This is a genomic window from Corallococcus aberystwythensis (genome assembly GCF_003612165.1).
GTDB classification, from domain to species: domain Bacteria; phylum Myxococcota; class Myxococcia; order Myxococcales; family Myxococcaceae; genus Corallococcus; species Corallococcus aberystwythensis.
The window spans coordinates 1-46092 of sequence record NZ_RAWK01000037.1 but is presented as its reverse complement, the minus strand read 5'-3'; the positions used below and the strand labels follow the sequence as shown (position 1 = coordinate 46092).

Below are 46092 nucleotides of genomic sequence, written 5' to 3'. Positions count from 1 at the left end.
CGCCGGGTGGGCTTCAGGAGCACATCCAGCTTCTTCGACAGGCGGCCCAGTTCCTGGGTGATCTGCTGCACCTGGGACTGGCTGGCAACTCCCACCGCCTCCACGACCTTCGCCTGGAGCCCATCCAGCCGCTTGCGCAGCTCGACGCCCGCCTCGTCCACCTTCTTGGTCAGCTCCTGAACGCGGGGGTCCGCGCGCAGCTCACCGGCATGCACCTTCGTCCACAGGGCCTGGACCTCCTTCGCCGCCACCTGGCTCCGCGTCTCCAGCGTCCGGAAGGCCTTGTTCGCCTCCCCTTCCAGGCCCTGGAACCGCTTCTGCGCCTCGGAGAACCGCCCCTTCAGGTAGGCCTCCACGTTCTGCGTCACGCCCTGCTTCTCCGCTGCCTTCGCACTCGTCGTCGTCATGTCGTGCTCCCCCCCGGCTGCTACCGGGTCTCGTAACGTGATGCGTCAAGATAACGCACCGCGACATGCTGTCAAGCGGACAGAGGGCGGACTGTGCAAAACGAGAAAGCCGCCGCCCCGGCATGACACCAGGACGGCGGCTGGCTCACGAAGCGTCAGGGACGCTTCGGGGAATCACTAGGCGACGTCGGTGGACCGGGTGTCCGGCCGCGACGGCGGAGGGGCCAGCGGGCCGGTGTCGCCGTGGGTGGCGGCCAGGGCGGCCTCCATCTCGTTGACCTCGTCCGTGGGGCTCTCCACCTCGATGTCGAGGTGCTTGTAGTTCGGCAGGCCCGTGCCGGCGGGGATGAGCCGGCCCATGATGACGTTCTCCTTGAGGCCGCGCAGGTAGTCCACCTTGCCGTTGATGGCGGCCTCGGTGAGCACCTTCGTGGTCTCCTGGAACGACGCCGAGGAGATGAACGACTCGGTGGAGAGCGACGCCTTGGTGATGCCGAGCAGCAGGGGCTCGCCCACGGCCGGGCGCTTCCCTTCGGACATGACCTTCTCGTTCTCCTCCTCGAACACCCACTTCTCGACCTGCTCGTCGACCAGGAAGTTGGTGTCGCCCACGTCCGTGACGCGCACCCGGCGCAGCATCTGCCGGACGATCGTCTCGATGTGCTTGTCGTTGATCTTCACGCCCTGCAGTCGGTAGACCTCCTGCACTTCGTCCACCAGGTAGCGCGCGAGTTCCTTCTCGCCCAGCACCTTGAGGATGTCGTGCGGGTTGGCCGCGCCGTCCATCATCGCCTCGCCGGCCTTCACGCGGTCGCCGGAGTGGACGTTGATGCTCTTGCCCTTGGAGATCAGGTACTCCTTGGCCAGGTCCGCGCGCTGCTCGCCGCTCACCTCGGGGGTGATGATGAGCTTGCGCTTGCCCTTGGTGTCCTTGCCGAAGGACACCACGCCGTCGATCTCCGCGATCGCCGCCGCGTCCTTGGGCTTGCGCGCCTCGAAGAGCTCGGCCACGCGGGGCAGACCGCCCGTGATGTCCTTGGTCTTCGTCGTCTCACGCGGCACCTTGGCGATGACCTCGCCCGCGGAGATCTCATCCTGGTCGTTGACCGTGATGATCGCGCCCTGGGGCAGGAAGTAGCTCGCCTGGTTCTTGGAGGACGGCAGGTCCTTCACGTTGCCGGCCGCGTCGCGGATGGTGACGCGCGGACGCGCCTCCGGGTCCTTGGACTCGATGACCGTCTTGCGCGACAGGCCCGTGACCTCGTCGAGCGTCTCGGACATCGTCACGCCTTCGATGATGTCCTCGTAGCGCACGACACCGCCCACTTCCGTGAGCAGGGGAATCGCGAACGGGTCCCACTCGGCCACCAGCACGCCCGGCTCCAGCTTCTGGCCTTCCTTCACCAGGATGCGGGCGCCGTAGATGATCTGGTAGCGCTCGCGCTCGCGGCCCGACTCGTCGACGACGACGATCTCGCCGTTGCGGTTCATGGCCACCAGCGTGCCGTCCGCCTTCTGCACCGTGTTCAGGCCCGCGAACTTCACGGAACCCGCGTAGCGGTTCTCCAGGCTGGACTGCTCCGCGCGACGGGTCGCCGCGCCACCGATGTGGAAGGTGCGCATCGTGAGCTGCGTACCCGGCTCACCGATGGACTGCGCCGCGATGACGCCCACGGCCTCGCCCACGGACACCTTGCGGCCACGCGCCAGGTCACGGCCGTAGCACTCCACGCAGATGCCGCGCTTGGCCTGGCAGGTGAGCACCGAGCGGATCTTGACCTTGTCCAGGCCGCTGTTCTCGATGCGGCGGACGCGCTCCTCGTCGATCTCCTCGTTGGCGCGCACCAGCACCTCGCCCGTCACCGGGTCGAGGATGTCGTCCAGGGCCACGCGGCCCAGGATGCGCTCACCCAGCGGCTCGATGATCTCTCCGCCTTCGACCAGGGCGCCGATGAACAGACCGTCCATGGTGCCGCAGTCGTACTCGTTGATGATGGCGTCCTGCGCCACGTCCACGAGACGGCGGGTGAGGTAACCGGAGTTGGCCGTCTTGAGCGCCGTGTCCGCCAGACCCTTACGGGCGCCGTGCGTGGAGATGAAGTACTGGAGCACGGAGAGGCCTTCACGGAAGTTGGCCGTGATGGGCGTCTCGATGATTTCACCGGAGGGCTTGGCCATCAGGCCGCGCATACCGGCCAGCTGACGGATCTGCTGGGCGCTGCCGCGCGCGCCCGAGTCGGCCATGATGTAGATGGGGTTGAAGGACGGCTGCTTGCGCGTCGTGCGCACCCCGTCGTGGTAGCCCGTGGCCTCGTCGGTGGAGATCTGCTGCATCATCTCCTGGGCGACCTTCTCGGTGATCTCCGCCCAGATATCGATGACCTTGTTGTAGCGCTCACCGTCGGTGATGAGGCCTTCCAGGTACTGGTTCTCGATCTCCGCCACTTCCTTGCGCGCGTAGTCCAGGAACTCCTGCTTCTTCGCAGGGATGATCATGTCCTTGAGCGCGATGGAGATACCGGCGCGGGTCGCGTGGAAGTAGCCCGCGCTGCGGATGCGGTCGGCCAGCAGCACCGTCTCCTTCTCGCCCGTGAGGCGGTAGCAGAGGTCGATGAGGTTACCGAGCGACTTCTTGTCCAGGACCTTGTTGATGGCGTCGAAGCCCACGCGGCGCGGAACGACTTCCCACAGCAGCACGCGGCCGACCGTGGTCTCCTTGCGCTTGCCGTCGATGCGGCACACCACCTTGGCCTGCAGGTGGACCTCACCGTGGTCGTACGCGGCACGCACCTCGTCCGGCGACGCGAACACGCGGCCTTCGCCGTTGGCGAACTCGCGGGCGCGCGTCATGTAGTAGATGCCGAGCACCATGTCCTGCGTCGGGACGATGATGGGCTTGCCGTTCGCGGGGCTGAGGATGTTGTTCGTCGACATCATCAGCACGCGCGCTTCCATCTGGGCTTCGATGGACAGCGGCACGTGCACGGCCATCTGGTCGCCGTCGAAGTCCGCGTTGAACGCGGCGCACACCAGCGGGTGCAGCTGGATGGCCTTGCCCTCGATGAGGACGGGCTCGAAGGCCTGCATGCCCAGGCGGTGCAGCGTGGGGGCGCGGTTGAGGAGCACCGGGTGCTCGCGGATCACGTCCTCGAGGATGTCCCAGACCTCCGGACGCTCCTTCTCCACCATCTTCTTCGCGGACTTGATGGTGGTGACGTAGCCCTTCTCTTCAAGCTTGTTGTAGATGAACGGCTTGAAGAGCTCGAGCGCCATGATCTTCGGCAGGCCGCACTGGTGCAGGCGCAGCTCGGGACCCACGACGATGACGGAGCGGCCCGAGTAGTCCACGCGCTTGCCGAGCAGGTTCTGACGGAACCGGCCCTGCTTGCCCTTGAGCATGTCGGACAGCGACTTCAGCGGCCGCTTGTTCGGGCCGGTGATGGTCTTGCCGCGGCGGCCGTTGTCGAACAGCGCGTCGACGGCCTCCTGGAGCATCCGCTTCTCGTTGCGGATGATGATGTCCGGCGCGTTCAGTTCCTGCAGCCGCTTGAGGCGGTTGTTGCGGTTGATGACGCGGCGGTACAGGTCGTTGAGGTCGGAGGTCGCGAAGCGGCCACCGTCCAGGGGCACCAGCGGACGCAGGTCGGGCGGGATGACGGGGATGACGTCCAGCATCATCCACTCCGGCTTGTTGCCGGAGACGCGGAACGCCTCGGCCACCTTCAGGCGCTTGGCGTACTTCTTCCGCTTCGCCTCGCTGGTGGTCTCGCGCATGTCCTTGCGCAGTTCCTCGGACAGCTTTTCCACGTCCAGGGACTTGAGCATCTCGCGGACGGCCTCGCCGCCCATGCCCGCGGTGAACGAGTCCTCGCCGTGCTCCTGGAAGAGCCGGTGCATCTTCTCCTCGGAGACGAGCTCGCCACGCTGCAGCGGCGTCGCCTTCGGGTCGATGACCATGTAGCTCTCGCAGTACAGCACCTTCTCCATCTCCTTGAGGGTGATGTCGAGCAGGTTGCCGATGCGGCTGGGCAGCGACTTGAGGAACCAGATGTGGGCCACGGGCGTGGCCAGCGTGATGTGGCCCAGGCGCTCACGGCGCACCTTGGACTGGATGACCTCCACGCCGCACTTCTCGCACACGACGCCACGGTGCTTCATGCGCTTGTACTTGCCGCAGTTGCACTCGTAGTCCTTCACCGGCCCGAAGATGCGGGCGCAGAAGAGCCCGTCCCGCTCCGGCTTGAAGGTGCGGTAGTTGATCGTCTCCGGCTTCTTCACCTCGCCGTGCGACCACTGACGGATCTTGTCGGGCGACGCCAGCGCGATGCGGATGGCGTTGAACGACAGCGGGTCCTTCGGCTTCTCGAAGAAGTTGAAAATGTCCTTCACGTTGCCTCCGAAAACTTATGAGCGCTCAGGGCGCCAAACGTTTCGGGCCCCCGCCCCAGGTCCGGCCAGCCGCTCCCTCCACGAGGAAGCAGCCAGCCGGTCAGGCGGGCGCACCGGCTTCTTTGAAAAGGCCTAAGCCTCGGTCCCGGACTTCCGGTCCTCGCCGTCGCCGCCACCCAGGAAGTCACCGCCGAAGCTGCGCTGCCGCTCCGGGGGCGCGCTCTCCAGCAGCTCCACGTCCAGGGCCAGCGACTGGAGCTCCTTGAGGAGCACGTTGAACGACTCGGGCAGGCCGGACTCCAGGACGTTGTCGCCCTTGACGATCGCCTCGTACATGCGCGTGCGGCCCACCACGTCGTCCGACTTGACCGTGAGGAACTCCTGCAGCGTGTACGCCGCGCCGTAGGCCTCCATCGCCCACACTTCCATCTCGCCCAGACGCTGGCCGCCGAACTGGGCCTTGCCGCCCAGGGGCTGCTGCGTGACGAGCGAGTAGGGCCCGATGGAGCGCGCGTGGATCTTCTCGTCCACCAGGTGGTGCAGCTTGAGCATGTACATCACGCCCACGGTGACGTTCTGGTCGAACGGCTCACCAGTGCGGCCGTCGAAGAGCACCATCTGGCCCGAGCGGGGCAGGCGGCCCTCGTCGAAGAGGGCGTGCAGCTCCGTCTCGCGAGCGCCGTCGAACACCGGCGTCGCCACGTGGATGCCCTTCTTCAGGCGGCGGCAGAGGTCCTGGACCTCCTGGTCGGACAGGCCATCCACGAAGTCACCGAAGGCCTTGTCGTCGTAGACGGTCTTCAGCTGCTTCTTGAGCTGCTCGCCGCTGAAGTTCTCGTCGAGGTAGCGCTGCAGCTGCTCGCCCACGCCCTTCGCGGCCCAACCCAAGTGGACCTCGAGGATCTGCCCGATGTTCATGCGGCTGGGAACGCCGAGCGGGTTGAGGACGATGTCCACCGGACGGCCATCCTCCAGGTACGGCATGTCCTCCTCGGGGAGGACGCGGGACACGACGCCCTTGTTGCCGTGGCGGCCGGCCATCTTGTCGCCCACCGCCAGCTTGCGCTTGATGGCGACGTAGACCTTCACCATCTTGATGACGCCCGGGGGGAGCTCGTCGCCCTTCTTGATGCGGGCGATCTTCTCGCCGAAGGCCAGCTTCACGGCCTCCTTCGTGTCCTCCAGGCTGCGCAGGATGTCGCGCAGGCGCGCGTCCAGCGGATCGCCAACGGAGATTTCGCCCCAGTACTTGTACGGCACCGTGGCCAGCAGCTCGTCGTTGAGGATGTCCCCCTTCTTCAGGAGGATCTTCCCCTTGTCGTCCACGAGCTTGCCCTGGACCTCCTTGCCGCGGACCAGCCCGCGGAGGCGGCTGTACGCGGAGTCCTGGAGGACCTTGATCTCGTCATTCTGGTCCTTGAGGAGCTTCGCCTCCTCCATGGACTCGATCTGCTTGGCGCGCTCGTCCTTCTCCACGCCCTTGCGGCTGAACACCTTGGCGTTGATGACGGTGCCCACGACGCCCGGGGGCACGCGCAGGGAGCTGTCGCGCACGTCGCCGGCCTTCTCACCGAAGATGGCGCGCAGCAGCTTCTCTTCGGGGGAGAGCTGGGTCTCGCCCTTCGGAGTGATCTTGCCCACCAGCACGTCGCCGGGCTTCACCTCGGCGCCGATGCGGATGATGCCGCTCTCGTCCAGGTCCTTGAGGGCTTCCTCACCCACGTTCGGGATGTCGCGGGTGATCTCCTCCTTGCCCAGCTTGGTGTCGCGCGCGATGCACTCGAACTCCTCGATGTGGATGGACGTGAAGACGTCCTCCTTGAGGATGCGCTCGCTGAGCAGGATGGAGTCTTCGAAGTTGTAGCCCTGCCACGGCATGAACGCGACGACGATGTTCTGTCCCAGCGCCAGCTCACCGGTCTCGGTGGCCGGACCGTCCGCGATCACGTCGCCCTTCTTCACCCGGTCACCCTTGCGGATGATGGGCTTCTGGTTGAGGCACGTGTTCTGGTTGGAGCGCTGGTACTTGAGCAGGTTGTAGATGTCGACTTCGCTCGACACGTCGCTCAGGGCCGCGTTGGAGTCCGCCTTCACCACGATGCGGCTGGCGTCCACCGACTCCACGATGCCGTCACGGCGCGCCACGCAGGTGACGCCCGAGTCGCGGGCGACGATGGCCTCGATGCCCGTGCCCACGAGCGGCGCCGCCGTGCGCAGGAGCGGCACGGCCTGACGCTGCATGTTGGAGCCCATGAGCGCGCGGTTCGCGTCGTCGTTCTCCAGGAACGGGATGAGGGAGGCGGCCACCGACACCAGCTGGTTCGGGGACACGTCCATCAAGTCCACGTCCTCGGCCTTGACCTGGACGAACTCGCCGCTGCGGCGGCTCTGCACCAGCGCGTTGACGAACTTGCCCTTCTTGTCCGTCTCCGCGTTCGCCTGGGCGATGGTGTGCTTCTCCTCCTCGAGCGCCGAGTAGAAGGCCACGTCCCCCGTCACGCTGCCGGCATCCACCTTGCGGTACGGCGTCTCCACGAAGCCGAACTCGTTGACGCGCGCGTAGGTCGACAGCGACGCGATGAGGCCGATGTTCGGGCCTTCCGGCGTCTCGATGGGGCAGATGCGGCCGTAGTGCGTCGGGTGCACGTCGCGGACTTCGAAGCCCGCGCGCTCACGCGTCAGACCGCCAGGCCCGAGCGCGGACAGACGGCGCTTGTGCGTGACTTCCGAGAGCGGGTTCGTCTGGTCCATGAACTGCGACAGCTGGCTGGACCCGAAGAACTCCTTGATCACCGCCGTCACCGGCTTGGCGTTGATCAGGTCGTGCGGCATGAGCGTCTCGATCTCCTGGAGGCTCATGCGCTCCTTGATGGCGCGCTCCATGCGGACGAGACCGATGCGGTACTGGTTCTCCAGCAGCTCGCCCACCGCGCGGACGCGGCGGTTGCCCAGGTGGTCGATGTCGTCGATCGTCCCCTTGCCGTTCTTCAGGTCGATCAGGTAGCGGATGACCTCCAGGATGTCGCGCTTGGTCAGGATCTGACCGTCGAGGGGTTCCTCGAGGCTGAACTTGAAGTTCAGCTTGAGGCGGCCAACCTTGGACAGGTCGTAGCGCTCCGGGTTGAAGAACAGGTTGCTGAACAGGTTCGTCGCCGTCTCCGGCGTCGGGGGATCACCCGGGCGCAGGCGCCGGTAGATCTCCATGATGGCCTGCTCGGGCGACTCGATCTTGTCCAGCATCAACGTCTCACGCAGGTACGGACCCACGTTGAGGTTGTCGATGAAGAGGACCTTGAACTCCTTGATGTCGCGCTTGAGGAGTTCGTCCACCTTCTCCTGGGACACCTCCTCGTTGCACTCGAGGATGACCTCACCGGTGTTCTCGTCCACCACGTCGTAGGCGGACACCTTGGTGAAGAGCTCGTCCGCGTCGATGGGCAGCTTGGTCATCTTCGCCGCTTCGAGCTTCTTGATGGCGGCGCGCGTGAACTTGCGGTTCTTCTTGACGATCAGCTCACCGGACTTGGTCTTGATGTCGCGCGTGGCGCGCTGACCCGGCAGGAGCTCCAGCTCGACGGACTTCTCGAAGTCCGCGGCGCTCTGCAGGTAGATGGTCTCGGTGGCGTAGTAGTAGTTGAGGATCTCCTCGGTAGAACCCTTGAAGTCGAGCGGGTTCTTCTTCGCCGTGTCACCGACGGCGCCCAGGGCGCGGATGAGCACGGTGGCCGGCAGCTTGCGGCGCCGGTCGATGCGCACGTACAGCAGGTCCTTGTGGTCGAACTCGAAGTCGATCCACGAGCCGCGGTACGGGATGATGCGGGCGTTGTAGAGCAGCTTGCCCGACGAGTGGCTCTTGCCCTTGTCGTGGTCGAAGAACGCACCCGGGCTGCGGTGCAGCTGGCTCACCACGACGCGCTCGGTGCCGTTGATGATGAACGTACCGTTCTGGGTCATCAGCGGGATTTCGCCGAAGTAGACTTCCTGCTCCTTCACGTCGCGAATGGACTGGGCGCCGGTCTCCTCGTCCTTGTCCCAGACGACCAGGCGGACGACGACCTTGATGGGCGCAGAGTAGGTCATTCCGCGCTGGTGGCACTCATCGACGTCGTACTTCGGCTTCTCCAGGTGATAGCTCACAAACTCCAGCGAGGAGGTCTCGTTGAAGTCCCGGATCGGGAAGACGGACTTGAAGACACCCTGAAGGCCAAGGTCCTCACGCTTCTCCGGGGCGATGTCGGCCTGGAGGAACTTCTCGTAGGATTGCTTCTGGATGTTGATGAGATTGGGAATGTCGATGATCTTCGCGATTTTCGCGAAGGTCTTCCGCACGCGGAAATTGTTCTGGATCTGCGTCGGCATTCGGTCTCCGGGGACGGCTGCTCGGGCGGGGCAAACTTCAGTAACGCGCGGCGGCGCCGGGAAATTTGGCAAATGTCAAATGGGCAAAGCCGGTGCCCCAGCAAAGGGAGCACCGGCCTGCTCATCCGATCAGCAGGCTGCCCGGGATTTCCCGGAAGAACAGGGCAGCCCCTGTACAGAACTACTTGATCTCGACGGTGGCGCCAGCCGCGACGAGCTGGTCCTTGATCTTCTTGGCGTCGTCCTTGTTGACGCCTTCCTTGACCGTCTTGGGCGCGCCCTCGACCAGGTCCTTGGCCTCCTTCAGGCCCAGGCCGGTGATGGCGCGGATCTCCTTGATGACGTTGATCTTGTTGGCGCCGGCGTTCGCCAGCACCACGTTGAACTCCGTCTTCTCCTCGACAGGAGCGGCGGCGGCGGCAGGGCCCGCGGAGGCCACGGCCACGGCGGCGGCGGAAACGCCCCACTTCGCCTCAAGCTGCTTCACGAGCTCGGCCGCTTCCATGACGGTGAGCGAAGAGAGCTGGTCGACAATCGAATTCAGGTCAGCCATTGAACTGTGTCCTTCTGCGGTTGACTAACGGCGGGCGACCCATCTGGGCTGCCGCGCCGAAGAGGTTGCGGTAGAAAAACTTCTCGGGATGATTACTGCCCCTGCGACTTGTCCGCGTTGGCCTGCAGCACCCGCGCGAGCTGCGACCCGGGGGCCGCGATGGTCCGAACCAGCTTGCCTGCCGGCTGGTTGAGCATGCCGAGCAACTGCCCGCGCAGCTCATTGAGGCCCGGCATCTTCGCCAGCGCCTTCACGCCGTTGGCATCAATCTTCTTGCCGTCCACCACGGCGCTACGGACCTTGATGGTCTCCATGTCCTTGATGAAATCCATCAGGATCTTCGCAGGAGCCACCACGTCGTCGTAGCTGATGCACAGGGCCACGGGACCGGTGAAGTCATCCGAAATCGCGGAGACGGTCGTGCCCTCAGCGGCACGGCGCGCCAGCGTGTTCTTGATGACCTTGTACTCGACCTTGCCCTCGCGGAACTTGCGACGCAGCTTGGTGACGGTCTCCACGTCCACCTTGGAGAATTCGGCGACCACCGCCGTCTTCGTCCGGGCGAACTTCTCGTGGAGCTCCTTGATCATCTCTTCCTTCTCGCTCTTCAGCACCTTGACTCACCTCCTTCATGGCCCGACCTGACGGTCGGGCGTGATGCCTGGGCCAAAGTGGCAGAGCGAGAGGGGGGCCTCCGAGAGGCACCACACCGCACCTCCAGTCTCGGCAGGGCTGACCTTGCGGCCGTTTGAACCAGGAGTGGATGGACGGCCCGACCGGTTGCCCGGTTCCCAACGGACGCGTCTTCTCCCTTCCAGGTCCCTGCTGTCATGAACCAGGTCGGAACGCCGCGTCTCTCGACATGGCGCCCCAATTGCAAAAGCCGGGGGCCTATACCCCCGGCTTTCGCAAAGATCCAGCACTTTCTATCGGGCTGACATTCAGCGGACTCGGGAATGACGCTCCCCGTCAGGGAGCGCACCCTTCCCTGCCCGTCCTGACACCCGCGATTAGCGGTGGCGCGCCAGGATTTCCGTGGTGTCGAGCTTGATGCCCGGCCCCATGGTCGTCGAGATGGCGATGCCCTGCAGGTACACGCCCTTGGCGGTGGCCGGCTTGAGCTTCATCACCAGGTCCACCAGCGCGTTGAAGTTCGCCTCGAGCTTGTCCGCGGGGAAGGAGGCCTTGCCCATCTTCGCGTGGACGATGCCCGCCTTCTCCGCGCGGAAGTCCACCTTACCGCCCTTGGAGTCGCGGATGGCCTTGGCGACGTCCATGGTCACCGTGCCGACCTTCGGGTTCGGCATGAGGCCGCGGGGACCGAGCACCTTACCGAGCCGGCCGACGATACCCATCATGTCCGGCGTCGCGATGACAGTGTCGAAGTCGAGGAAGCCCTCCTCGATGCGCTTCTGGAGGTCCTCGGCGCCCACGATGTCCGCGCCGGCGTTGGCGGCCTCGGTGGCGCGCTCACCCTTGGCGAACACGGCCACGCGCACGGTGGCGCCGGTGCCGTGCGGGAGCACCACGGCGCCACGGACCATCTGGTCCGCGTGCTTCGGGTCCACGCCCAGGTTGATGGCGACGTCGACCGTCTGGTCGTACTTCGTCGCGCGGGTCTCGACGGTCTTCTTCAGCAGCGCGAAGCCCTCGGCGACGGCGTAGCGCTTGTTGCGGTCCACCAGCTCGTTGGACGCGCGGAACTTCTTTCCATTGGTAGCCATGGCAGGAATCCTTGAGAGATGGGGCGGGCTAGCCGACGACGTCGATGCCCATGGAGCGCGCGGTGCCGGCAATGGTGTTCATGCAGGCTTCGATGGACGCGGCGGTGGTGTCCTGGATCTTCTTCTTGGCGATCTCTTCCACCTGCTGGCGGGTGATCGTCCCCACCTTCTCCTTGCCCGGCTTCTTCGCGCCCGAACCCTTCTTCTTCTCCGTGTGGAGACCCGCGGCCTTCTTGATGAGGATGGCGGCGGGGGGGGTCTTCAGGATGAAGGTGAAGGAGCGGTCCTGATACACGGTGATGATCACCGGGATGATCAGACCCTCCTTGGCCTCCGCCTGCGTCTTGGCGTTGAACTGCTTGCAGAACTCCATGATGTTCACGCCCTGCTGACCGAGCGCGGGACCAATCGGCGGGGCGGGGTTCGCCTTGCCGGCGGGAATCTGCAACTTGACCTGACCTGTGACCTTCTTCATCGGCGGACTGCTGCCTTTCGAGAGGGTGGTTCCAACGGGCCGCCAGACGGGGCGACCCTCCCACCCGTTGATCCGCGCCCGTCACCCGGGCGCGGAAGACCTTTGAAACTAGCCGGTGGTCTTCTCCACCTGCATGAAGTCGAGCTCCACGGGGGTCGCACGGCCGAAGATGCTGACGAGCACGCGCACGCGGCCCTTCTCCGGGTTGACCTCTTCCACGGTGCCATTGAAGTTGGCGAACGGGCCGTCGATGACGCGCACCGTGTCGCTGGTCTCGAACTGGACCTTGGGCTTGGCCTTGTGGGCGCCCTCGGTGACCTGCGCGGTGAGGCGCTCGACCTCGCGGTCCGACATGGGCCGGGGCTGCTCGTTCTGACCGACGCCCGGGAACCCCGTCACCTTGGAGGTGTTCTTCACCAGGTGGACGGTGGTGTCGCTAAGCTCCATCTGGACGAAGATGTAGCCCGGGAAGAGCTTGCGGCGGGTGGTCTTCTTCTCGCCGTTCACCATCTCCACGACCTGCTCCATGGGGATGAGGATCTCACCAATCAGATCCTGGTCCTGCAGGCCCTTGAGGCGCACCTGCTCTTCCAGGTTCTTCTTCGCCTGGTTCTCGTAGTTCGAGTAGGTCTGGACCGTGAACCATTTCTTCGCCATTACAGCTTCCCCCACAGGGCAGGCAGCCACTCCACCATCAAGTTGTAGGCGACGGTGTCGATGCAGAAGAGCAGAACGGCCGCCACCAGCGAGGCGACGACCACGGCCATGGTCGATGCGCGGGTCTCCGACCAGGTAGGCCAGGTGACCTTCATCAATTCGGACGCCACGTCGATGGAGAGGGTGTGCGTGCGAGGGTGAAAGTAGGCCGCCAGCACCAGGGCCAGGGCAGCCACATAGCCCACCAGCGTCGACACGCGCCAGCCGAGCCCTTCGAAGAGCTCCACGTCGTTCCAGCCGAACCGGCTCCAGAGCAACCCGAAGACGTGCTCCAGGAAGAGGGCCAGGACGATGGCAACGACGAGATAAAAGATGACCACGAGCCGCTTGGGGTCGATGCCCGAGCGGTTAGCCTGCTGGCTGGCCTCAGATGCCGTCGCCATGGTGCCTCACGAGGGACTGCGGAAGCGGGACTGCGAAAAGGCAGGGACCCCCGGCACCGCTCGGTACCGGGGGTCCCTGTACTGAAGCTGGCAGGCCAGGAGGGATTCGAACCCCCAACACGCGGATTTGGAGACCGCTGCTCTACCGTTGGAGCTACTGGCCTAAACCTTCATGGAACGGACGACCTAGACCTTGCCTTCCTTGTGGTCCGTGTGCTTGCGGCAGCGAGGACAGAACTTGCTCAGTTCGAGCTTGTCCTGGCTCTTCCGCTTGTTCTTCGTGGTCGTGTAGTTCCGCTCTTTGCACGTGGTGCATTCGAGCGAGATGATGGAACGGTTACCCTTAGGCATGGTTCATTTCACCAGATGCGAGAAGGGAAGGCTACAAAAGCAGCCCTCCCCTCCGCAACTCAGTGCCCGTGAAAGCCGGTCGGCGGGAAGCCGACTAGGCGATGATCTCCGCAACGACGCCGGCGCCCACCGTACGGCCACCCTCGCGGACGGCGAACCGGAGCTCCTTCTCCATCGCGACCGGGGTGATGAGCTCCACCTCGATGGCGATGTTGTCGCCCGGCATGACCATCTCGACGTTGTCCGGCAGCTTCACCGTGCCCGTCACGTCCGTGGTGCGGAAGTAGAACTGCGGACGGTACCCCTTGAAGAACGGGGTGTGGCGGCCGCCCTCTTCCTTCGACAGCACGTAAATCTGCGCCTTGAACTTCGTGTGCGGCGTGATGCTGCCCGGCTTCGCCAGCACCTGGCCGCGCTCCATGTCCTCGCGCTTGAGGCCACGCACCAGCGCGCCGATGTTGTCGCCCGCCCGGCCCTCGTCCAGCAGCTTGCGGAACATCTCCACGCCCGTCACCACCGTCTTCTGCGTCGCACGCAGACCGACGACTTCGACTTCCTCGCCCACCTTGATGATGCCGCGCTCCACGCGGCCCGTGGCCACCGTGCCACGGCCGGCGATGGAGAAGACGTCTTCCACCGGCATCAGGAAGGGCTTGTCCGTCGCGCGCTGCGGCGTCGGAATGTACGCGTCCACCGCCTCCATCAGCTTCAGGATGGCCGGCTCGCCGATGTCGCTGGTGTCACCCTCCAGCGCCTTCACCGCGGAGCCGGGGACGATGGGGATGCTGTCGCCGGGGAACTCGTACTTCTTCAGGAGGTCACGCACCTCCATCTCCACCAGCTCGCGCAGCTCCGGGTCATCCAGCAGGTCCACCTTGTTCAGGAAGACCACGATGTAGGGCACGCCCACCTGGCGCGCCAGCAGGATGTGCTCGCGCGTCTGGGGCATCGGGCCGTCCGCCGCCGACACCACCAGGATGGCGCCGTCCATCTGCGCCGCGCCCGTAATCATGTTCTTCACGTAGTCGGCGTGCCCCGGGCAGTCGACGTGCGCGTAGTGGCGGTTCTTCGTCTTGTACTCCACGTGCGCCGTGGAGATGGTGATGCCGCGCTCGCGCTCTTCCGGCGCCTTGTCAATCTGGTCGTACGCCAGGAACGTGGCGCCGCCCGTCTTGGCCAGCACCTTCGTGATGGCCGCCGTCAGCGACGTCTTGCCGTGGTCCACGTGCCCAATCGTTCCGATGTTCACGTGGGGCAGGCTGCGATCGAACTTTTCCTTGGACATGACACTCCTCGAAAAATGGAGCCCTGAACCAGGATTGAACTGGTGACCTCGTCCTTACCAAGGACGCGCTCTGCCAACTGAGCTATCAGGGCTTGGCGATGCACTACAACGGTTGGAGCGGGAAATGGGATTCGAACCCACGACATTCAGCTTGGAAGGCTGACGCTCTACCAACTGAGCTATTCCCGCATTGCCGAGTGGAGAGAGGTGGATTCGAACCACCGTAGGCATAGAGCCGGCAGATTTACAGTCTGCTCCCTTTGGCCGCTCGGGCATCTCTCCAGATATTCGCTTGTGGTGCTGCGTGCTGCTTCCCTACTCCATCCTGCTTCCGCGTCCCGGGCCCTTGTCCGCGGCCCGTCCTACCTGGCCGGCGGCGGGATTTGAACCCGCGACCTACTGATTACAAATCAGTTGCTCTACCGACTGAGCTACACCGGCATCCATCCAGCAACTGCCCCGCCCTACCTCATCCCGGACGGACCGTCAACCCCTCGGCAGCGGCTTGCGAGGCGCGACCTTTTAAAAGCCCCCACTCTCCAAGTCAAGGAGATTGATCCGGGGTTTTCAGCGGGAAGGCCGGCCCCGCTGACGGGCGACCTCGTATAGCAGAATCGCGGCGGAAACAGACGCATTCAGTGAACTGACCTGACCGACCATGGGAATCCGGAGGCGGAAGTCGCAGTGCTTGAGGACGCCTTCCCTCACGCCCGCTCCCTCGGCCCCCACCACCAGCGCCAGGGGCCCGTCCAGGCGGGCGCTCCACAGAGGCTCGGCGCCTTCAATGTCCGCGGCCGCGACCCAGAGGCCCGCTTCCTTCAGCTGCTCCAGGGACCGGGAGATGTTGGTGACGCGCGCGATGGGGCAGTATTCGACGGCGCCCGCGGAGGCCTTGGCCACCGTGCCTGTCACCTGCACGGCGCGGTCCTTGGCCAGCACGACGCCGTGAGCCCCGAGTGCGTGGGCCGAGCGGATGATGGCGCCCAGGTTGTGCGGGTCCTGGATGCCGTCCAGCACGACGACGAGCGCGGGCTGCTTCTTGGCCTTCGCGGCGTCGAGCACGTCCTCCAACTCGACGTACTGGAAGCCGCGCAGTTCGGCGACCACGCCCTGGTGCACGCCGCCCTCCGCCATGGAGGTCAGGCGTTCCCGGCCGACCTTCTCCACCCGGACGCCCGCGTCCCGAGCGCGGCTGAGCAGCTCGCCCGCGGCCTTGGCGCCGACCTGCCCGTCGACGATGAAGAGGCGCTCCACCGCGTCGGGGTGGGCGCGCAGGGCCTCCAGCACGGGGTTGACGCCATGGACGTAGCGCGGGGCTTCGTGGCCGCCGCGGTCGCTACCGGAAGGCTTGGGAGGGCGCTCTCGCATGGGGGCTACTGGACCTCCACGGGCAGCGAGAAGGTCTTCTTCTGACGGGCGCAGATCTTCTCCGTGCAGATGAAGAAGGTCAGCGTCGCGTCCAGCGTGCCCTTGCCGGCGGACACCGCGGTGAAGGGGACCTCGAAGCGCGGATCCACGAACTGCTGGCCGGCGGCCTTCTTCGCCACCGACTGTTCGCGGGTCAGCGTCTTCCGGGCGGGCGTCAGCTGCTTGCCCGTCAGCTCCAGCTTCAGCGGGGCCTCGTCGGAGACATGGGCGCCGGGCTTCGACTTGATGGCGAGCACGAACGTCCCCTGCCCTCCGGCCTTCACCTGCGTGGACGTCCCCTCGGTCGTGACTTCATAGAGGGTGGCGGGGTCCACGTCCTGGGCCAGCACCGGCGCGCCGACGAGCGTCAGCAGCAGGGGGGCCAGGGTCGGGAGGCGGCGGAGGCTGGGCATGGGTGTCTCCAGGAAGGCGGCGTTCGTATACCGGGGCTTCGGACGCGCGGGGAGCGCTTTCTCTTCTAACTCCCCGGAGCGTTCACCTTCACGACGCCCTTGCGCCCCGGCGGCGGGGGCAGGGCCTGGGGCGTCTCCAGGACGGCGCTCCAGACGGGGGCGGCGCCCGCGACGAGCGCCTCCGCGCGCTGGATGATGGGCGTGGCCAGGTCCAGGCCCGTCGCGGCTTCCATCTCCAGGAGCGCGGGCGAGCTGTTCACCTCGAAGACCTTGGGGTGTCCCTGGACGTCCAGGATGTCCACCGCCGCGACCTCCAGGCCCACGAGCCGGGCGACCTTCTCCGCCGTGGCGCGGTGGCTGGGGGTCAGCGTCATGGCCTCCAGCCGGGCGCCCCGGTTCAGCGTGTGTGAGAGCCGGCCGGGGCGCGGCTTGCGCAGCACACAGGCGATGGCCTCTCCGCCCACCACGAGGACGCGCACGTCCTGGCCGGTGCTCCGCACGTACTCCTGCATGACGAGGTTGTGCCCCAGCCCGAGCACCGCCTCGAGCGCGGCCTCCAGCGACTGGAGGCTCTCGCAGACCATCACGCCGTGCTTCTCCTGTCCTTGGAGGAGCTTCACCAGCACGGGCACCCCGCCCACGAGCCCGACCATCTCCTTGAGGTGGGCCGCGTCCCGGGCCATCACCGTGGCAGGGACGTCGATGCCGTGGGCGGACAGGAGTTGGAGCGAGCGCATCTTGTTGCGCGACTGCGCGATGGCCTGGGCATGGTTCACCAGGGGCACGCGTGCCAGGCCGAACTGGTTCACCACCGCGAGCCCGTAGGTGCTGATGGACAGGGCGATGCGCGGGATGACGACGTCGGTGGGCGTGAGCTTCTTGCGGTCGTAGAAGAGGGTCGCCTGGCTGCCCCCGTCCAGATGCATCTGCACCCGGAGCGGGTTGAGCACGCGGACCCGGTGCCCCCTCGCGCGGCCTGCTTCGACGATCCGCCGCGTGGACGAGATGGAAGCGGAGCGCGAGAGGACGGTGATTTTCATGGCGGAGGCGACCGGCGAGGCGAGGACCCTATAATCCCCGCCCCCGCCCGCGTAAAGCCGCCTCCGCCTGCCTGCTGCCTAGAGCTGGCGGATGGCGCGCACTTCGACCGTCACAGGGTCTTCCGGACGCGACGCCTCCAGCTTCGTGCAGGCGCTGCCCGTGAACCGCACGCCCCCCTCTTCCAGCGACCAGGTGTCGGGGCCCGCGAGCGTGCGCTCGCCGTCGATGTAGACGACGATGAGCTTTTCGTCGGAGGGCAGCTGGCTCTTCTCGAGCGGGGTGAAGCACGGCTCACCCGGCAGGAACCGCTCGCTGATGGACTTCAGCGCGCTCGCCAGTTCTTCGCGATTGCCCGCCTGGTAGAAGGAACGGCCGCACAGTCCGGTCGCGACGTCGCAGGTGTCCCCCGCGCCGCAGTCAACTGTGGCCTTGCAGGTGCGCGCGTAGCCGCCCGCGCGCGCCATCTCGTTGAGGACGCTGGGACCGTCACCCACCGACGTCTCCGCGCCGAAGCCGATGACGATGGTGGAGATCTTGTTCGTCTGCAGCGCCTCGACGGCCGCCACGGAGGCGTTCTTGTCGAGGCAACCACGGGTGTAGTACGGGGCTTCCGGGGACAGGCACGCGCTCGCGGGCTCGACCACGCAGCGGCACTCGGGGCTGCTACCGTTGTACTGGTTCTTTTCGTTGCAGTTAGGCAGACCGTCGGTCAGCAGGATGATGATGCGATCGCGGTCCTCGGATGGGCCACTGAAGAGGGTGCCCGTGAACTTCAGGCTCTCGCCCGTCGGCGTACCACCCTGGGGACGGCCCTGGCCGCCGTTGGGGATGGACTGGATGCTGTCATTCACCGAGTTCGCGTGAAGCAGGAGCTCCTCGTCCAGATCCTTGTCGACGGGGATGCTGACGCGGACGCTCTCTCCGGTGGTGGCAGGCGCGCAGAGCTGGGCGGCGCTCGGTTTCTGCGGAGGCGGCAGCTGAGGCGGAGGCACCGGATAGGTCGTCAGGCCGAAGCGGACCAGCTTGCCGCTCTCCGCGAGGAACGGGCCCATGGCGCCCTGCAGCTCCGACCAGCGCGTGGGGCACTTCGAAGTATCGCAGGGGTAGTCCTCACCACAGGCGAAGACATAACCGTCCTCGGTGAGGTCGCACACGCGCGTGCCGTTGACGACCAGATCCGCGTTGACCGGCTTCGTCATCGAGCCGGAGATGTCCACGAGGAGCATCACGTCCGGCTTGCTCCGGCGGGCAGTGATCACCGTCTCCTTCGTCGTCTGGGCGATGGCGAGCGGATCCACCGGCTCGAAGTCATAGGTCTGACAGCCGGCCATGACGGCAACACCGAGGGTGCCGGCCAGCAGTGCGCTCAGGGGGGTCAACTTGGCGCGCATAGGCTTTGAGGATTCCTTCCAGGGGGGAACAACGAACTGCGAATGCCCCAGCGTAACGCGTGGACGCCCACCGAGGCTACAGCGACGCGCGGCAGGCAGGTTCCATTCAGGTAATGCTGCCAAGTTGCAACGTCAGGCGATCCACGGGGGCAGGTTCGAATCCCCTGTCGGACATCCGCCTCCTTCCCGAGGGTGGGAACCGGCCCCGGAGGCCGCTCACAGCGTGAGGACGCGTGCGCCTTCGGTCAGCCTCCAGATGGAGGCCAGGCCCATGACCTCGTCCAGCGTGCCGTGCAGGTCCTGGGGTGAGAGGCCACAGATGCGCACCGTGGTGTCGCAGGCCACGAGCTTCGCGCCCAGGGCACGGGCCTCCTCCAGCATGCGGGCCGGAGTGGGGACATTGAGCCCTTCGGCCCGGGCCGCCTCGGTGCGCTCGCGCTCGCTGTGCGCCAGGCCGAAGCCGCCGCGGACCAGCTGGCGCAGGGCCTCGAAGGCGAAGACGAAATAGACGTCGTCACCCATCGCGGCGGCGGTGATGCCCATGGAGGCCGCCTGATAGGCGGGCTCGTACGTGGCGTGTTGGAGGAAGAAGAAGACGCGTCCGGCCATGGTGGTCCGACCTTAGCGGTATCGAGTCCGGACGGGCAGCCGTCGTATAACAGGGCTCCCCTTCCCCACCGGGAGCCTCGCATGCCGAGTCAGCCGTCCCGCCCCCGCGGTGTTCGTCCCTCGCCGGTCCCGTCCCGTTCCGCCTCCTCACTGTGGGTGGCGCTGGCCGGTCTTGCCGTGCTCGCGGGCGCGGGGCCCGTGTCCGAGGCGGCTCCGGTCCACGCGAAGGTCCCGTCCGTCGCTCCGGTCGCCGTGACTCCCGGACCGCTGCGCGCGGAGGCACTGGGTCTGCTCGCGCAGCCGTCCGTGGCACCGGAGGCGGCGTGGCGCAGGTTGGGGCCAGGGGTCGTGCCCGTGCTCGCGGCGCTGGCGGAGGACACGAGCGTCCCCGATGCGCAGCGGATGCGGGCGGTGACGGCGCTGGCGCGGGTGGAAGCTCCCGAGGCGGGTCAGACACTCCAGGCGATGCTGGAGGATCCGCAAAGGCCTTCGGATGTCCGCTCGCAGGCCGCCGCCGCGCTGGGGCAGCGCCTGGGGTTCGAGGCCGTGAAGACGCTGCGCGCCCGGCTGGAGGATCGCGACCTGCTGATCCGTGAGGCCGTGGCGCAGGCGCTCGGCAGGCTGGGCGGTCAGCAGGTGCGCGAGGTGCTGGAGGAGCGGCTCCCCCTGGAGGATGTCCCTCAAGTGCGTGAAGCGCTCCAGCAGGGGCTTACGCTGGCCGAGCCCTGAGCCGGACACCGGGCATGGCCGAGGACAGCTGTCCGGGTGGATTGCTCGGGGGCTCGCGTCGGGCAGGGCCTTCCGTTAGATGGGAGGCCATGCGCCCCACCGTCCTCCTTTTCGATATCGATGGCACCCTCGTCACCACCGGCGGTGCCGGTCGCCGCGCCATGGGCCTGGCCTTCGAGCAGCTCCACCGGCGCCGGGACGCGTGTGATGGTTTCAGCATGTCCGGCATGACGGACCGGGCCATCGTCCGCAAGGGCCTGGGCATCATCGGCCAGCCCGACACCGAGGACGCCATCAGCGCGGTCATCAACGCGTACGTGGCCCGGCTGGGCCTGGAAGTCCCCAAGGTCGATGCGCGCGAGTACCGGCTGCATCCGGGCATGCGAGAGGCCGTGCTGGAGGCGCGCTCGCGGGCGGGCTTCGCGGTGGGCCTGGGCACCGGCAACGTGCGCGCGGGCGCCAAGGTGAAGCTGGACCGCGTGAACATCCACGACCAGTTCGCCTTCGGTGGCTTCGGCTGCGACTTCGAGGACCGCGTGGCCCTCATCCGGCATGGCGCGCAGGCCGGGGCGGCGCAGCTGGGCCACCCCCTGGAGGCGTGCCGGGTGGTGATCATCGGCGACACGCCCAAGGACGTCGCTGCCGCCAAGGGCATTGGCGCGGAGACGATTGGCGTGGGCACGGGCAATTTCACGCCGCAGGCGCTGATCGACGCGGGGGCCGAGTGGGCCTTCTCGGATTTCGCCGCCTCGGGCGCCATGGAGGCCCTGCTCGTCGGACGGTGAAGGTGTGGTATCTCCGCCGCCCCTCCGAGGAGTCGTTCACGCATGTCGTCCACGCTCGAATCCTATGAGCTGATCCGCTTCGCCGAGGCCTTCGAGGCCCGACTCGCCACGGCGGAGGAGATGGTCGTCGGCAGGCCAGGGCTGGAGGCCGAGAAGCAGTGGCTGGCCTCCGCGCTGGAGCGCCTGCGCGAGGCCCGGGAACCGGCGGGTGGCCTGCTGGAACAGGTGAAGGACCTGCCCGAGCTCGACGAGGCCCGCGAGGAGTTCTCGTTCGATCAACAGGGCCGCTGGGTGGATGCGCTGGAGAAGCTGCACGCCGGCATCACCTTCACCGCCAGCAGCCGCGCCCCTGTCATCGAGGCCCTCTTCCCGCACCTCAAGTTCCCGCAGCTGCGCCGGGCCCCCGTGGAGCTGGTCAACGAGTACGCCACGTCGTACGAGCGGCGGTTCAAGAGCGCCTACGTCACCCGCATCTTCTCCCGCGATGACTTCGCCATGGTCCGCCCCGTCGTGGATCAGGTCGCCGCGACGTTCGCCGCGTGGACCGCGAGCCTGTCCCCGACCCCTCTGCCTCCGGAGCAGGAGGCGGCCCTGCGCGAGGCGCTGGTGGCGCTGGGACGGCGTCTGGATGTGGCGCTGCGGCAGGGGCGACTGCTCGCGGAGGCCGCGCTCGTTCCCGTGCCCGGGGTCTTCGAGGCCGCGGGCCTCACCCTCAAGCCCCGGAAACGCGCGGGCAAGTCGCTCGCGCTCTCCGCCGAGGAGGGGACTTCGGACCTCTTCGGCGAGGAGGGTGACCCAGGCCAGGAGGATGGGTTCGAAGGCTCCGAGGAGGCTTCTGGGGACGACGCGATGGACGCGGCTCCCGACGACGCGGAGGCTGCGGCGCCCTTGGAGGAAACCGCTGTCGTCGAGGCACCGGACAGTGGAGCCGAAGAGGTCCCCGCTGCTCCGGAGCCTGTTGCGGCAGAAGCTCCCGTCGCGGCGCGTCCCGCCCGGCGGGGCCGGCCTCCGAAGAACGCGGCTCCGCCTCCCGAAGCCGCACAGGCCGACGCTGCCGCTGACGCCCCGGCTTCCGATGCTCCCGAGGCCGTGCGCCCCAAGCGCCGCAAGAAGACCGACCCGTCCGAGGCTGGTACGCCTTGAGACCCGACGCGCGGTGAGTCCCCCGCCGTGAAGAGGAACCCGGACATGGCGGACGTCGCCCTTCCCATTGATCCCCTCCTGCCCGACATCGTCTCCACGCTCCGGGGTTCCCGGTCGCTCGTGCTGGAGGCGCCTCCTGGCGCGGGCAAGACGACCCGCGTTCCCCGCGCGCTGCTGGAGGCAGGGCTGGGCGCGGGCAAGGAGATTGTCGTCCTCCAGCCCCGGCGGCTGCCCACCCGGCTCGCCGCGCAGCGCGTCTCCGAGGAGATTGGCGAGCGCGTGGGCGAGACCGTCGGCTACCAGGTCCGCTTCGAGGACGTCCGTGGCCCCAAGACGCGCATGTCCTTCGTCACCGAGGGCGTGCTCGGCCGCCGCCTGCTCACCGACTCCACCCTGCGCGACGTGGGCATCGTCGTGCTCGACGAGTTCCACGAGCGGCACCTGTCCGCGGACATCTCGCTCGCGCTCCTGCGGCGGCTTCAGGAGACGGCCCGTCCCGACCTCAAGCTTGTCGTGATGTCCGCGACCCTGGAGGCCGAGCCCGTCCGCGCGTACCTGGGCGGCGCCCCCTCCCTGCGCTCCGAAGGCCGCCGCTTCGACGTCAGCGTCGAGTACCTTTCCGCCCCGGATGAGCGGCACCTGGATCAGCAGGTGCTCTCCGCGCTCAAGCGCCTCTTCACCCAGGGCGTTGACGGCGACGTGCTCGTGTTCCTTCCCGGCGCCGGAGAGATCCGCCGCGCGCGAGACACCTGCGCGGAGTTCGCTGAACGCCACGACGCGGACGTGCTCCCGCTCCATGGCGACCTCTCCCCCGCGGAGCAGGACCGCGCCGTGCGCCGCAGTTCGCGCCGGAAGATCATCCTGTCCACCAACGTCGCGGAGACCTCCGTCACCATCGACGGCGTCGCGGTCGTCATCGACAGTGGCCTTGCTCGCGTGGCGTCCCACTCGCCCTGGTCCGGACTGCCTCAGCTCAAGCTGGGCAAGGTGAGCCGCGCCTCCGCCGTCCAGCGCGCCGGCCGCGCGGGCCGCACCCGTGCCGGCCACTGCGTGCGCCTCTACACCCAGCACGACTTCGACGGGCGCCCTGATCAGGAGGCCCCGGAGATCCGCCGCACCGACCTGGCTGAAACGGTGCTCTCCCTGCGCGCGTCCGGCGTGAAGGACCTGACGGCGTTCCCGTTCTTCGAGCCGCCCCCCGCTCCCGCCCTGGAGGCCGCGGAGACACTGCTGCGCCGGCTGGGCGCGGTGGACTCGAAGAATCAGGTGACGGATGTGGGCCAGCGACTGCTGCGCTTCCCCGTCCACCCGCGACAGGCCCGCGTCATCGTCGAGGGCGAGCGCAGGGGTGTGGGCGCGGATGCCGCCGTGCTCGCGGCCCTCATGGGCGAGCGGGACATCCGCCGCGAGGCCCGCGCCAACCTGGGCGGTGGTGGCCGCGCGTCCGCGCTCGTCAGCGGCCCGTCCGACCTGCTGGAGCTCCTGGAGCGCTTCCGCGAGGCCGGCCGCTCAGGCTTCGCCTCCGGCCGCATGCAGTCGCTGTCGCTGGACGCGGGCGCGGTGCAATCCGTGGAGCGCGTGCAGAAGCAGCTGCGCCGCACGGTGCGGGAACAGGGCTCGCGGCCCGGCCGCCCCGAGGACGTGGAACAGGCCCTGATGCTCAGCGTGCTCGCGGGCTACCCGGACCGTGTGGCTCGCAGGCGCCGGCCGCGCTCCCCCGAGTTGCTCATGTTCGGTGGTGGCACCACCAGCCTGTCCGAGTTCAGCGTCGTGCAGGACGCGGAGCTGATGGTGGCCGTCGATGCCGAGGAGCGTCCCGGCCGTGGCGCCGTCGTGCGGCTCGCCAGCGCCGTGGAGGCGGAGTGGCTGCTGGACCTCTACCCGGACGCGCTGGAGGAGGTGGACACCCTTCAGTGGAACCCGGACTCGCGCCGCGTGGAGCGGCTGACGCGGCTGGCCTACGGCAACCTCATGCTGGAGGAGACGCGCACGCCCGCGCCCCCGTCGGAAGAGGCCGCGCGCGTGCTGGCCGAGGCCGCGCTGGCCGCGGGCCCGGAGCGCTTCGCGGAACCCGAGGCGCTGGAGCAGTGGCGCACGCGCGTGGAACTGCTGGGCAAGGCCTTCCCCGAGGCGGGCTTTCCCACCGTGGACGCGAACTTCATGCGCGACGCGCTGGCGTCCCTGTGCATTGGCGCGCGCAGCTTCTCCGACCTGGAGGGCGTGTCGCTGCTGGACGCGCTCTACGCGCGCCTCACCTCCGAGCAGCAGCGCCTGCTGGCGAACCACGCTCCCGAGCGCGTCACCCTGCCCGGTGGGCGCGGTGTGAAGGTGCACTACGAGCCCAACAAGCCACCCTGGGTGGAGTCACGGCTGCAGGATTTCTTCGGGATGGCGCAGGGGCCCAGCGTGGGCGCGGGCCGCGTGCCACTGGTGCTGCACCTGCTGGCCCCCAACATGCGCGCCGTGCAGGTGACGACCGACCTGGCGGGTTTCTGGGAGCGTCACTACCCGGCGATCCGCAAGGAACTGTGCCGCAAGTATCCCCGGCATTCATGGCCCGAGGATCCGCGCCACGCCGAGCCGCCCGCGCCCCGTCCTCCGAGGCGCTAACGACGGCGGGGCGGACTACAGCCGCTTGTGCATCTCCAGGTGGTCGATGCCGGCTTCGTCGAAGACGGCGCCGACGGGCTGGTAGCCGTGCTTCTTGTAGAAGTCGAGCGCGTAGAGCTGGGCGTGCAGCATGATGCCCGTCACGTTGCGCCGGCGCGCCTCCTCCTCCAGCGACGTGAGGAGCAGCGAACCCACGCGGGACTTGCGGTGCGCCTGGAGCACCGCCATGCGGCCAATCTGGCCCCACGTTCCGCTCTGTCCGGCGGGCGGCTCCGGCAGCTTCACCAGACGGCCGGTGCCGATGGCGTGGCCGCCCTGGTAGGCGATGACGTGGTAGGCGAGAGCGTCCTCGGCGTCGCGCTCGATGCCCTCGGGAACGTGCTGTTCCTCGATGAACACCACCTCGCGGATGGCGAGGGCCTGCATGAGCTCCGCCTCGCCCTTGATGTGGGCGACGGTGACGGGTGCCGGGGAGGTATCGGGAGGCATCGGCATGGCTCCGGGCAAGGTACACAAAAGGCCGCGCCGCCAACAGGCGGAAAAAACCACCCTCCTTCCGGCCCGGCGCGCCTCCCGCGCGGTCGGTCCGTCCCCTGCCCCCCACGACGGAGGATCACCCCGGGGAGGGCATGGTAGGGTTCGAGGCGATGCGTACTCGCGCCCTCTTCGCACTGTCCGTGGGCCTGCTGTCGACGCCCGCGCTTGCCCAGAAAGAGTTCTTCTTTGGGACAGGGGAGCCGCCCGTGTTCCGTGAAGCGGACATGGACAAGCGGTTCCTCCGCTCCCGCGTCAATCAGGCCCTGGTCCAAGGGACGAACGACGCGAACTGCGCCCAGCTCGTGGGCGCGCTGCTCACCATCGTGGGCGAGTCCGCGCCGTACCTGCACCGGCGCGACGAGAACTTCTACCTGGACCCCGTGCTCATCCAGGTGCTGAACACGCAGCTGTCCACGCCGCGCTTCCCGGCCAACATGTACCTGGTGTCGATGATGCGCCGCGTGCTCATCGACAAGCAGCTGCCGGCGGAGTGGATGCAGACGGCGGTGGCGCTCGCGCCGTACTACCCGCCCATCGACCTGGCCAAGCTGCGCTTCATCGCGGATGGCGTGAAGCCCGTGGACAGCTTCTTCTTCACGCTGCCCGCGATGCTGGAGCGCTACGACGTGGAGGTCCGCAAGGCCAACACCACCGCGGCCAGCGTGGCGGACGCGAAGTTCCGCGACGACTACCTCGACAAGGAGGTGGCCTTCGCGGGGCTGGAGTTCATCGACGCGAAGCTGGAGAAGCCCAAGAAGCGCAGCAAGAAGGGCCCTCCGCCGGAGCCGCCCGCGCTGGTGGCCCGGCTCGTCTACTACCTGCCGGATCCGGGCAACGACGGCCTGCTGTCAGGGCTCACCTACGGCAAGCCCAAGGTGCGGCCGTCGGTGAACATCACGGCGCGGCTGAAGGAGGACCAGTACACGGCGCTGACGCAGCTGCCGAAGGGCTCGCGCGTGATCCTGCGCGGCCGCTTCTGGGAGTACCGCAAGCAGCTCAAGGAACTGGAGGTGCGTGACGCGTACCTGTTCCAGGACCGCGACTGGGCCCAGAACCCCGCGCTCGCGGACCCCAACGCCGTGGCGGCCTGTCCGCTCGCGTTCAACGACCTGACGGGCACCGCGCCCGTGCAGCCGGGCGGCTTCGGCGGCAAGCGCTGAAGCACGCCGTCCCGCGTCCCGCACGCCCATCCCGGGGGCGGCACCCCTGAGGTGCCGTCTCCTTCGCGCCCTCCTCCCGGGAGCGCGCTTCCGTCTGACTGGCACGGCCGCTGCTCATGCCCGCGCATCCCTTTCGCGCGAGGCATGCCATGAAGGTCGAAGGTCCCGACGCCCCTTCCGGAAACGAGAAACCCCCTTCTGAGCAGGACGCGTTCAAACAGGTCCTCCAGCGGACCTCTGAACGGCCCGGCGCGCCACTCCGTCCAGGTGCCCGCCGCGAGCCGGTGACGCCAGGAGCCGCTCCAAAGCCCGGGCTCCTCCGTGCCGGCGGACAGGGACCGGGGCCGGCGACGCGTACGCCCCTGGCGCTTCCCGGTGTCCGTGCATCGGCGGCCGTCCTCTCGACGATGCGCAGTGCGCTGGGAAGCCCGGAGACGCTCCGGCAGGCCCGGCAGGGCATGAACGTGGAGGCGCAGCGGCTGGGGACGGTGCGCCAGGAGTCGCTCGCGGACGGAGGGGCCCGGACCTCCCACCGGGCGTCGGAGTTGCTGGCCCGCGAGGTGGAACGTTCGTTCCGTGCCGAGTCCCGGGCACCGCCTCCTGCCCTCCCCTCGCCCCCGCGTGACGACCGTGCCCCGGAGGGTCCGTCGCGGGTCTCCGGGCCCGGCGGGGCTCCCGCGGCGATTGGCGCCACGGATGGCGCTGGACCGTCCGGTCCTCCCGTCGCGCAGGTCGAGTCCACCCTGGCGCTCATCGAGAAGATCGAGGTCTTCGTGAAGTCACAGCGACCTGCCCTGGGCCTGAGCTTGCGCGGGCCGCTGGAGGCCACCGTGGAGGTGGAGCGCACGGGCCCCCGCGAGGTGGCCCTCCGCATCCAGGGCCGTCACGGGCCCGTTCCCACCGAGGACGTGGCGCGGCTGCGCGACGCGCTGGAAGCCCGGGGCCTGCGGCTCAGCGTCCTCCAGGTGGGGTGAACGTCCGACGATGCCCTGCCCCCACCCGCCGCCACGAACGACGAAGGCCCTCACGCCAGGGGGCGCAAGGGCCTTCTCCACGACGGGCGCGCTTGGGCGATTCCGCCCGCGACTACTTCCCGGGCGCGGTGTTCAGCTCCGCGCGCTTGCCCTTCTTGTCCTTGTACTCCTCGGCCTCGGGCAGGGCGGCCTTCTTCTCCGCGATGTTGGGCCACTTGCTGGAGAAGTCCGTGTTGAGCTTCTTGTACTCCGACCACTCCGAGGGCAGCTCGGTCTCGGGGAAGATCGCCTTGGTGGGGCAGACGGGCTCGCAAGCGCCGCAGTCGATGCACTCGTCCGGGTGGATCACGAGGAAGTTCGCACCCTCGTAGAAGCAGTTGACCGGGCACACCTCGACACAGTCGGTGTACTTGCACTTGATGCAAGGCTCGGCGACGACGTAGGCCATGTAGATATCTCCTCTGTGCGGTATTCCGCGCGTCCGTGGCCGCGCACAGTAGATGGTTGCGGCCAGGGTTGGCACCCTGAATTTAGGTACCAGCCCGGCCTGCTCCCCCGGTCAGCCCAGCAAGCCCTGCGCCCGCAGCAACTCCGCGACGAGGATGGCGCCCTTTGCGGCTCCCATCTTCGTGTTGTGGGAGACGAGCACGTACTTGAAGCCGTTCTCCAGCACCCCGTCCTCGCGGATGCGGCCCACCGTGGTGGCCATGCCGCCGTGGGTGTCCCGGTCCATGCGGGGCTGGGGGCGGAACGGGTCGTCCAGCACTTCAATCCACCGGGGCGGAGCGGACGGCAGGTCCTTCGCCACCTGGGCGCCCTGCCATTCACGCATCGCCTGGGTGACCTCCGCCACGGTGGCCTTCTTCCCGAGCGACACGAAGACGGACTCGGTGTGGCCCTCCAGGACGGCCACCCGGGTGCACGTGCAGGAGACGCGCACGTCGTGCGGGGTGAGCGCCGCGCCCGCGGGGTTGAGCGCGCCGAGGATCTTCTTCGTCTCCACCTCGACCTTGTGCTCCTCCTTGGGGATGTAGGGCACGACGTTGTCGAGGATGTCCAGGCCGATGACGCCCGGCGAACGACCGGCGCCGGACATGGCCTGGAGGCTGGTCATCAATACGGCCTTCACGCCGAAGCGCTCGGCCAGGGGGGCCAGCGTCACGGCCAGGCCCGTGGTGGTGCAGTTGGGGATGGGGACGATGAAGCCCTTCCACCCGCGCTGACGGCGCTGCTCGTTGATGAGCGGGGCGTGGGCGGCGTTCACGGGGGGGATGAGCAGGGGCACGTCCGCGTCGTAGCGGAAGGCGCTCGCGGCGGAGAACACCGGGATGTCCCGGGCCAGGCGCGGCTCCAGCTCCCGCGCGACGTCCGCCTCCACGGCGGAGAAGGCGATGTCGTAGTCCTTCGCCTGGACGGCGTCGCCGCTGACCACGGTCATGCGGGCGATGGCCTCCGGGAGCGGCTCCGGGACGAACCAGGCCAGCATGCCGTTGGAGGCGCGCAGGGCATCCGCGTAGGTTTTCCCGGCGGAGCGAGGCGAGGCTGCGAGCCCGGTGAGCTCGATGAACGGGTGATCCTTCAGGGCAGCGATGAACTGCTGGCCCGCGAGTCCGGTGGCGCCAATGAGCACGGCGCGAAGCTTGGCCATCGTGGGGAATCTCCGGTGGGGGCGGCAGGCCGCTCCTTACACCGTTTCACGACGCACTGCATCCGCCGCTCAACGGTGGGCGTGGGAGGAGGCGCGCGCGTGGCGTTCCGTGGGGTAGCCCCCCGTCACCCAGGCGTGGAGCCCGCCCGCGAGACACACCGCGTTGCGCCCCCTCAGGCGCAACACGCGGCAGACGCGGCGGATGTCCATGCAGTCCTGGGTGGTGCCGCACAGGACGATGAGCTCGTCGTCCGGCAGCATCGCCAGGTCCCGGGCTATCTCCGAGGCCGTCATGCGCAGCGCGCCGGGGATGTGGATCTCGAACCGCTCCCAGTCCATCGCGTCGCGGCAATCCAGGACGAGCACATCCTCGTCCCCCAGACGCATGAACAACTCATCGCAAATGATGGTGGGCTCCACCGGGGCCTCCCCGAGGCGACATGCTCCATCGAACATGAACCGGAGGGCTTTTCCCCCTCTTCCCGCCCGCCTGCCCGCCTGCTCCCGGCGGCCCCAGGACGACTCCCGGCCTCAGAGCCCCAGCTGCTTGGCGATGATTTCGTTCATCACCTCGCTGGTGCCGCCGCCAATGGGCCCCAGCCGCGCGTCGCGCCAGTGGCGCTGGATGTCGTACTCCATCATGTAGCCCGCGCCGCCGTGGAGCTGGAGGCACTCGTCGGCCACGCGGCAGCACGTCTCCGTGGCGACCTTCTTGGCCATGGAGGTCTGGGCGACGGCGTACTCGCCGGCCACGTGCAGGCGCAGCGCGTGGTAGGTGAGCTGGCGCGCGCATTCGCGGGCCGTGTAGAGGTCCGCCAGCTTGTGCCGCACCACCTGGAAGCCGGCCAGCGTCTGCCCGAAGGCGCGGCGCTGCTTCACGTGCTCGAGCACCGTCTCCAGCATGTCGTCCATGGCGCCCACCGCGCCCAGCGCGAGCGACAGGCGCTCCCACTGGAAGTTGCCCATGATCTGCGAGAAGCCCTGGTTCTCCACGCCCAGGAGGTTCTCCGCCGGGACGCGGCAGTCCTCGAAGAAGAGCTCCGCCGTGTCGGACGCGCGCCAGCCCACCTTCTGGAGCTTGCGCCCCACGCTGAAGCCCGGCGTGCCCCGCTCCACTACCAGCATGGACAGGCCCTTATGGCCGCGCGACGGGTCGGTCTTCACCGCTAGCACCACGAAGTCCGCCCGCACCCCGTTGGTGATGTACGTCTTGGAGCCGTTGACGACGTAGTGGTCGCCGTCGCGGCGGGCGGTGGTGCGCAGCCCCGCCACATCCGAGCCGGCGTCCGGTTCGGAGATGCCCAGGGCGCCCACCTTCTCGCCCCGGATGGCGGGGGCCAGCCAGCGCTGCTTCTGGGCATCCGTGCCGAACAGGTGCAGGGGACCGGTGGCGATGGTGAATTGTCCGGCCAGCCCCGCGGCCACGCCGCCAGAGCCGCAGCGGCCCAGCTCCTCCAGGAGCACCGCCTCGTACAGCTCCCCGGCCGCCGTGCCCCCGTAGGCCTCCGGGTACTTCAGGCCCAGGAAGCCCAGCTCGCCGAAGCGGGTGAAGAGCTCCCGGGGGAACTCCTCCCGGGCCTCCCAGTCCGCCGCGAACGGGCGCAGCTCCTTGTCCACCACCGCCCGGACGGTGCGGCGGAAGGCTTCGTGCTCCTCCTGGTACACGCCATGGCCATGCAGCATCGTGTGCTCCCTCGCTTGCCAGGGCCTGACGCCCCGCGCCGCATGGTAGCGGGACGAGAAGCGAGGCTGGATGGTGTTGCTTCCTTGACCGGCTCCTACGGGCCTGCGTATAAACCCGGCCCCAATCGCCTCTGGCGCCATAGCCAAGTGGTAAGGCAAAGGTCTGCAAAACCTTCATTCCCCGGTTCGAATCCGGGTGGCGCCTCACAGAAAAAAGGCCCGATGCGGAACTCCGCATCGGGCCTTCTGTTTTTCCGGGGTGGTTTCCCGGAAGCGGGCCTAGCAGCCCATCTCCACCGCGCCGATGTCGGGGCCCGCGCCGCAGAAGGGCTGGCCCGTGTCCTGGCCCTTGTCCTGGGCGGAGGCAGACGGGGCGAAGGCGTCCGACACCGTCACGTCACCGCCGTTGGAGGTGGTGTCCCCCGTGGCGGACTTGAAGGCGTCCAGGGCCTGAAGCTGGCCGTTGTTCATGAACTGCGTGCCGGACGGGTAGAGGTTGGAGCGCATCGTCAGGCCGGGTGCCTGGCCGCCCACGTCCACGCTGATGGGGGCGTCCACGATGTTGTTCTCCACGCGCAGCGACTCCGTGGGGCCGCCCGTGCCGTGGCCCAGGATGATGCCGGCCTTGGCGCGGGTGACGGTGTTGTTCGCCACCACGGTGCCCTTGGAGTTCTCCAGGCGGATGCCGGTGCCTTCGCCACCGTTCGCGTCGGTGATGTCGTGCACGCGGTTGCGGCGCACGACGACGGCCTGGGGCACGGGGCCCTCGTGGTTGCCGCCGATGGAGACGCCCTTGGAGGCGTCGTAGATCTCGTTGTCCTCCACCAGCACGTTGTTGGCGGAGTAGTGGACGACGAGCGCCTCGCCCTTCGCCGTGTCGTTCGCCTGGAACTTGTGCATCCGGTTGTTGCGGATGACGACGTCGTGGCACGTCTTGATGTCCACGGCGTTCTCCCGGTTGCCGAACAGGTGGTTGTTCTCCACCAGCAGGCCCTTGGCGGGCGGCAGGGTGCTGAAGCCCTCGGGGCCCAGGCACTGCACGGAGTCACCCGAGTTGTCGTGGATGTCGTTGTTGCGCACCGTCACGTCGTAGGACGCGGGCTGCATCACGATGCCGTGCGAGTCCTTGTTGCCGGTGTTCCGCACGAAGTCGTGGATGTTGTTGTTTTCGATGGTGGGCCCGCGCGCGTTGTTGAACATGGTGATGCCCGCGCCGCCGGTGCCGCTGTGCAGCTCCGAGTTGGCCAGCACCGTGCCCTGCACGTCACCCTCGAAGGTGACGCCGAAGATGGGCTGCGCCTGCACGTCGATGTCGAACCCGTCGATGACCCAGTTCGCGCGGCGCACCTGTACCGCCGCGCCGGATCCGCTGCCCGGGGTGAGCTTGGGACGTCCCTCGCCCTGGAGCGTGATCTTCGCCTCGGACGTGCCGGCCTTGGCGTTCTCGCCCAGCACCACGCGCTCCGCGTAGGTGCCCGCGAGCACGCGGATCCGGTCGCCGGGGCCGGCCTTGCCCACCGCCATGGCGATGGTCTTCAGCGGCGCGGCCTCCGTGCCCTGGGCGCCGTCGTCGCCATTGGGCGACACCACCCACTCATGGGCGGGCGTGGTGGCGGGGGCTTCCGTCATGGCCTTGGCGCTGACGGCGGGCTGGGGACCGGGCTCCGCGATGGGTGCATGGTCCGCGTGGGCCGGCATCTGCGCGGCGGGCGTGTTCTCCACCGGCTGCACGCCGATGGGGGGCGCCTTGCCGGGCGCGGTGGGCGTCTTTTCGACCTTGGGGGTGGTGCCCGTCTTGCTCGCGGGCGTCTGGGTACCGCCGCCCGAAGAACCGCCAGTGCCTCCGCCAGAGCCCCCGCCGCCGCCACAAGCGGTCAGCCCAAGCGCCAGGGTGCAGGCGGCCAGGGAGGCCACCAGGGTGTGTCGCGTCTTCAAGCCGTTGCCTCCAGAATTTCGCATGAGCAGGGGCAACGCGCGGCGTTGGGCGTTCTATTCACTGCCGGTCATCCAGGGCGAGACGCGCCGCACTGGGAGGGAGAACCGTGACGCTCGGCCCCGTGGCGGCTACGGTGCCGCCGCCGTGTCCAAAGCCGTCCTCCTCCTGACCGCCCTGCTGCTCGCCTCCTGCGCCACACCGGCGCCCTCCCCCGCCCCTGCGACCCGGGGGCTGGGCGAGCCGGAGGTCTCCACTCCTTCGCGCGTCACCGCGGACGCGGGCGTGAAGCCTCCCGCGCCCAGCAGCGTGGCGGAGGATCCGCTCACGTCGGGCCTGCCCGGGCCGCAGGACCTGAAGCGCCTGGACTTCCGCAACGGCGAGCCGCGGCTGCCCATCAAGCTGATGGAGGGGCGCGACGCGGTGACGTTCTCGCCGCGCGGGCGGATGCGGCTGCGCTTCGGCGGACCGGGCGACAAGATGCTGGACGCACCCGCGGGCTCGCGCTGGACGGTGCGGGTGACGCAGGGCGAACCGGCGCAGTGGAGCGCGCGGGTGCAGCTGGGCGAGTTCCGCTTCGCGGACAAGGCGGGGCTCGCGGAGGCGCAGGAGACGTGGCGCGCGCGGGGGCTCGCGGTGCGCACGCACACGCTGGGCTCCGTGTACGGCATCGCGGGGAAAGTCATCGACAACCGGCGCTACCTCCTGCTGGGCGACGAGGCGCTGACGCCCGCGGCCGCGGCGAACCAGCAGACGGAGCTGATGCGCCGCTTCGGCCTGCGCACCACCCTCTTCGAGGAGGTCCGCAAGCCGGCCAGCGCCATCCTGGAGCTGAAGGACGAGAACGGCGCCGTGGTGGGGCTGGCGCAGGACCGGCTGGACGCGGAGACGCCGGATGGCAGCGGCTTCGACGTGCGTCAGGTGGAGTACGGCGTGGGCTACGACTTCCACGCCTTCGAGGACCGCAGCTTCCGCGGTGCGCTCCAGTTCGCGGCGGACCGCGGCGGCAAGCTCGCGGTGGTGAACGTGGTGGGCCTGGAGGACCTGCTCAAGGGCCTGGTGCCGTCCGAAATCTTCGCGCGCGCGCATCCTGAGGCGCTCAAGGCCCAGGCCGTCACCGCCCGGGGCGAGGTGCTGGCGAAGGTGGGCATCAAGCACCTGGCGGATCCGTACCTCCTGTGCTCGGAGCAGCACTGCGCCGTGTACCGGGGCCGCACGGGTGAAGCGGCCAGCACCACCGCCGCGGTGGAGGCCACCCGGGGCCAGGCCCTCTTCAGTCCCGACGGCCGGCTGGTGGACTCCGTCTACAGCGCCGTGTGCGGCGGCCACACCGAGGACAACGACGTGGTGTGGGGCGGCCCGCCGGACCCGAGCCTGCGCGGGCGGCCGGACCTGCTGGAGTCCGCGCCAGACGTGCCCGGACCGTCGAACCTCAAGGCCTGGCTGGCGACGTCGGACGTGCCGGCCGCGTGCAAGCTGTCCAGCTTCGCGCAGCCGACGAAGTTCCGGTGGGAGAAGCGCTTCACGCAAGGCCAGGTGGACGCGCTCACGGAGAAGCTGGGCGTGGGGGCGGTCCAGGGGCTGGTCCTGTCCGAGCGCGGGGTGTCCGGGCGCGCCCGGCTGCTCACCGTGTCCGGCACGCAGGGGGCCACCCAGGTGCGCGGGGAGCTGAACATCCGGCGGCTCTTCGGGATGCTCAACAGCAGCATGGCCACGGTGGAGGCCGACCGGGACGCCGAGGGCCGGCTCACCGGATGGGTGTTCCGGGGCGGCGGCTGGGGCCACGGCGTGGGCATGTGTCAGACAGGCGCCATCGGCCGGGCGGAGGCGGGCCAGAGCTACCCGGAGATCCTGCGCTACTACTTCAACGGGGCGGAGGTGGCCCCCATCTACTGAGGGCCAGGGAACAATCCGGGAACAAATCGCGCGCACCGGCCGCCGGGCTCGTGAATCTCTTTGATGTCCCGGGTGTTACGGGCCGCACGTTCGGGACTGAAGAAGCGGTCCGGAGGTTTATCATCAGGCCGTGGGCACGGGTTCCTCGACAGACTGGCGTCAGCGGCGCGCGCGGAAGCAGCGCAGCCCCCTGCGCTACCTGGTGGCGGGCATCCTGGCGCTCCTGGCCCAGGCCGCCTTCGTGGGCTTCGTGCTCCTGGTGTCCGCCGTGCAGGGCAACCTCCCACATGAGAAGCGCCCCGCGCGGCCCACGTCCGTGGCGGTGAGGCCGCTCACGTCGGACCAGTGGGCGAAGAACCGGGGGCCGGTGTCTCCGCAGCAGCAGACGAAGCCCCGTCCCACGGAGAAGCGCGAGCCGAAGGAAGAAAAGAAGCCGGACGAGACGAAGCCCCAGGGCCAGGTGGTGGACGTGGCGCCGGGGAATGATCAGCAGTCTCCGGACGCGAAGTACCTGGCCGAGCACAACAACACGGTGGAGAAGGAGACGCGCGCGCGCGACCAGACGGCCTTCTACCGCAACGCCATGCCCCAGCGGACCGCGCCCCAGAAGCAGGAGGGCGCGGCGCAGGAACAGGTGCAGCCCCCGCGCGTGTCGGGCAACAACGGCCAGGGCGCGGATGACCGGGCGCAGTCCCAGGGCGGCAAGAAGCCCGTCTTCGAGATGCCGGAGACGCGCCGCAAGCAGGAGATCGCCATGAAGACGGATCCGCGCGAGCGCGGCCCGGGCATGGCGGTGAACAACCAGTCGGAGAGCGAGGCCACCGAAGGCAACGCGAAGCGCCTGCGCATCCAGCCCGGCGAGGGCGAGGAGAGCGAGCAGGAGGGCTCCACCGGCCGCACCGGTTCCCCGGGCCTGGCCACGCTGATGCCGTCGCAGGCCGCGATGGACCGGGTGGTGGGCGCGGCGCCCAACGACATGCTCCAGGACCAGGAGGAGGGCGACGGAACCTTCCTCAACACGCGCGAGTGGAAGTACGCGAGCTTCTTCAACCGCGTGAAGCAGAGCGTGGGCATGCACTGGAACCCCAACGAACAGCTGCGCATGCGCGACCCGACGGGGAACATCTACTCCGGGCGCGACCGCCAGACGCTGCTCAGCATCACGCTGGACGAGCGCGGCGCGGTGAAGGACATCCAGGTGGAGAAGAGCAGCGGCCTGGACTTCCTGGACATGGAGGCGGTGGCGTCCTTCAAGCGCGCGCAGCCCTTTCCCAACCCGCCGTCCGGCCTCTTGAGCCAGGACGCGACGGTGCGCTTCCAGTTCGGATTCTTCCTGGAGATGGGCGGGGGCCCGCGGATGCGGCTGTTCCGACAGTAGGACCCACGGGGCCCTCGCGATGGACGGCGCGGAGCACTACCCTGCCCCGCCGTGGAAGCCTCCCTCGTCGACCGCAGCGCCGCGCTCCAGGAGCGCAACCGGAAGGTCCGCGTCGTCCTCTTGGCCATCCTCGGGGCTAACTGGGTGGTGGCCGTGGCCAAGCTCGTCTTCGGCCTGATGGCCCAGTCCGCGTCGGTGACGGCGGACGGGCTGCACTCGTTCATCGACGGCAGCTCCAACGTGCTGGGCCTCGTCGCCATGGGCGTCGCATCGCAGCCGGCGGACGCGGACCACCCCTACGGCCACGGCAAGTTCGAGGCGCTCGCGTCGCTGGGCATCGGCGCGATGATTGGCGTGGGCATGCTGGAGCTGGGGCGCATGGCGTTCGACTCGCTCCTGCACGACAAGCACCCCACGGTGTCGGTGACGATGGCGGCGGTGATGGTCTTCACGCTCGTCGTCAACCTCATCGTCACCCGCGTGGAGCGGCACTACGGGCAGAAGTACAAGAGTTCCCTCCTGCTCGCGGACGCGCAGCACACGCTGTCGGACGTGTTCGTGAGCATCGCGGTGCTCATCTCCATTGGCCTCGTGGCAATGGGCTACCCTCGCGCGGACGGCCTGGTGGCCCTGGCCGTGATGGTCTTCGTGGCGCGGGTGGCCTACGGCATCGTCCGGCAGGCGGTGGGCATCCTCTCCGACACCGCGCGCCTGGACCCCGCGCAGGTGTCCCAGCACACGCTGTCGGTGGCGGGCGTGCGCTCCTGCCGCGACGTGCGCAGCCGGGGCATGGAGGAGAGCGTCTACGTGGACCTGAAGATTGAGGTCGACTCGCAGCTCACCACCGCGCAGGCCCACGAGGTCGCGGACCAGGTGGAGGAGACGCTGCACGGCGCCTACCCACAGGTGGTGGACGTGGTGGTGCACGTGGAGCCCTCGCGGGCCCGGTAGGAAACACGAAGGCCGCCTTCCGATGAACTGGAAGACGGCCCCGGTGCTGCGTTCAGCGGACTTCGAGCGCTACGCGACCTTCTGCTCCGGCGTGTCGTAGTCCTCGATGGGCGGGCACGAGCACACGAGCTTCCGGTCCCCGAGCACGTTGTTCAGGCGGCCCACGGACGGCCAGAACTTGTTGTCGCGGACCCAGGGCGTGGGGAACACGGCCTGCTCGCGGGTGTACGGGCGGTTCCACTCCGGCGCGGTGAGCGTGCGCGCGGTGTGCGGCGCGTTCTTCAGGACGTTGTTGTCCTTGGGCGCGCGGCCCTCCTCCACGTCGCGGATCTCCTGGCGGATGGCGATCATCGCGTCGCAGAAGCGGTCCAGCTCCGCCTTGGACTCGGACTCCGTGGGTTCAATCATCAGCGTGCCCGCCACCGGGAACGACACGGTGGGCGCGTGGAAGCCGTAGTCCATGAGGCGCTTGGCCACGTCCTCCACCTCCACGCCCGCGGTCTTCTTGAGCGGGCGCAGGTCCACGATGCACTCGTGGGCCACCCGGCCGCGCTTGCCCCGGTAGAGCACCGGGTAGTGCGGCTGCAGCCGCTCCGCGACGTAGTTGGCGTTGAGGATGGCCAGCTTCGTGGCCTGCGTCAGGCCCTCGCCGCCCATCATCTGCACGTACATCCAGGAGATGAGCAGGATGCTGGCGCTGCCCCACGGCGCCGCGGAGATGGCGCCAATGGCGTCCGCCCCGCCCGTCTGGATGACCGGGTGTCCGGGGAGGAACTTCACCAGGTGCTGCGCCACGCAGATGGGGCCCATGCCCGGGCCGCCACCGCCGTGCGGGATGCAGAACGTCTTGTGCAGGTTGATGTGGCAGACGTCCGCGCCCACCAGGCCCGGCGCGGTGAGGCCCACCTGCGCGTTGAGGTTGGCGCCGTCCATGTACACCTGGCCGCCGCGCTCGTGGATGGTGGAGCAGATCTCGCGGATCTCCTCCTCGAACACGCCGTGCGTGGACGGGTACGTCACCATCAGCGCGGCGAGCTTGTCCTTGTGCTCGTCCGCCTTGGCGCGCAGGTCGTTCAGGTCGATGTTGCCGTTCTCGTCGCACTTGGTGACGACGACCCGGTAGCCGGCCATCACCGCGGAGGCAGGGTTGGTGCCGTGCGCGGAGGACGGGATGAGGCACACGTCGCGGTGCCCCTGCCCGCGCGCCTGGTGGTAGGCGCGGATGACGAGCAGGCCCGCGTACTCACCCTGGCTGCCCGCGTTGGGCTGGAGCGAGCACCCGGCGAAGCCCGTCACCTGCGACAGCGCGTGCTCCAGCTGCTCGAAGATGACCTTGTAGCCGGCCGCCTGCGACGTGGGCGCGAACGGGTGCAGCTTGCTGAACTGCGGCCACGTCACCGGGATCATCTCCGCGGTGGCGTTGAGCTTCATGGTGCAGCTGCCCAGCGGAATCATGGAGTGCGTGAGGGACAGGTCCTTCGCCTCCAGCCTGCGCACGTACCGCAGCATCTCCGTCTCGGAGTGGTAGCGGTTGAAGACCGGGTGCGTGAGGTACGCGCTGGAGCGGCGCAGCTCGGGGGCGAGCGGGCTCTCCAGGCCTTCGGCGACCTCGTCCAGGTTCACCGCGGCGGCGGACTTGTTCGCGCCCTGGATGAAGGCCGCGAGGATGTCCTCCACGTCCTTGGCGCGCGTCGTCTCGTCCAGCGCAAGGCCGAGCGTCTTCTCGTCGATGCGGCGGAAGTTCATCTTCGCGCCTTCCGCGGCGGCCAGCACGCCCCGCACCTGCGCGGACGTCAGCTCCACGCGCAGCGTGTCGAAGAACTGCTCGTGCTTCGGCTTGAAGCCCAGCTTCGCCAGGCCGCGCGACAGCACCACCGTGAGCCCGTGCACGCGCTCCGCGATGGCCTTGAGCCCCTCCGGCCCGTGGTAGACGGCGTACATGCCGGCCATCACGGCCAGCAGCACCTGCGCGGTGCAGATGTTGCTCGTCGCCTTCTCACGGCGGATGTGCTGCTCGCGCGTCTGCAGCGCCATGCGCAGCGCGGGCCGGCCCTGCGAGTCCTCGGACACGCCGATGAGGCGGCCCGGCATCACGCGGGTGTAGGCGTTCTTCGTGGCGAAGAAGGCGGCGTGCGGGCCGCCGTAGCCCAGCGGCACGCCGAAGCGCTGCGCGCTGCCCACCACCGCGTCCGCGCCGAACTCGCCCGGGGGCGTGAGCAGCGTGAGGCCCAAGAGGTCCGCCGCGACGACGAGCAGGCCGCCCGCCGCGTGCACCTTCTCACCGAAGGCGCGGTAGTCGTGCACCACGCCGTCCGTGGCCGGGTACTGCACCAGCGCGCCGAAGAACTTCTTCTGCGACAGGTCCACCGTGCGGTGGTCGCCCACGACGACCTCCACGCCCAGGGGAATCGCGCGCGTGCGCACCACGTCCACCGTCTGCGGGTGGCAGGCGTCGGAGACGAAGAACGCGCCGCCCGTGCCGTCACCCTTGGCGTGGATGGCCAGCGCCATGGCCTCCGCCGCGGCGGTGCCCTCGTCGAGCATGGAGGCGTTGGCCACCTCCATGCCGGTGAGGTCCGTCACCATCGTCTGGAAGTTGAGCAGCGCTTCCAGCCGGCCCTGGGCAATCTCCGCCTGATAGGGCGTGTACTGGGTGTACCAGCCCGGGTTCTGGAAGATGTTGCGCAGGATGACGTTGGGGACGTGGGTGTCGCTGTAGCCCATGCCGATGAAGGACCGGAACACCTGGTTCTTCGCCGCGATGGCCTCCAGCTGCGCCAGCACCTCGTTCTCGCCACGGCCAGCGGGCAGGCGCAGGGGCTCCTGGGAGCGGATGGCGGGAGGCACGGCGCTCTCGATGAAGGCATCGAGCGAGGTGACGCCCAGCGTGGACAGCATCTGCTTCACTTCAGGGGTCTCGGGACCGATGTGACGGCCGGCGAAGGACTCCTGGTACTTCCAGTTGAGGGACATGGTCGGGAGGGCTCGCGTGAGGTGCGTCAAGAAGGTCGGCGTCCGAGCGGGCTCGGCAACGCCATGGAGCGTCTCTAACAACCGGGACGCCCGACTTCTTGCGCGCGCGGTGACTACTTGGTGAGCGGCTCGTAGGCGGCGGCGTCCAGGAGCTTGCCCACCTGCTCAGCGTCCAGGGGCTCGACCTCCACAATCCAGCCGGCCCCGTACGGGTCGGTGTTGATGATGGACGGGTTGCCGGTGAGCTCGTCGTTCACCTTCACCACCGTGCCGGAGATGGGCGCGTACAGGTCCGACACGGCCTTGGTGGACTCGATGACGCCGAACTGCTTGCCCTCCACCAGCTGGACGCCCAGCTTGGGCAGCTCCACGTAGACCACGTCACCCAGTGCCTCCTGGGCGTGGGCCGTGACGCCCACCACCACGGTCTTGCCCGTGATGCGGGCCCACTCGTGTTCCTTCGTGTACTTCAGGTCCTGCGGGATGTTTCCAGACATGGAGGCGGCTCCTCGCAACGGGTGCGGATGGGAGGGAATCAGGACTTCTTGAGGAAGGGGGTCTTCACGACGACCGCGGGCACGGCGCGGCCGCGGATCTCCACGTCGAAGGTGGAGCCTTCGGTGGCCAGGTTCGTGGGCACGTAGCCCATGCCAATGGGCTTCTTCACCGTGGGGCCCTGCGTGCCGCTGGTGACCTCACCCACGCGGACGCCGTCCTTGAGGATGGGGTAGCCGTGGCGCGGGATGCCGGCGCCGGTGAGCTCGAAGCCCACGAGCTTGCGAGGCACGCCCGCGGCCTTCTGAGCGACGAGCGCGTCCTTGCCGATGAAGCCGCCCGCCTTGTCCAGCTTGACGATCCAGCCCAGGCCCGCCTCCAGGGCGGTGTGCGAGTCGTCGATGTCGTTGCCGTAGAGCGCGTACTTCATCTCCGTGCGCAGCGAGTCGCGCGCGCCCAGGCCGCAGGCCTTCACCCCGTCCGGCTGACCGGCCTCCAGGAGCGCGTCCCAGAGCTTCACCGCGTCGTCGGTGGCGCAGTACAGCTCGAAGCCGTCCTCGCCGGTGTAGCCCGTGCGGGAGATGATGGCCTTCACGCCGGCCACCTCCCCTTCGGTGAAGCGGTAGGTGCCCACCCCGGACAGGTCCGCCTTCGTCAGGCGCTGCACCAGCCCCACGGCCTTGGGCCCCTGGACGGCGATCTGCGCGTAGTCGTCCCCGCGGTCCACCGGGGTGACGCCCTCCGCGCGCGCCTTCATCCAGGCGAAGTCCTTCTCGCGGTTGCTGGAGTTGACGCAGATGAGGATGCGCTCGGGGCTGAAGCGGTAGGCGACGACGTCGTCCACGAAACCGCCCAGGTCGTTGAGCAGGCCCGCGTAGACGGCCTGGCCGTCCTGGCAGCGGCCCAGGTCGTTGGAGATGAGCCGGTTCACGGTCTCCAGGGCGCCGGGGCCGGTGAATTCAATCTCGCCCATGTGGGAGACGTCGAACAGGCCGACGGCGGTGCGCACGGCCTCGTGCTCGGCGATGACGGAGGAGTACTGCACCGGCATGTCCCAGCCGACGAAGTCGACCATCCGGGCCCCCAGCTTTCGGTGGGCCTCGTTGAGGGGCGTGCGCCGGGTCATTGACTTCTCCATGAAAGGGGGTGGCGAAACGGCGCGGACTATAGCGGCGCACCTTCTCCGATCAAGGCCGACGCGGAAGGGACTAAACTCCTCCTGACATGAAGATTCGCAACTGTCTCAATCCCTCGAAGCCGAGCTTCTCCTTCGAGTTTTTTCCTCCCAAGACGGACGCGGGCGTGGCCTCGCTCCTGCGCACGGTGGAGGAGCTTGCGCCGCTGGAGCCGGGGTTCGTGTCGGTGACGTACGGGGCGGGCGGGAGCACGCGCGACCGGACGGTGGAGCTCGTCACTCACATCAAGCAGCACTCCGGCATCGAGGCGATGGCGCACCTGACGTGCGTGGGGCACACCCGCGACGAGCTTCGTGACGTGCTGCGCCGGCTCGACGCGGCAGGCATCGAGAACGTGCTCCTGCTGCGCGGGGACCCGCCGCAGGGGCAGACGAAGTTCGAGCCGGTGCCCGGCGGCTTCACCTATGCGGAGGAGCTGGTCCGATTCGTCCGAGAAGAGGATTTCAACTTCTGCATCGGGGGTGCGTGCTATCCGGAGGGCCACGTGGAGACGGCGTCGCGCGAGGACGACCTCAAACACCTGAAGGCCAAGGTGGATGCGGGGATGGACTTCGTGGTGACGCAGCTCTTCTTCGACAACGCCTTCTATTTCGACTTCGTGGAGCGGGCGCGACGGATGGGCATCAACGTCCCCATCGTCCCCGGCATCATGCCCATCACCAACTACGAGCAGGTCCAGCGCTTCACACGCATGTGCGGCGCGACGGTGCCCATGCGTCTGGCGCTGCAGATGGAGCGCGTGAAGGATCAGCCTGACGCCGTCGTGCAGCTGGGCGTCGCGCACGCCACGGTGCAGTGCATGGAGCTGCTCGCGCGCGGCGTGCCGGGCATCCACTTCTACACGCTGAACAAGTCCCCCGCGACGCGGATGATCGTGGGCGCGCTGAAGGGGCGGTCATGAGCGGCCCCGGTCCGCAGCTGACGCCGGATGATCCGCGCATCAAGATCTTCCAGATCGTGCGCTTCCCGGCGTTCTTCCTGCTCATCGTCGGCGTGCTGCACGTCACCTTCAGCCTGCTGGGCGGGGTGCTGGCGGCGCTGAAGGTGGCGTCGCCCTTCGCGACACCGGGACAGGCGCCGGTGGTGCTGGAGTTCACGATGGGGTTCACGCTGGCCATCCTGGGCGGCATCCTCTGCGGGCTGCTGGCCATCTGGGGCGCGTGGAACGCGATGAACCTCAAGGGCTACGGCCTGGCGACGGTGGGCGCCATCTGCGCGATGTACACGCTGACGCCCGGCTGCTTCATCGGCGTGCCGGTGGCGGTGTGGATGCTCTTCACGCTGCGCCGCGACGGCGTGCGCGAGGCCTTCGCCCCATGAGCCCCCGCGCCGTCCGCACGGTGCGCTTCCTGCTCACGGGCCTGGGCAACGTGGGCGTGCCGCTCCTGGAGATCCTCCAGTCGCGAGCGTCGCTCCTGATGGAGCGCTACCGGTTGGAGCTGCTTCCGGTGGGCCTGGCGGACTCGGGCGGCGCGGCGGTGTCGCCGAATGGGTTGGACATCGGCGCGGTGCTGGCGGTGAAGCGGGCACGGCACTCGGTGGCGTCGCTGCCGGTGGTGGGGCGTCCGGGCATGAGCGGGCGCGACCTGGTGCGCGAGGTGAAGGCGGACCTGCTGCTGGAGGCCACGCCCACCAGCTTCCAGGACGGTCAGCCCGGCCTGGACATCACGCGGGACGCCCTGTCGCGAGGCATGGCGGCGGTGCTCGCGAGCAAGGGACCGCTGGTGTTGGGGTTCCAGGAGCTGGCGGGCCTGAGCGACCTGGAGTCACCGGGCCGCCCTCCCCTGCGCTTCAGCGCCGCGGTGGGCGCGTCCATGCCGCTGGTGAACGTGGGCCGCAGGGACCTGGCGTTGGGGAAGCTGGGCCGGTTCGAGGGCGTGCTCAACAGCACCAGCCACCTGCTCCTGTGCCGCATGGCGGAGGGCAAGACGTACGAGGCCGCGCTGGCGGAGGCGCAGGCGCTGGGCATCGCGGAGACGGACCCGACGCTGGACGTGGACGGCTGGGACTCGGCGGGCAAGCTGGTCATCCTGGCCAACGCGGTGATGCGCGTGCCCACGCTGCTGAAGGACGTGTCCGTGACGGGCATGCGCGGCGTGACGCGAGCGGAGCTGGACGCGGCGAAGGCGCAGGGCGGCCAGGTGCTGCTGCTGGCGCGAGGCGAACCCGTGGGCACGGACCGGTGGGAGTGGAGCGTGAGGCCCACCGCCGTGGACGCGTCCCATCCCCTGGCCCGGCTGGGCGCGATGGAGATGGGCGCGGTGTTCCGCAGTGACCTGCACGGCGTGAACACCGTCATCAACGGTGAACAGGGTGCACGGGGCACGGGCGCGGCGATGTTGAAGGACGTGCTCGAAATCTTTCCGGACTGAGGGTCGGGGCCCCGGGGAGGATGTGCGAAGCTTCCGGGTTTCACCGGCGTGGACCCGCCACGCCGCTCCCCCCGAGGTACACCATGAAGCTGATGCGACGCGCCGTCCTCCCGAAGGTGGCTTCCCTCCTGATGCTGTTCGCGGTGGCCCCTGCCTTCGCCGCGGAAGACACCCAGGTGTCCTCGGTGCAGGCCCCTGTCGAGGGGGACACCTGCTCGGTTTGCGGTCCCGCCCCGTGCTGTGTGGTGCTCTGGACCGCGTGGTGCGGCTGCCCGTTCGGCGACAAGGCCGAGACCGTGGCGAGCTTCGTTGATGAGGCCCCCGCGGAGGAGCTCCTGGCGTGTGCCCCCCAGAGCCAGCCGCAGACGGCCTCGGAGCAGGGTCAGACGCTGTAGTTCGCGTCCGTGCGTCCCCCGGACGGAACAGGTCCGGGGGCAGCGCGTCTCATCCGCGAGCCGCGGCCAGGAGCCGCTTCAGGAGAGGCTCCACCAATTCCTGCCCGCGCAGCTGTGAGCGCCAGCGGTGCGGAATCCCCTCCAGGCCGTAAATGAGGCCCGCGATGCCACCGGCCACCGCCGCCGTCGTGTCCGTGTCGTGGCCCAACCGGATGGCGGATTTGACGACCTCTTCGTAGGTCTTCCCGTTCGCAACGCAGGCGCGCGCGGAGCGCAGGCAGTCCACGACGTAGCCCCCGCCCGTTCCCGGTGCCGGATCATCCGGGCGGATGTGGGCTTCCAGTTCCTCCCGCTGCGGGAAGCCTTCGACGTACAGGTCGCGGAAGGTAGCCACGGCTTCGGCCCAAGGGTCGGCCGCGCCCTCCAGGATGCGGCGAGCCCAAAGGCAGTACAGCGCGCAGCACACCTGGGAGCGCACGTGGCCGTGCGTGACGCGCGACTGCGCCATCGCGTCCGAGACGAGCGCCGCGTCCTTGCCCTGATGCCAGAGAGCCAATGGCAACACACGCATCAGCGAGCCATTACCGTTGTCCATCGTTCCGTTGGGGCCTGCGAGCATCGCGGGCGTGCCGTCACGCAGCCGGTGCAGGGCGGCACTGGTCTGGATGCCCACGTCGAACACGTCGCCATCCACCGCGAGGTAGCCCCAGTCCTGCCAGTTCACCAGCCGCCGGCCCAGATCCTCGCAGTCGAGCCGCTTCTGGTACGTCAGCGAATCCAGCAGGCACAGCGCATGGGCGCCGTCATCCGACCACGTTCCAGGCGGGACGCGGTCATGCGCGCGATTGAAGTCCGGCGGTGGTGTGTATTCGATGGCCTCGGGAGACGGAATCAGCTCCGGCCGATGAAACTCGTAGGGAACCCCGAGCGCGTCACCGATGAGCAGTCCATACAACCCTCCGACAAGGCGGTCCTCGCGGTTCCTCATCCCCAACCTCCCAGGTTCGTGCTGCCACCATAGTGTACCAAGGACACCATCCAGATGAAAGCAGGCCTTTGGGCGGGGTGAGCAGTGCCGAGCCCTGGGCTTCGGTGCGGTCCGCCCCGGGCGCGGCACGGCCAAACTGGTCCGACTGTCGGACCAGTTCGTACGGTGTGCCGCCACCAGGGAGGGCCCTTGGGCTCAGGGAGGAGGTGGCGCCGGGATGGAGCGGTCTGAAGTGGGCTCGCCCAGAATCAACAGCAACTCCGCGCGGCGGTTCTCGCCTCGGCCTGCCTGCGTTCCATTGGAGCCCGCGGGCCGGCGCGCACCGAGTCCCCGGGCTTCCACGCGGTGGGCCGGGACGCCCTTTCGCAGGAGATAGTCCCGAGCGGCCTCCGCGCGGGCCAGGGACAGGCGCTGGTTGGAGGCGGAGGAACCTTCCGCATCCGTGTGCCCTTCGATGACGACGCGCTCGACCTCGGGATGCTCCAGGAGCACGCGCGCCACCTCATCCAGCACGCGCGAGCGGCCCGGCAGCGTCGTCGCGCCGACCTCGAAGAAGACCTGGCCATTGAGGACCAGCCGCTCGCGGGTCAGTGTGACGAGCGGGTCGTCGGTTTCGGGGCAACCGCCGCGCTCCCGGGTCCCCTTCTCCTGGATGCAGGCGTCCAGCACGTCCACGACGCCGTCTTCATCCGTGTCTGTTTCGGTGCTGGAGGGCTCTGGCTCAGGGGGCTCAGGGGGTGGG

Annotated in this window: 40 protein-coding genes and 6 tRNA genes; 14 read left to right on the top strand and 32 right to left on the bottom strand. The window is 68.4% G+C overall.

Annotated elements, in window-relative coordinates:
- From D7W81_RS08405 to D7W81_RS08305, 21 genes are all read right to left on the bottom strand, one after another.
- A partial coding sequence (locus tag D7W81_RS08405; RefSeq protein WP_120554810.1) for a hypothetical protein occupies positions 1–407 on the bottom strand: 407 nt, incomplete at its 3' end.
- Between the two features lie 177 nt (positions 408–584).
- The gene (gene rpoC / locus D7W81_RS08400; RefSeq protein WP_120554809.1) at positions 585–4796 is read right to left on the bottom strand and encodes a DNA-directed RNA polymerase subunit beta'; all 4212 of its coding nucleotides are present in this window, start codon (positions 4794–4796) and stop codon (positions 585–587) included.
- A gap of 132 nt (positions 4797–4928) precedes the next feature.
- Positions 4929–9155, bottom strand: a complete 4227-nt coding sequence (gene rpoB, locus D7W81_RS08395; RefSeq protein WP_120554808.1) for a DNA-directed RNA polymerase subunit beta — start codon at positions 9153–9155, stop codon at positions 4929–4931.
- Between the two features lie 181 nt (positions 9156–9336).
- Positions 9337–9708 (bottom strand): 50S ribosomal protein L7/L12, encoded by a 372-nt coding sequence (gene rplL, locus D7W81_RS08390; protein ID WP_120526759.1) that lies wholly within the window; start codon positions 9706–9708, stop codon positions 9337–9339.
- 92 nt (positions 9709–9800) lie between these two features.
- Positions 9801–10322, bottom strand: coding sequence for a 50S ribosomal protein L10 (rplJ, locus tag D7W81_RS08385; RefSeq protein ID WP_120554807.1), 522 nt, complete (start codon positions 10320–10322; stop codon positions 9801–9803).
- 396 nt (positions 10323–10718) lie between these two features.
- Positions 10719–11432, bottom strand: coding sequence for a 50S ribosomal protein L1 (gene rplA / locus D7W81_RS08380; protein ID WP_120554806.1), 714 nt, complete (start codon positions 11430–11432; stop codon positions 10719–10721).
- A 28-nt stretch (positions 11433–11460) separates the two neighbouring features.
- Positions 11461–11907 carry a 50S ribosomal protein L11 gene (gene rplK / locus D7W81_RS08375; protein WP_120554805.1) on the bottom strand — a complete coding sequence of 149 codons (447 nt, stop codon included), beginning with the start codon at positions 11905–11907 and terminating at the stop codon, positions 11461–11463.
- A gap of 108 nt (positions 11908–12015) precedes the next feature.
- Entirely contained in the window at positions 12016–12564 is a 549-nt protein-coding gene (gene nusG, locus D7W81_RS08370; protein ID WP_014397772.1) for a transcription termination/antitermination protein NusG, read from the bottom strand.
- Positions 12564–13007 (bottom strand): preprotein translocase subunit SecE, encoded by a 444-nt coding sequence (gene secE, locus D7W81_RS08365; protein ID WP_120554804.1) that lies wholly within the window; start codon positions 13005–13007, stop codon positions 12564–12566. Before secE ends, nusG begins: the two co-directional genes overlap by 1 nt.
- Positions 13008–13095: 88 nt before the next feature.
- Positions 13096–13171 (bottom strand) — tRNA-Trp (locus D7W81_RS08360).
- Positions 13172–13193: 22 nt separating this feature from the next.
- Positions 13194–13358 carry a 50S ribosomal protein L33 gene (gene rpmG, locus D7W81_RS08355; protein WP_002617522.1) on the bottom strand — a complete coding sequence of 55 codons (165 nt, stop codon included), beginning with the start codon at positions 13356–13358 and terminating at the stop codon, positions 13194–13196.
- A gap of 94 nt (positions 13359–13452) precedes the next feature.
- Complete coding sequence (gene tuf / locus D7W81_RS08350) at positions 13453–14643, bottom strand: elongation factor Tu (RefSeq protein ID WP_120553369.1); 1191 nt, start codon at positions 14641–14643, stop codon at positions 13453–13455.
- A 16-nt stretch (positions 14644–14659) separates the two neighbouring features.
- Positions 14660–14735 (bottom strand) — tRNA-Thr (locus D7W81_RS08345).
- Between the two features lie 21 nt (positions 14736–14756).
- Positions 14757–14832 (bottom strand) — tRNA-Gly (locus D7W81_RS08340).
- A 9-nt stretch (positions 14833–14841) separates the two neighbouring features.
- Positions 14842–14925, bottom strand: a tRNA-Tyr gene (locus D7W81_RS08335).
- 86 nt (positions 14926–15011) lie between these two features.
- A tRNA-Thr gene (locus D7W81_RS08330) sits at positions 15012–15084 on the bottom strand.
- A 126-nt stretch (positions 15085–15210) separates the two neighbouring features.
- Complete coding sequence (gene rlmB / locus D7W81_RS08325; protein WP_120554803.1) at positions 15211–16011, bottom strand: 23S rRNA (guanosine(2251)-2'-O)-methyltransferase RlmB; 801 nt, start codon at positions 16009–16011, stop codon at positions 15211–15213.
- Positions 16012–16016: 5 nt separating this feature from the next.
- Positions 16017–16463 carry a hypothetical protein gene (locus D7W81_RS08320; protein WP_120554802.1) on the bottom strand — a complete coding sequence of 149 codons (447 nt, stop codon included), beginning with the start codon at positions 16461–16463 and terminating at the stop codon, positions 16017–16019.
- Positions 16464–16528: 65 nt separating this feature from the next.
- Positions 16529–17503, bottom strand: coding sequence for an ATP-grasp domain-containing protein (locus tag D7W81_RS08315; protein ID WP_120554801.1), 975 nt, complete (start codon positions 17501–17503; stop codon positions 16529–16531).
- Between the two features lie 78 nt (positions 17504–17581).
- Positions 17582–18895 (bottom strand): adventurous gliding motility lipoprotein CglB, encoded by a 1314-nt coding sequence (gene cglB, locus D7W81_RS08310; protein WP_120554800.1) that lies wholly within the window; start codon positions 18893–18895, stop codon positions 17582–17584.
- Positions 18896–19111: 216 nt separating this feature from the next.
- Positions 19112–19504, bottom strand: a complete 393-nt coding sequence (locus D7W81_RS08305; RefSeq protein ID WP_120554799.1) for a DsrE family protein — start codon at positions 19502–19504, stop codon at positions 19112–19114.
- A gap of 81 nt (positions 19505–19585) precedes the next feature.
- Between D7W81_RS08305 and D7W81_RS08300 the strand changes: the two genes are divergently transcribed.
- From D7W81_RS08300 to hrpB, 4 genes are all read left to right on the top strand, one after another.
- Positions 19586–20233: a HEAT repeat domain-containing protein gene (locus D7W81_RS08300; protein ID WP_120554798.1), complete on the top strand. Its 648-nt coding sequence runs from the start codon at positions 19586–19588 to the stop codon at positions 20231–20233.
- Positions 20234–20322: 89 nt separating this feature from the next.
- A complete protein-coding gene (locus tag D7W81_RS08295) occupies positions 20323–21018 on the top strand; it encodes an HAD family hydrolase (RefSeq protein WP_120554797.1) in 696 nt (231 codons plus the stop codon).
- 42 nt (positions 21019–21060) lie between these two features.
- Complete coding sequence (locus D7W81_RS08290) at positions 21061–22161, top strand: hypothetical protein (protein WP_120554796.1); 1101 nt, start codon at positions 21061–21063, stop codon at positions 22159–22161.
- Between the two features lie 45 nt (positions 22162–22206).
- Positions 22207–24771: an ATP-dependent helicase HrpB gene (gene hrpB / locus D7W81_RS08285; protein WP_120554795.1), complete on the top strand. Its 2565-nt coding sequence runs from the start codon at positions 22207–22209 to the stop codon at positions 24769–24771.
- A gap of 15 nt (positions 24772–24786) precedes the next feature.
- On the opposite strand, the gene D7W81_RS08280 is transcribed toward hrpB, so the two are convergent.
- Positions 24787–25266, bottom strand: coding sequence for a GNAT family N-acetyltransferase (locus D7W81_RS08280; RefSeq protein ID WP_120554794.1), 480 nt, complete (start codon positions 25264–25266; stop codon positions 24787–24789).
- 152 nt (positions 25267–25418) lie between these two features.
- On the opposite strand from D7W81_RS08280, the gene D7W81_RS08275 reads away from it, so the two are divergent.
- Together D7W81_RS08275 and D7W81_RS08270 are read left to right on the top strand one after the other, a co-directional pair.
- Complete coding sequence (locus D7W81_RS08275) at positions 25419–26468, top strand: hypothetical protein (protein WP_120554793.1); 1050 nt, start codon at positions 25419–25421, stop codon at positions 26466–26468.
- Between the two features lie 407 nt (positions 26469–26875).
- The gene (locus D7W81_RS08270) at positions 26876–27442 is read left to right on the top strand and encodes a hypothetical protein (protein ID WP_244227056.1); all 567 of its coding nucleotides are present in this window, start codon (positions 26876–26878) and stop codon (positions 27440–27442) included.
- Positions 27443–27554: 112 nt separating this feature from the next.
- Here the strand turns inward: D7W81_RS08270 and fdxA are convergent, their stop codons facing one another.
- The 4 genes from fdxA to D7W81_RS08250 form a co-directional block, all read right to left on the bottom strand.
- Positions 27555–27890, bottom strand: a complete 336-nt coding sequence (gene fdxA / locus D7W81_RS08265) for a ferredoxin FdxA (protein WP_120554791.1) — start codon at positions 27888–27890, stop codon at positions 27555–27557.
- A 111-nt stretch (positions 27891–28001) separates the two neighbouring features.
- A complete protein-coding gene (gene asd, locus D7W81_RS08260; RefSeq protein ID WP_120554790.1) occupies positions 28002–29090 on the bottom strand; it encodes an aspartate-semialdehyde dehydrogenase in 1089 nt (362 codons plus the stop codon).
- Between the two features lie 69 nt (positions 29091–29159).
- Complete coding sequence (locus tag D7W81_RS08255) at positions 29160–29510, bottom strand: rhodanese-like domain-containing protein (protein WP_208721211.1); 351 nt, start codon at positions 29508–29510, stop codon at positions 29160–29162.
- A gap of 111 nt (positions 29511–29621) precedes the next feature.
- Entirely contained in the window at positions 29622–30773 is a 1152-nt protein-coding gene (locus D7W81_RS08250; RefSeq protein WP_120554788.1) for an acyl-CoA dehydrogenase family protein, read from the bottom strand.
- Between the two features lie 133 nt (positions 30774–30906).
- Here D7W81_RS08250 and D7W81_RS08245 point away from each other — a divergent pair.
- Positions 30907–30978, top strand: a tRNA-Cys gene (locus D7W81_RS08245).
- Between the two features lie 74 nt (positions 30979–31052).
- On the opposite strand, the gene D7W81_RS08240 is transcribed toward D7W81_RS08245, so the two are convergent.
- The gene (locus D7W81_RS08240; protein ID WP_120554811.1) at positions 31053–32732 is read right to left on the bottom strand and encodes a right-handed parallel beta-helix repeat-containing protein; all 1680 of its coding nucleotides are present in this window, start codon (positions 32730–32732) and stop codon (positions 31053–31055) included.
- Here D7W81_RS08240 and D7W81_RS08235 point away from each other — a divergent pair.
- The 3 genes from D7W81_RS08235 to D7W81_RS08225 all read left to right on the top strand — a co-directional run bounded on the left by D7W81_RS08235 (position 32731) and on the right by D7W81_RS08225 (position 36931).
- Complete coding sequence (locus D7W81_RS08235) at positions 32731–34602, top strand: SpoIID/LytB domain-containing protein (RefSeq protein ID WP_244227054.1); 1872 nt, start codon at positions 32731–32733, stop codon at positions 34600–34602. The genes D7W81_RS08240 and D7W81_RS08235 overlap by 2 nt on opposite strands.
- Positions 34603–34732: 130 nt before the next feature.
- Entirely contained in the window at positions 34733–35980 is a 1248-nt protein-coding gene (locus tag D7W81_RS08230; RefSeq protein ID WP_120554787.1) for an energy transducer TonB family protein, read from the top strand.
- Positions 35981–36031: 51 nt separating this feature from the next.
- Entirely contained in the window at positions 36032–36931 is a 900-nt protein-coding gene (locus D7W81_RS08225) for a cation diffusion facilitator family transporter (protein WP_120554786.1), read from the top strand.
- 69 nt (positions 36932–37000) lie between these two features.
- Here the strand turns inward: D7W81_RS08225 and gcvP are convergent, their stop codons facing one another.
- The 3 genes from gcvP to gcvT form a co-directional block, all read right to left on the bottom strand.
- A complete protein-coding gene (gene gcvP / locus D7W81_RS08220) occupies positions 37001–39904 on the bottom strand; it encodes an aminomethyl-transferring glycine dehydrogenase (RefSeq protein ID WP_120554785.1) in 2904 nt (967 codons plus the stop codon).
- A 113-nt stretch (positions 39905–40017) separates the two neighbouring features.
- On the bottom strand, positions 40018–40401 hold the full coding sequence (gcvH, locus tag D7W81_RS08215; protein WP_120554784.1) for a glycine cleavage system protein GcvH: 384 nt from the start codon (positions 40399–40401) through the stop codon (positions 40018–40020).
- Positions 40402–40439: 38 nt separating this feature from the next.
- A complete protein-coding gene (gene gcvT / locus D7W81_RS08210) occupies positions 40440–41525 on the bottom strand; it encodes a glycine cleavage system aminomethyltransferase GcvT (RefSeq protein ID WP_120554783.1) in 1086 nt (361 codons plus the stop codon).
- A gap of 98 nt (positions 41526–41623) precedes the next feature.
- Between gcvT and metF the strand changes: the two genes are divergently transcribed.
- From metF to D7W81_RS08190, 4 genes are all read left to right on the top strand, one after another.
- On the top strand, positions 41624–42496 hold the full coding sequence (gene metF, locus D7W81_RS08205) for a methylenetetrahydrofolate reductase [NAD(P)H] (RefSeq protein ID WP_120554782.1): 873 nt from the start codon (positions 41624–41626) through the stop codon (positions 42494–42496).
- Positions 42493–42915, top strand: coding sequence for a hypothetical protein (locus D7W81_RS08200; RefSeq protein ID WP_120554781.1), 423 nt, complete (start codon positions 42493–42495; stop codon positions 42913–42915). Before metF ends, D7W81_RS08200 begins: the two co-directional genes overlap by 4 nt.
- The gene (locus D7W81_RS08195) at positions 42912–43967 is read left to right on the top strand and encodes a homoserine dehydrogenase (RefSeq protein ID WP_120554780.1); all 1056 of its coding nucleotides are present in this window, start codon (positions 42912–42914) and stop codon (positions 43965–43967) included. Before D7W81_RS08200 ends, D7W81_RS08195 begins: the two co-directional genes overlap by 4 nt.
- Before the next feature lie 83 nt (positions 43968–44050).
- Positions 44051–44362, top strand: coding sequence for a hypothetical protein (locus D7W81_RS08190; RefSeq protein ID WP_147445382.1), 312 nt, complete (start codon positions 44051–44053; stop codon positions 44360–44362).
- Positions 44363–44411: 49 nt separating this feature from the next.
- On the opposite strand, the gene D7W81_RS08185 is transcribed toward D7W81_RS08190, so the two are convergent.
- Positions 44412–45350: an ADP-ribosylglycohydrolase family protein gene (locus tag D7W81_RS08185; RefSeq protein ID WP_120554778.1), complete on the bottom strand. Its 939-nt coding sequence runs from the start codon at positions 45348–45350 to the stop codon at positions 44412–44414.
- Positions 45351–45545: 195 nt separating this feature from the next.
- The coding region (locus tag D7W81_RS08180; protein ID WP_208721210.1) for an OmpA family protein at positions 45546–46092 on the bottom strand (547 nt) is incomplete at its 5' end.

Coding starts and splice junctions, on each gene's coding strand:
- D7W81_RS08200 (WP_120554781.1), top strand. CDS start 42,493: ATGAGCGGCCCCGGTCCGCAGCTGACGCCGGATGATCCGCGCATCAAG.
- rpmG (WP_002617522.1), bottom strand. CDS start 13,358: ATGCCTAAGGGTAACCGTTCCATCATCTCGCTCGAATGCACCACGTGC.
- asd (WP_120554790.1), bottom strand. CDS start 29,090: ATGGCCAAGCTTCGCGCCGTGCTCATTGGCGCCACCGGACTCGCGGGC.
- D7W81_RS08275 (WP_120554793.1), top strand. CDS start 25,419: ATGCGTACTCGCGCCCTCTTCGCACTGTCCGTGGGCCTGCTGTCGACG.
- D7W81_RS08195 (WP_120554780.1), top strand. CDS start 42,912: ATGAGCCCCCGCGCCGTCCGCACGGTGCGCTTCCTGCTCACGGGCCTG.
- D7W81_RS08185 (WP_120554778.1), bottom strand. CDS start 45,350: ATGAGGAACCGCGAGGACCGCCTTGTCGGAGGGTTGTATGGACTGCTC.
- rplA (WP_120554806.1), bottom strand. CDS start 11,432: ATGGCTACCAATGGAAAGAAGTTCCGCGCGTCCAACGAGCTGGTGGAC.
- D7W81_RS08240 (WP_120554811.1), bottom strand. CDS start 32,732: ATGCGAAATTCTGGAGGCAACGGCTTGAAGACGCGACACACCCTGGTG.
- secE (WP_120554804.1), bottom strand. CDS start 13,007: ATGGCGACGGCATCTGAGGCCAGCCAGCAGGCTAACCGCTCGGGCATC.
- D7W81_RS08320 (WP_120554802.1), bottom strand. CDS start 16,463: ATGCCCAGCCTCCGCCGCCTCCCGACCCTGGCCCCCCTGCTGCTGACG.
- rpoB (WP_120554808.1), bottom strand. CDS start 9,155: ATGCCGACGCAGATCCAGAACAATTTCCGCGTGCGGAAGACCTTCGCG.
- D7W81_RS08305 (WP_120554799.1), bottom strand. CDS start 19,504: ATGGCCGGACGCGTCTTCTTCTTCCTCCAACACGCCACGTACGAGCCC.
- rlmB (WP_120554803.1), bottom strand. CDS start 16,011: ATGCGAGAGCGCCCTCCCAAGCCTTCCGGTAGCGACCGCGGCGGCCAC.
- D7W81_RS08270 (WP_244227056.1), top strand. CDS start 26,876: ATGCGCAGTGCGCTGGGAAGCCCGGAGACGCTCCGGCAGGCCCGGCAG.
- D7W81_RS08235 (WP_244227054.1), top strand. CDS start 32,731: ATGAGCAGGGGCAACGCGCGGCGTTGGGCGTTCTATTCACTGCCGGTC.
- rplK (WP_120554805.1), bottom strand. CDS start 11,907: ATGAAGAAGGTCACAGGTCAGGTCAAGTTGCAGATTCCCGCCGGCAAG.
- D7W81_RS08295 (WP_120554797.1), top strand. CDS start 20,323: ATGCGCCCCACCGTCCTCCTTTTCGATATCGATGGCACCCTCGTCACC.
- D7W81_RS08300 (WP_120554798.1), top strand. CDS start 19,586: ATGCCGAGTCAGCCGTCCCGCCCCCGCGGTGTTCGTCCCTCGCCGGTC.
- gcvH (WP_120554784.1), bottom strand. CDS start 40,401: ATGTCTGGAAACATCCCGCAGGACCTGAAGTACACGAAGGAACACGAG.
- gcvP (WP_120554785.1), bottom strand. CDS start 39,904: ATGTCCCTCAACTGGAAGTACCAGGAGTCCTTCGCCGGCCGTCACATC.
- cglB (WP_120554800.1), bottom strand. CDS start 18,895: ATGCGCGCCAAGTTGACCCCCCTGAGCGCACTGCTGGCCGGCACCCTC.
- tuf (WP_120553369.1), bottom strand. CDS start 14,643: ATGTCCAAGGAAAAGTTCGATCGCAGCCTGCCCCACGTGAACATCGGA.
- rplL (WP_120526759.1), bottom strand. CDS start 9,708: ATGGCTGACCTGAATTCGATTGTCGACCAGCTCTCTTCGCTCACCGTC.
- D7W81_RS08190 (WP_147445382.1), top strand. CDS start 44,051: ATGAAGCTGATGCGACGCGCCGTCCTCCCGAAGGTGGCTTCCCTCCTG.
- D7W81_RS08280 (WP_120554794.1), bottom strand. CDS start 25,266: ATGCCGATGCCTCCCGATACCTCCCCGGCACCCGTCACCGTCGCCCAC.
- D7W81_RS08250 (WP_120554788.1), bottom strand. CDS start 30,773: ATGCTGCATGGCCATGGCGTGTACCAGGAGGAGCACGAAGCCTTCCGC.
- fdxA (WP_120554791.1), bottom strand. CDS start 27,890: ATGGCCTACGTCGTCGCCGAGCCTTGCATCAAGTGCAAGTACACCGAC.
- gcvT (WP_120554783.1), bottom strand. CDS start 41,525: ATGACCCGGCGCACGCCCCTCAACGAGGCCCACCGAAAGCTGGGGGCC.
- D7W81_RS08290 (WP_120554796.1), top strand. CDS start 21,061: ATGTCGTCCACGCTCGAATCCTATGAGCTGATCCGCTTCGCCGAGGCC.
- metF (WP_120554782.1), top strand. CDS start 41,624: ATGAAGATTCGCAACTGTCTCAATCCCTCGAAGCCGAGCTTCTCCTTC.
- D7W81_RS08315 (WP_120554801.1), bottom strand. CDS start 17,503: ATGAAAATCACCGTCCTCTCGCGCTCCGCTTCCATCTCGTCCACGCGG.
- nusG (WP_014397772.1), bottom strand. CDS start 12,564: ATGGCGAAGAAATGGTTCACGGTCCAGACCTACTCGAACTACGAGAAC.
- hrpB (WP_120554795.1), top strand. CDS start 22,207: ATGGCGGACGTCGCCCTTCCCATTGATCCCCTCCTGCCCGACATCGTC.